The organism is Actinomadura violacea, from assembly GCF_017573465.1.
Lineage (GTDB): Bacteria > Actinomycetota > Actinomycetes > Streptosporangiales > Streptosporangiaceae > Spirillospora > Spirillospora violacea.
This window is the reverse complement of the sequence record NZ_JAGEPF010000009.1, coordinates 111456-167431: the sequence shown is the minus strand read 5'-3', so window position 1 is coordinate 167431 and position 55976 is coordinate 111456. Positions and strand designations below refer to the sequence as shown.

The 55976-nt window shown below is 73.2% G+C and carries 52 protein-coding genes (2 of these 52 cut by a window edge); 37 read left to right on the top strand and 15 right to left on the bottom strand.

Annotated elements, in window-relative coordinates; all coding sequences use genetic code 11:
- Positions 1-1261, bottom strand: partial view of an IS607 family element RNA-guided endonuclease TnpB gene (gene tnpB, locus J4709_RS15660; RefSeq protein WP_208241281.1) — the 5' portion only. Its footprint begins 65 nt before the window's first position; only the first 1261 of its 1326 coding nucleotides appear in the window; the start codon lies at positions 1259-1261; the stop codon falls past the left edge of the window.
- Positions 1262-1375: 114 nt separating this feature from the next.
- Between tnpB and J4709_RS15655 the strand changes: the two genes are divergently transcribed.
- The 9 genes from J4709_RS15655 to J4709_RS15615 all read left to right on the top strand — a co-directional run bounded on the left by J4709_RS15655 (position 1376) and on the right by J4709_RS15615 (position 12316).
- Positions 1376-2551, top strand: a complete 1176-nt coding sequence (locus J4709_RS15655) for a DUF5005 domain-containing protein (protein ID WP_208241280.1) — start codon at positions 1376-1378, stop codon at positions 2549-2551.
- Positions 2552-2555: 4 nt separating this feature from the next.
- Positions 2556-3524 (top strand): alpha/beta hydrolase, encoded by a 969-nt coding sequence (locus tag J4709_RS15650; protein ID WP_208241278.1) that lies wholly within the window; start codon positions 2556-2558, stop codon positions 3522-3524.
- Between the two features lie 37 nt (positions 3525-3561).
- The gene (locus J4709_RS15645; protein ID WP_208241277.1) at positions 3562-4254 is read left to right on the top strand and encodes a FadR/GntR family transcriptional regulator; all 693 of its coding nucleotides are present in this window, start codon (positions 3562-3564) and stop codon (positions 4252-4254) included.
- Positions 4255-4428: 174 nt separating this feature from the next.
- Entirely contained in the window at positions 4429-5706 is a 1278-nt protein-coding gene (locus J4709_RS15640) for an ABC transporter substrate-binding protein (protein WP_208241276.1), read from the top strand.
- 4 nt (positions 5707-5710) lie between these two features.
- On the top strand, positions 5711-6673 hold the full coding sequence (locus J4709_RS15635; protein ID WP_232383530.1) for a carbohydrate ABC transporter permease: 963 nt from the start codon (positions 5711-5713) through the stop codon (positions 6671-6673).
- Entirely contained in the window at positions 6673-7479 is an 807-nt protein-coding gene (locus tag J4709_RS15630) for a carbohydrate ABC transporter permease (protein WP_208241275.1), read from the top strand. Before J4709_RS15635 ends, J4709_RS15630 begins: the two co-directional genes overlap by 1 nt.
- A 33-nt stretch (positions 7480-7512) precedes the next feature.
- Positions 7513-10551: a glycoside hydrolase family 38 N-terminal domain-containing protein gene (locus J4709_RS15625; RefSeq protein WP_208241274.1), complete on the top strand. Its 3039-nt coding sequence runs from the start codon at positions 7513-7515 to the stop codon at positions 10549-10551.
- 2 nt (positions 10552-10553) lie between these two features.
- On the top strand, positions 10554-11789 hold the full coding sequence (locus tag J4709_RS15620; RefSeq protein ID WP_208241273.1) for an enolase C-terminal domain-like protein: 1236 nt from the start codon (positions 10554-10556) through the stop codon (positions 11787-11789).
- A 56-nt stretch (positions 11790-11845) separates the two neighbouring features.
- A complete protein-coding gene (locus J4709_RS15615) occupies positions 11846-12316 on the top strand; it encodes a GNAT family N-acetyltransferase (RefSeq protein WP_208241272.1) in 471 nt (156 codons plus the stop codon).
- 56 nt (positions 12317-12372) lie between these two features.
- Here the strand turns inward: J4709_RS15615 and sodN are convergent, their stop codons facing one another.
- Positions 12373-12801: a superoxide dismutase, Ni gene (sodN, locus tag J4709_RS15610; RefSeq protein WP_173099294.1), complete on the bottom strand. Its 429-nt coding sequence runs from the start codon at positions 12799-12801 to the stop codon at positions 12373-12375.
- Between the two features lie 185 nt (positions 12802-12986).
- Between sodN and sodX the strand changes: the two genes are divergently transcribed.
- Positions 12987-13400 (top strand): nickel-type superoxide dismutase maturation protease, encoded by a 414-nt coding sequence (gene sodX, locus J4709_RS15605; protein WP_232383529.1) that lies wholly within the window; start codon positions 12987-12989, stop codon positions 13398-13400.
- A gap of 60 nt (positions 13401-13460) precedes the next feature.
- Here sodX and J4709_RS15600 read toward each other — a convergent pair whose 3' ends face one another.
- Positions 13461-14651 (bottom strand): NAD(P)-dependent malic enzyme, encoded by a 1191-nt coding sequence (locus J4709_RS15600; protein WP_208241271.1) that lies wholly within the window; start codon positions 14649-14651, stop codon positions 13461-13463.
- Positions 14652-15009: 358 nt separating this feature from the next.
- Here J4709_RS15600 and J4709_RS15595 point away from each other — a divergent pair, with 358 nt between their 5' ends.
- The 7 genes from J4709_RS15595 to J4709_RS15565 all read left to right on the top strand — a co-directional run bounded on the left by J4709_RS15595 (position 15010) and on the right by J4709_RS15565 (position 20120).
- Positions 15010-15918: an ABC transporter substrate-binding protein gene (locus J4709_RS15595; protein WP_208241269.1), complete on the top strand. Its 909-nt coding sequence runs from the start codon at positions 15010-15012 to the stop codon at positions 15916-15918.
- 4 nt (positions 15919-15922) lie between these two features.
- Entirely contained in the window at positions 15923-16885 is a 963-nt protein-coding gene (locus tag J4709_RS15590; protein WP_208241268.1) for an amino acid ABC transporter permease, read from the top strand.
- Complete coding sequence (locus J4709_RS15585) at positions 16882-17682, top strand: amino acid ABC transporter ATP-binding protein (protein ID WP_307801268.1); 801 nt, start codon at positions 16882-16884, stop codon at positions 17680-17682. Before J4709_RS15590 ends, J4709_RS15585 begins: the two co-directional genes overlap by 4 nt.
- Positions 17683-17881: 199 nt before the next feature.
- Positions 17882-18469, top strand: a complete 588-nt coding sequence (locus J4709_RS15580; RefSeq protein WP_208241266.1) for a MauE/DoxX family redox-associated membrane protein — start codon at positions 17882-17884, stop codon at positions 18467-18469.
- Complete coding sequence (locus J4709_RS15575; protein ID WP_208241265.1) at positions 18466-19020, top strand: hypothetical protein; 555 nt, start codon at positions 18466-18468, stop codon at positions 19018-19020. The genes J4709_RS15580 and J4709_RS15575 overlap by 4 nt, the downstream gene beginning before the upstream one ends.
- Before the next feature lie 28 nt (positions 19021-19048).
- Complete coding sequence (locus tag J4709_RS15570) at positions 19049-19417, top strand: hypothetical protein (protein ID WP_208241259.1); 369 nt, start codon at positions 19049-19051, stop codon at positions 19415-19417.
- A 274-nt stretch (positions 19418-19691) separates the two neighbouring features.
- The gene (locus J4709_RS15565; RefSeq protein ID WP_208241257.1) at positions 19692-20120 is read left to right on the top strand and encodes a hypothetical protein; all 429 of its coding nucleotides are present in this window, start codon (positions 19692-19694) and stop codon (positions 20118-20120) included.
- 5 nt (positions 20121-20125) lie between these two features.
- Here J4709_RS15565 and J4709_RS15560 read toward each other — a convergent pair whose 3' ends face one another.
- Entirely contained in the window at positions 20126-20698 is a 573-nt protein-coding gene (locus J4709_RS15560; protein ID WP_208241255.1) for a hypothetical protein, read from the bottom strand.
- Positions 20699-20783: 85 nt separating this feature from the next.
- Between J4709_RS15560 and J4709_RS15555 the strand changes: the two genes are divergently transcribed.
- Positions 20784-21752: a zinc-binding dehydrogenase gene (locus tag J4709_RS15555; protein WP_208241254.1), complete on the top strand. Its 969-nt coding sequence runs from the start codon at positions 20784-20786 to the stop codon at positions 21750-21752.
- Between the two features lie 47 nt (positions 21753-21799).
- Here J4709_RS15555 and J4709_RS15550 read toward each other — a convergent pair whose 3' ends face one another.
- The 6 genes from J4709_RS15550 to J4709_RS15525 all read right to left on the bottom strand — a co-directional run bounded on the left by J4709_RS15550 (position 21800) and on the right by J4709_RS15525 (position 29387).
- A complete protein-coding gene (locus tag J4709_RS15550) occupies positions 21800-22534 on the bottom strand; it encodes a PadR family transcriptional regulator (protein ID WP_208241252.1) in 735 nt (244 codons plus the stop codon).
- 1 nt (position 22535) lies between these two features.
- Entirely contained in the window at positions 22536-23360 is an 825-nt protein-coding gene (locus J4709_RS15545) for a DUF4097 family beta strand repeat-containing protein (protein WP_208241250.1), read from the bottom strand.
- A gap of 102 nt (positions 23361-23462) precedes the next feature.
- Positions 23463-23642: a DUF6104 family protein gene (locus J4709_RS15540; protein ID WP_208241248.1), complete on the bottom strand. Its 180-nt coding sequence runs from the start codon at positions 23640-23642 to the stop codon at positions 23463-23465.
- Positions 23643-23738: 96 nt separating this feature from the next.
- Positions 23739-27455, bottom strand: coding sequence for a multifunctional oxoglutarate decarboxylase/oxoglutarate dehydrogenase thiamine pyrophosphate-binding subunit/dihydrolipoyllysine-residue succinyltransferase subunit (locus tag J4709_RS15535; RefSeq protein WP_208241246.1), 3717 nt, complete (start codon positions 27453-27455; stop codon positions 23739-23741).
- Between the two features lie 219 nt (positions 27456-27674).
- Complete coding sequence (locus J4709_RS15530; RefSeq protein ID WP_208241245.1) at positions 27675-28346, bottom strand: AIM24 family protein; 672 nt, start codon at positions 28344-28346, stop codon at positions 27675-27677.
- Between the two features lie 120 nt (positions 28347-28466).
- Positions 28467-29387 carry a glutathione S-transferase family protein gene (locus tag J4709_RS15525; protein ID WP_208241244.1) on the bottom strand — a complete coding sequence of 307 codons (921 nt, stop codon included), beginning with the start codon at positions 29385-29387 and terminating at the stop codon, positions 28467-28469.
- A gap of 254 nt (positions 29388-29641) precedes the next feature.
- Here J4709_RS15525 and J4709_RS15520 point away from each other — a divergent pair, with 254 nt between their 5' ends.
- Positions 29642-30319 carry a DedA family protein gene (locus J4709_RS15520; protein ID WP_208241243.1) on the top strand — a complete coding sequence of 226 codons (678 nt, stop codon included), beginning with the start codon at positions 29642-29644 and terminating at the stop codon, positions 30317-30319.
- A gap of 3 nt (positions 30320-30322) precedes the next feature.
- Here the strand turns inward: J4709_RS15520 and J4709_RS15515 are convergent, their stop codons facing one another.
- Positions 30323-31402, bottom strand: coding sequence for an NAD(P)H-dependent amine dehydrogenase family protein (locus J4709_RS15515; protein ID WP_208241242.1), 1080 nt, complete (start codon positions 31400-31402; stop codon positions 30323-30325).
- A gap of 250 nt (positions 31403-31652) precedes the next feature.
- On the opposite strand from J4709_RS15515, the gene J4709_RS15510 reads away from it, so the two are divergent.
- Together J4709_RS15510 and J4709_RS15505 are read left to right on the top strand one after the other, a co-directional pair.
- The gene (locus J4709_RS15510) at positions 31653-32555 is read left to right on the top strand and encodes an SDR family oxidoreductase (RefSeq protein WP_208241241.1); all 903 of its coding nucleotides are present in this window, start codon (positions 31653-31655) and stop codon (positions 32553-32555) included.
- 4 nt (positions 32556-32559) lie between these two features.
- A complete protein-coding gene (locus J4709_RS15505) occupies positions 32560-33357 on the top strand; it encodes an enoyl-CoA hydratase/isomerase family protein (RefSeq protein ID WP_208241240.1) in 798 nt (265 codons plus the stop codon).
- 291 nt (positions 33358-33648) lie between these two features.
- Here the strand turns inward: J4709_RS15505 and J4709_RS15500 are convergent, their stop codons facing one another.
- Positions 33649-34491 carry a sirohydrochlorin chelatase family protein gene (locus tag J4709_RS15500; protein WP_208241239.1) on the bottom strand — a complete coding sequence of 281 codons (843 nt, stop codon included), beginning with the start codon at positions 34489-34491 and terminating at the stop codon, positions 33649-33651.
- 321 nt (positions 34492-34812) lie between these two features.
- Between J4709_RS15500 and J4709_RS15495 the strand changes: the two genes are divergently transcribed.
- From J4709_RS15495 to J4709_RS15430, 14 genes are all read left to right on the top strand, one after another.
- Complete coding sequence (locus tag J4709_RS15495; protein WP_208241237.1) at positions 34813-37602, top strand: sensor histidine kinase; 2790 nt, start codon at positions 34813-34815, stop codon at positions 37600-37602.
- Positions 37599-38057 carry a roadblock/LC7 domain-containing protein gene (locus J4709_RS15490; protein ID WP_372442085.1) on the top strand — a complete coding sequence of 153 codons (459 nt, stop codon included), beginning with the start codon at positions 37599-37601 and terminating at the stop codon, positions 38055-38057. The genes J4709_RS15495 and J4709_RS15490 overlap by 4 nt, the downstream gene beginning before the upstream one ends.
- Before the next feature lie 44 nt (positions 38058-38101).
- Positions 38102-38479, top strand: a complete 378-nt coding sequence (locus J4709_RS15485; protein ID WP_173099311.1) for a DUF742 domain-containing protein — start codon at positions 38102-38104, stop codon at positions 38477-38479.
- Entirely contained in the window at positions 38460-39131 is a 672-nt protein-coding gene (locus J4709_RS15480) for a GTP-binding protein (protein WP_208241235.1), read from the top strand. The genes J4709_RS15485 and J4709_RS15480 overlap by 20 nt, the downstream gene beginning before the upstream one ends.
- A 105-nt stretch (positions 39132-39236) precedes the next feature.
- On the top strand, positions 39237-42098 hold the full coding sequence (locus J4709_RS15475; protein WP_208241233.1) for a nitrate- and nitrite sensing domain-containing protein: 2862 nt from the start codon (positions 39237-39239) through the stop codon (positions 42096-42098).
- Positions 42095-42538 carry a roadblock/LC7 domain-containing protein gene (locus J4709_RS15470; RefSeq protein WP_173099313.1) on the top strand — a complete coding sequence of 148 codons (444 nt, stop codon included), beginning with the start codon at positions 42095-42097 and terminating at the stop codon, positions 42536-42538. The genes J4709_RS15475 and J4709_RS15470 overlap by 4 nt, the downstream gene beginning before the upstream one ends.
- Before the next feature lies 1 nt (position 42539).
- A complete protein-coding gene (locus tag J4709_RS15465) occupies positions 42540-43049 on the top strand; it encodes a DUF742 domain-containing protein (protein ID WP_208241231.1) in 510 nt (169 codons plus the stop codon).
- A complete protein-coding gene (locus J4709_RS15460) occupies positions 43030-43638 on the top strand; it encodes a GTP-binding protein (RefSeq protein ID WP_208241229.1) in 609 nt (202 codons plus the stop codon). The genes J4709_RS15465 and J4709_RS15460 overlap by 20 nt, the downstream gene beginning before the upstream one ends.
- 199 nt (positions 43639-43837) lie before the next feature.
- Positions 43838-45043, top strand: a complete 1206-nt coding sequence (locus J4709_RS15455) for an ROK family transcriptional regulator (RefSeq protein WP_208241228.1) — start codon at positions 43838-43840, stop codon at positions 45041-45043.
- 60 nt (positions 45044-45103) lie between these two features.
- Entirely contained in the window at positions 45104-46627 is a 1524-nt protein-coding gene (locus tag J4709_RS15450; RefSeq protein ID WP_208241227.1) for a sugar ABC transporter ATP-binding protein, read from the top strand.
- The gene (locus tag J4709_RS15445; protein WP_208241226.1) at positions 46624-47652 is read left to right on the top strand and encodes an ABC transporter permease; all 1029 of its coding nucleotides are present in this window, start codon (positions 46624-46626) and stop codon (positions 47650-47652) included. The genes J4709_RS15450 and J4709_RS15445 overlap by 4 nt, the downstream gene beginning before the upstream one ends.
- A gap of 101 nt (positions 47653-47753) precedes the next feature.
- Complete coding sequence (locus tag J4709_RS15440) at positions 47754-48818, top strand: ABC transporter substrate-binding protein (RefSeq protein ID WP_208241225.1); 1065 nt, start codon at positions 47754-47756, stop codon at positions 48816-48818.
- Between the two features lie 46 nt (positions 48819-48864).
- Positions 48865-50010, top strand: coding sequence for a Gfo/Idh/MocA family protein (locus J4709_RS15435; RefSeq protein WP_307801266.1), 1146 nt, complete (start codon positions 48865-48867; stop codon positions 50008-50010).
- A 1-nt stretch (position 50011) separates the two neighbouring features.
- Complete coding sequence (locus J4709_RS15430; protein ID WP_208241224.1) at positions 50012-51016, top strand: sugar phosphate isomerase/epimerase family protein; 1005 nt, start codon at positions 50012-50014, stop codon at positions 51014-51016.
- A gap of 61 nt (positions 51017-51077) precedes the next feature.
- Here the strand turns inward: J4709_RS15430 and J4709_RS15425 are convergent, their stop codons facing one another.
- Positions 51078-51932 carry a TIGR03619 family F420-dependent LLM class oxidoreductase gene (locus J4709_RS15425; protein ID WP_208241223.1) on the bottom strand — a complete coding sequence of 285 codons (855 nt, stop codon included), beginning with the start codon at positions 51930-51932 and terminating at the stop codon, positions 51078-51080.
- An 81-nt stretch (positions 51933-52013) separates the two neighbouring features.
- Here J4709_RS15425 and J4709_RS15420 point away from each other — a divergent pair, with 81 nt between their 5' ends.
- A complete protein-coding gene (locus J4709_RS15420) occupies positions 52014-52508 on the top strand; it encodes a MarR family winged helix-turn-helix transcriptional regulator (protein ID WP_208241222.1) in 495 nt (164 codons plus the stop codon).
- A gap of 7 nt (positions 52509-52515) precedes the next feature.
- On the opposite strand, the gene J4709_RS15415 is transcribed toward J4709_RS15420, so the two are convergent.
- Positions 52516-53223, bottom strand: coding sequence for a cupin domain-containing protein (locus J4709_RS15415; RefSeq protein ID WP_307801265.1), 708 nt, complete (start codon positions 53221-53223; stop codon positions 52516-52518).
- Positions 53224-53375: 152 nt separating this feature from the next.
- On the opposite strand from J4709_RS15415, the gene J4709_RS15410 reads away from it, so the two are divergent.
- Complete coding sequence (locus J4709_RS15410) at positions 53376-55259, top strand: elongation factor G (protein ID WP_208241221.1); 1884 nt, start codon at positions 53376-53378, stop codon at positions 55257-55259.
- 10 nt (positions 55260-55269) lie between these two features.
- Here the strand turns inward: J4709_RS15410 and J4709_RS15405 are convergent, their stop codons facing one another.
- Positions 55270-55976 carry the 3' portion of an NADP-dependent oxidoreductase gene (locus tag J4709_RS15405; RefSeq protein WP_232383527.1) on the bottom strand. Its footprint extends 238 nt past the window's final position, so the window shows 707 of its 945 coding nt (coding positions 239-945); its start codon lies beyond the right edge, outside the window; the stop codon is at positions 55270-55272.

The following is a 55976-nucleotide window of genomic DNA, read 5'->3' as shown; positions in this document are numbered from 1 at the left end:
TCCCGGTCTTGCCCACTCGTGCGGTGCCGGGTTCCTGCTTCGTGGGCGGTCGCCCGGCGGGGCCGGGTCTTACATCGCCTCCACAGGCGTTTCGTCTCTCCGCCCCACTGGCGGCGAGGTCACGCAGGTTGATCGCGGCGTTGACGTCCCGGCTCAGCGTCAGGCCGCACGCGCCGCACCGGAAGGTCCGCTCGGACAGGGACAGGCTTGGCTTTCGCCCACCGCACCCCGAGCAAGTCTTGGACGAGGGGAACCAGCGGTCGGCCACAACCATGCGGCCGCCGTTCCACCCCGCCTTGTACTCCAGCATCCGCCGCGCCGTCGCGAAGCCCTGGTCGGAGACAGCGCGGGCCAGCCGCCGGTTGGCCAGCATGCCGGTGACGTTGAGGTCCTCCACGACAACGGTTTCGTAGCGGGCGGCCAGGCCGCTGGTGGCCTTGTGCAGCGCGTCGGCGCGGACGGCGGCGACGCGCGCATGACATTGGGCGAGCCGTCCGGCGGCCTTGGCGCGGTTGGCCGAGCCGGGCCGTGTACGGGGGTGGGCCTTGCCGAGCTGCTGCAGTCTCCGCAGCGCGGCCCGCAACGCCTTCTGCCCGCCGACCTCGATCACAGTGCCGAGGCCGTCGACGCCGGTGAGCAGTGTCTTGACGCCAAGGTCGACACCCACGACGCTGCCTGGCCGGGCATGCCGTGCGGGAACGTCGCGGTCGACGTGAACAGTGAACGAGACGAACCAGCGGTGCGCGGTCCGCGTCACGGTCGCCGACAGGATCCGCGCCGTCCCGTTCTCCAAACGGCGGGCGAGCTTGCGGGTGGACTCGTGAGTGGCGATCGTCCCCAGACGGGGCAGCGTCACGGTCAGGCCGCTGCAGCGCATCACCCCCGACCCGAACCGGAAAGAGTCACGGCACCGGCCCCGCTTCTTGAACCGGGGAAACCCCAGACGGCGGCCTTTCCGGAGACCCTTGCGAGCCCGGACGAACTCACGCAGTGCCCGGTCCAGGTCACGGAAGGCCTCCTGGTAGACGCACTTGGAGTTCTCAGCCCACCAGCCCAGGGCCGGGTCAGTCTTCTTCACCCGGTTCCACAGCCGGTGCAACTCCATACCCGTCCACCACTTGCCCTCGGCGTCGTGGCGGTCCAGGCAGGCGGCCAAGCCCCAGTTCCACGCGAACCGCGCCGCACCCGCATGCGAATGCAACTCCCGCTCCTGCCGAGGGGTCGGGTCCAGCGCGAACCGGTACGCCTGCGTCACCTGCATGACACGAACCGTAGCCGGGACCCCTGACAAAGCGAGTAGCGCGAGGCTCGGACGCAACAGCACACATAGACATGCACCTCCCACCCAACAGTCCCGAACCCCAGGAAGGTCCGCATGCGTCTTCTCATTCGTGCGGCCGCGGCTTCGACGCTGGCCGCGACCGCACTGCTCGCACCCTCGGCCGCCGCGCACGCCGCCGCTGTGACCTGCGGCGGGAGCGCCGCGCCGGCGTTCGGCACGGCGACGCCCGACACCTCGCTGAACACGCGGTTCACCTCGTACGGCAACGGCAACGCGCTGCTGGACGACTGGACCGGCGCCGACAGCACCTACTCGGTGAAGCTGCCCGACGGCCGGACGGTGTTCGGCTTCTCCGACACCTTCCTCGGCAAGGTCAACGCGGACGGGTCCCGGCCGATGGCCGTCGCCGACGGCGGCACGACCCCGTTCGTCAACAACACCTTCGTCGTGCGGTCGGCGGCCGGCGCGCTGACCGGGACCGCGCACGGCGGCACCGCCGCGAACCCGACGGCCCTGCTGCCGCCGCGCGACGCCTCGCACGTCTACTGGGCGGGCGACATGACGATGAACGGCTCGGAGATCCAGCAGCCGTACCGCGAGTACAAGGTCGGGTCCGGCGACCTGAACGTCACCTGGGACGCCAACGTGCTCGCGCGGTTCTCGACGAGCGACCTCACCCGGCCGGTGTCGGTGACCTCGCTGCCGTCCGGCAGCGGCGTCATGTGGGGGTCGGCGCTGCTGCGGGACGGCGGCTACACCTACGTCTATGGCACCGAGGACCTCGGGACCGGCGGCAAGCACATGTACGTCGCTCGGGTGGCGGGCACCGACCTGCGCGGGACGTGGAGCTACCTGGCGGCGGGCGGCGCCTGGTCGACGTCGGAGTCGGCGGCGGTGGAGGTGCTCGGCGGCGTGTCCAACGAGTTCAGCGTGAGCAAGCGCGGGAACTTCTACATCCTGCTCACGCAGGACACCAAGGACGCGTTCAGCGCGCAGGTCGACACCTACCTGTCCTGCTCGCCTGCCGGGCCGTTCACCGACGAGAAGACCGTCTACAACACGCCCGAGGGCGGGGCGTTCGGCTCGTACGGCGACCCGGACGTCTACACCTACAACGCGCACGCGCATGCCTCGCTCACGACGGCGAACAGGCTCGTGGTGTCCTACAACGTCAACAGCCTCGACACGACCACGGGGCCGACGCGGGACGTGTACCGCGACGTGAGCATCTACCGCCCGCGCTTCATCGACGTCCCCGTGACGGGCTGACCCGATGGATCGCGAACTGTCCGAGGCGCTCGCCGGGATGCCATACGTGAGCCTGGCCGACCCGGTCAAGGCGCGGGCGGCGATGCGGGACCTGTCGGCCGCGCTGTCGGGGGAGCCGGAGGCCGACCCGCGCGTGGACGTCGCCGACCGGACGATCCCCGGCGGCGTCCCGGTGCGCGTCTACCGGCCGGAGCGGCCCGCCGGCCCCGCGCTGGTGTACTTCCACGGCGGCGGCTTCGTCACCGGCGACCTGGGCAACGAGCACCACCGCTGCCTGGACTTCGCGGCCGGGCTCGGCATCGTCGTGGTGTCGGTGGACTACCGGCTCGCGCCCGAGCATCCGTTCCCCGCGCCGTTCGAGGACGCCTGGGCGGCGACCGCCTGGACGCACGCGCACGCGGCCGCGCTCGGCGCCGACCCGGGCCGGGTCGCGGTGGGCGGCGGCAGCGCGGGCGGCGGGCTGGCGGCGGCGGTGGCGCTGCGGGCGCGCGACGAGGGCGGCCCGCCGCTGGCGTTCCAGCTCCTGCTCTACCCGGTGCTCGACGACCGCATGGACACCCCGTCGATGCGGGCCTACACCGAGCCGCCGCTGTTCAACCGGGGGGAGGTGGAGCAGATGTGGCGCCACTACCTCGGCCCGGACCGGGGGACGCCGGGCTGGGAGACGCCCGTGTACGCCGCTCCGGCCCGCGCCAGGGACCTGTCCGGGCTACCGCCCGCGTACGTGCTGGCGGCCGAGGCGGACCCGCTGCGCGACGAGGACCTCGCGTACGCGCGGCGGATGATCGAGGCGGGCGTGCCGGTCGAGCTGCGGCACGTTCCCGGCGCCTACCACGGCTTCGACGGCGTCCTGTCGGCGGCGGTGGCGCGGCGGGCGCTCGCCGACCAGCACGAGGCGCTGCGTGGAGCGTTCCGCCTCGGCCCCGGCCGGCCCGGTCCCGACCCTGGACAGCCCGGCACATCAAGTGATTAGATGACTTGACTTCTTCCAGGAGTGAACGAGGTAACGAATGTCCAAGGATGTCGCCAGGCCCAGCCTTTCCGACGCGCTGACCGAGCGCGTGCTGGAGCTGATCCGCTCCGGCGGGCTGCGTCCCGGCGACCGGCTGCCCTCGGCGCGGGAGCTGTCCGAGCGCTTCGCGGTCACCACCCCCACGCTCCGCGAGGCGCTCCGCCGGCTCGAGGCCACCGGCGCCGTCCAGATGCGGCACGGATCCGGCATCTACGTCGGCGCCGACCTGGAACGGGTCGTCATCCCCAACCCCAACGTCCGGCCGCTGCAGGGCGACCTGCTCCTCCAGCTGCTGGACGCCCGGCTGCTCATCGAACCCCCGCTGGCCGCGATGGCCGCCCGCCGCGCCGAACCCGGCGACCTGGAGCGGCTGCGCGCCGTCCTGGACCAGGCGGGCCGGCACCTGGAGGGCGAGGACCTAGAGTTGGACGCGGCGAACAGGTCCTTCCACCGCGCCACCGCCCAGGCGTCCGGCAACGCAGTGCTCGGCGAGGTCATCGACTCGCTGCTGTCGGTGCACGGCGCCGAGCAGCGGGAGATACTGCGGATCTTCGACGACCGGCGCCGCGACCACGACGACCACCGGGCCATCCTCGGCGCCATCGAGGCCGGCGACGCCGGCCGCGCCGAGGAGCTGATGCGGCTGCATCTGCGCGACGTCACGAAGGTCATCGCGTCCCGGCTCGACTGACCGCCCCGGCCGGCCCTCGCCGGCCCCCGACCCACCGCCCGTCACCGGCCGCCCGCCCGCGCAGGGCCCGCGGCCCCCTCCCGCACACCCTCAGCGCCACTCCCGGAACACCGCACACCCGGAACACCGTCAGCACGACCTCCAACCCCACCCCCATGAACCAAGGAGGCCCCCATGCCGTCGATGCGCACGCGCACCACCGCCGCCCTCGCGGCGGCCGCGGCACTGGTCGCGGTCGCGGGCTGCGCCTCGGGCAACGACTCGGGAGGGTCGAAGTCCGGGCTCAGGCTCTACAACGACAAGGGCGCGTGGAAGCCCTTCTTCGAGCAGATGAGCGCGCTGGGCAAGCAGCAGACCGGGCTGGACATGAAGCCCGTCGGCTACACCGACGAGCCCACCTACACCGCGTTCATCAAGTCCTCGTTCCGCACCAAGGTCAAGCCGGACCTGTTCACCTGGCAGACCGGCGGACGCCTGGAGGAGATCGTCCAGCAGAACCAGGTCGCCGACACGACGTCGATCTGGCAGGACGCCATCAAGAGCGGCGACCTCACGCAGGACCTCGCCAAGTACTACACGGTCGGCGGCAAGCAGTACTGCGTGCCGCTCAACACCGGGTACTGGGGCATGTTCTACAGCAAGAAGATCTTCGCGAAGTACGGCCTGACGCCGCCCAGCACCTGGGCGGACCTGATGAAGATCGCGCAGACGCTGAAGAGCAAGGGCCAGGTCCCCTTCAACCAGACCACGCCCACCTCGCTGTTCTCCTTCGCCTGGTTCGAGCAGCTGCTCGCCGGCACCGACCCCGACCTCTACGAGCGGCTGTCCACCGGGCAGGCGTCCTACACCGACCCCGGCGTGGTCAAGGTGATGGAGCAGTGGAAGTCGATGATCGACTCCGGCTACTTCTCCAACCCCGGCGACAAGGCCGACCCCGCCGACCACTTCAAGTCCGGCGACGCCGCCATGGTCATCAACGGCACCTGGTTCAACACCAGCATGACCCAGCGCGGCCTCAAGCTCGGCACCGACTACGGGTTCTTCCTCATCCCGAACGTCACGCCGTCGCTGCCGAAGCGGTCGCTGGTCTTCGAGAGCGGGCCGCTGTGCTCGCTGCGCAAGGCGCCCGACCCCGCCGCCAGCACCAAGTACCTGAAGTGGTGGGTCACGCCCGGCGCCCAGGAGAAGTGGGCGAACGCGCGCGGCGACGTGTCCGGCAACCCGAAGGTCAAGATCGCCGACCCCGAGCTGGACAAGATCACCAAGGAGGCGGCGAACGGCCGGAACCGGCTGGTGCTCCGCTACTTCGAGGCCGCGCCCGCGCCCGTCCTGACCGCCGCCCTCAGCGGGTTCGACGGCTTCCTCAGCAAGCCCGGCTCGTACATGGACGTGCTCAAGGACATCCAGAAGGCCAACGAGGACTACTGGAAGAACCACAAGGCCGGAAGCTGAACCGATGACCGACCAGACGACCGCCGTGCGCGCGAGGACCCCGCACCGCCGCGCGCGCGGCGGGCCCCACCGCCGCTCGGGAGGCGGGCGCCTCCCGAGCGGGTTCGCGATGCACGGCCGGTTCCGGCACGCCTACCTCACCCCGGCCGTCCTCTTCGTCGCGGTGCTGATCTACCTGCCGTTCCTGTGGACCGCGTACCTGAGCCTCACCAGCTACGACGGCCTCGGGTCGCCGAAGTTCACCGGGCTCGACAACTACCGGCGGCTGTTCCAGGACGAGGCGCTGCTCACCTCCGTCCGCAACACGCTGCTGTGGGTCGCCGGCACGACGATCCTGCCGGTCGGGCTCGGCCTGCTGGTCGCGGTGCTGTCGTACAACATCAAGGGCGGCGCGTGGTACCGGCTGCCGTTCCTGATCCCGTACGCGATGTCGGGCGCCGGCCTCGGCCTCATCTGGGGCTTCATCCTGCAGCCCGACGGCATGGCCAACCAGGTGCTGACGTTCCTGGGCATGCCCGGCGGCCACACCGAGTTCCTCCAGGACGGCCCGCGCAACACCCTCGCGATGATCGTGGTGTGGGCGTGGCAGCAGCTCGGCGTCAACATGCTCCTGTTCGTCGTCGGACTCCAGTCGATCCCGCGCGCGCCGATCGAGGCCGCCCGCATCGACGGCGCGTCCGGCTGGCAGCTGTTCCGGCACGTCATCTGGCCGCTGATGCGGCCGCTCACCACCGTCGTGTTCGGGCTGGCGCTGGTCGCGAGCCTGAAGACGTTCGACATCGTCTGGGTGATGACGCAGGGCGGCCCCGGCCGGACCTCCGAGACCCTCGCGGTGACCATGTACCGGCAGGTCTTCGTCGCCGACGAGTACGGCTACGGGTCGGCGATCGCGGTGGCGCTCACCACCGTCACCGGCCTCGCCTCCTACGTCTACCTGCGCCACCAGCTCGCCAGGGAGGGCTCCTGATGCGCCGCGCCGTGCTGATCGTCCTCGGCCTGGTGTGGCTGTTCCCGACGTACCTGATCGTCGCGAACGCCGTCCGCCCCGCCGGCGACTACGACCCCTCCGACGCGGTGAAGCCGCCCGGGTCGATGGGCCTGTTCGACAACGTCTCCGAGGCGTGGAGCCGCACCGACGTCGGCGCCACCCTCGGCAGCACCGCGATCTACAGCCTGGTCGCGCCGGCGCTCGCCGTGCTGTTCGGCGCGCTCGCCGGATACGCGATCGTCGTGCTGCGCGTCCGGTTCGGGTTCCTCTGGTTCATCGTGATCTTCGCGGGCACCGTCGTGCCGTTCCAGATGCTGCTCGTGCCGCTGTTCGTCGGCTACAGCAAGGTGTCGCTGTACGACAACCAGATGGGCCTCGTGCTGGTCCACACGGCGATCAGCGTGCCGCTCGCCGCGCTGGTGATGCGCAACTTCTTCGGCTCGGTGGCCGTCTCGATCTTCGAGGCGGCGCGGCTGGACGGCGCGTCCACCTTCCGCATCTTCTGGCGCATCTACCTGCCGCTGTCGTCGGCCGCGCTCGCCGCCGTGTTCATCCTCGAGTTCACCTACGTCTGGAACGACCTGCTGTTCGGGCTGACGCTGGCGCAGTCCGACAACGTCCGGCCGGTCTGGGCGGAGCTGTCGGCGCTCACCACCGACGTGTACGCCGGGACGCCCGTCCCGGTCGCGCTGGCCGCCGGGCTCGTGGTCTCGCTCCCCACGGTCGTGCTGTTCCTGGCGACCCAGCGGCTGTTCACCCGCGGGCTGACGCTCGCCCAGTTCTGACCCCTCGGTCACAGTCATTCTGAGAGGACACGGATGACCAGTCGGCTCCTGACGGAGAGCCTCGGTTCCCCGGACTACGACGGAATCCGCGCCGCCCTCCGCCACGACACCTCCGCCGAGGTGCTCGCGGTCCGCGGGCTGTCGGTGCGGGCGGCGGTGGTCCCGCTGTTCAGGCGGGACGAGGCCGGCGCGCTCCGGCAGGCCGTCCGGATCGAGGCGGGCCCCGGGCTGACGCTGCGGCTCGGCGACGCCGAGGAGAGCACCGACGACGCGGGCCGGGCGACCCTGCTCGTCCCCGCCGTCGACGCCCCGCGCCGCCTCACCCTGGAGGTACGGGACGGCGCGGGCCTCGTCGGTGCCGCGCCCCTCGACGTCACCCCGCAGCGCAAGTGGAGCGTCTTCGTCGTCCACCACTCGCACCTGGACATCGGCTACACCGACACCCAGGGCACCGTGCTGCGCCACCACCTCGACTACCTCGACGCGGCGCTCCGGCTGTCCCGGGAGACCGACGGGCGGCCCGACGACGCCCGGTTCCGCTGGTCGGTGGAGTCGTCGCTGCCCGCGCTGCGCTGGCTCGCCACCCGCCCGGCCGACCAGGTCGCCGAGTTCGTCGACCGGACCCGCGGCGGGAACATCGAGGTCACCGCGTTCCCCATGCAGCTGCACACCGAGGCGTGCTCGATCGACGAGCTGTACCGGCAGCTGCGGTTCGTCGCGGACCTGCGCGACCGGCACGGCATCGGCGTCCGCTCGGCGATGCACACCGACATCCCGGGCGCGGTCGTCGGCGTCGTCGACGCGCTGAACGCCGCGGGCGTCCGGTATCTGGCGGCGGCGCACAACTGGGCGGGACGGTCCGTCCCGTACATCACCGGCGGCGACAAGCTCGGCCGCCCGTTCCGGTGGCGGGCGCCGAGCGGACGCGAGCTGATCGTCTGGTTCACCGACACCCCGCACGGCATGGCGTACATGGAGGGCAACACCGTCGGGCTCGTCGACGGCTACGACCTCGCCGAGGACCTGCTGCCGCGCTACCTGTCCTCCCTCGCCGACCGGCCCTACCCGTACGGGCCCGGCACCTTCGGCTGGTACGCGGCGCCCGGCCAGGTCGGCGCCGACAAGGCCCCCGACGTCCTCGACGCCGTGCACCTGCGCGTGCAGGGCGCGCACGCCGACAACGCCGGCCCGTCGATCATGCCCGCCGACATCGCGCTGCGTTGGAACGCGACATGGGAGTACCCGCGGCTGCGGACGGCGACCAACGCCGACTTCTTCGAGCACGTCGAGGAGCACCACTACGACCGGCTCCAGGTCCACGAGGGCGACTGGACCGACTGGTGGGCCGACGGCCTCGGCTCCGGCGCCCGCCCCCTCGGGCACGTCCGGCGCGCCCAGAACGTCCTGCGCACCGCCGAGACGCTGCACTCCCTCGCCGGCGCCGAGGCCGAGGGCCTCGACGACGCCTACGACAAGGCTGCGCTGTTCGACGAGCACACCTGGGGCGCGGCCAACCCGTGGGAGGACGCCGAGGAGGGCGGCGACTCCGGCGGCCTGCAGTGGACCCGCAAGTCCGCGGTCGGCTACCAGTCCTACGACGACGCCCTCGACCTGCTGCAGGCCGGGGCGCGGCGGTTCGGCGCCACGCTCGGGCCCGCCCCGGACGCGCTCGCCTCGTTCGCCGTCCTGAACCCCGGCGGCGCCGCCCGCACCGACGCCGTCCGCGCGTTCCTGCCGCGGGACGTGGTGCCCGTCGACGTCCCCGTGACGCTGCTCGACGCCCGCACCGGCGAACCGCTGCCGCACCACGAGGAGGAGGTCGACCCCGACGAGTGGCCGACCCGCCCCATCGGCCGCCACCTCGAAGTCGTCGTCCCGGACGTCCCCGGCATGGGACGCGTGCGCCTCGACGTCGTCCGCGGCGAGAACCCGGCCCCCGAACCCGTCGACCTCGGCCGCGACGGCGTGATCGAGAACGAGTACTACCGCGTCACCTACGACCTCGCCGAAGGCCACCTCGCCTCCGTCTTCGACAAGGCCGCCGGACGCGAACTCGTCAACGCCGACGCCGCCGCCGGGTTCGGCCAGTACGTCTACGACCGGTACGCGACCGCGCCGCACTTCAACCACATGTCCGGGCACATGCTCGTGCACGACAAGACGCTCCTCGGCGACCGCGCCCTCGGCCGGCACGCCGCCGTCGTCAGGTGCGAACGCACCGCCGTCGGAGAACGCCTCATCGTGGAGCTCACCGGCAAGGGCGTGGACTGGATCCGCACCACCCTCGACCTGCACGCGGGCGTGCCGCGCCTCGACCTGCGCTTCCAGCTCGGCAAGCAGCCCACCGCGACCAAGGAGGCGGTGTTCTTCGCCTTCCCCTTCGCGGCCGGCGGGCCGCCCGCCGCCTGGGAGTTGACCGGCGGCGTCGGCGGCACCGGCGTGCCGAGCGTCCCCGGATCGGCCGAGCACATGCGCCCGATCCGGCACTGGGTCGCGTTCGAGGACCCCGACCTCACCGTGGCGTGGGCGACGCTTGAGGCGCCCCTCGTCCAGTTCGGCTCCATCCACATGCCGTACGCGCCGTTCCCGCCCACCACCGACGACGAGCCCGCCACCGTCTACTCCTGGGCGCTGAACAACATCTGGGACACCAACTTCCCGTCCCAGCAGCAGGGCGAGACCACCTTCCGGTACGCCGTCGCGTCCGCCGCGGGCGGGCTCCCGGGCCGCCGCCTCGGCGCCCTCGCCGCCGCCGGGCTCACCGACCCGTTCGTCGCGACGCTGACGACCGGGACCGAGCCGGCGCCGCCGGCCGCGGCGTTCGCGTCCGTCGACGACCCCGACGTGCACGTCACCTCGATCGGGCGGGACGGCGCCGACCTCGTCGTCCGGCTCCGCTCGCTGTCCGCCGCGCCCGTCGAGACGACGCTGACCGTCCCCGGGATGCGCGGCGCGACCGTCGACTCCGGCCTCGGCCGCGACGCCGCGCAGGCGCCCGTCCGGGACGGCGCCGCGACCGTCCGCCTGCCCGCCTGCGGGATCGTCGCCGTCACGGTGAAGGGGAACCTCTGACCATGAAGATCACCGACATCCGGGCCACCACCGTCGCGGTCCCGCTGGAGGCGCCGCTGCTGCACAGCAACGGCGCGCACTGGGGCCGCTTCGTCCGCACGATCGTCGAGGTCGAGGCGGACAACGGCCTGGTCGGGCTGGGCGAGATGGGCGGCGGCGGGCAGAGCGCCGAGGACGCCTTCCGCGCGCTCGCGCCCTACCTGGAGGGGCACGACCCGTTCGAGCTGGAGGCCCTCCGCTTCAAGATCGCCAACCCGACGGCGAGCCTGTACAACAACCGCACCCAGATGCTCGCCGCCATCGAGTTCGCCTGCCTCGACCTCGTCGGCAAGCACCTCGGCGTGCCCGTCCACGACCTGCTCGGCGGCCGGGTCCGCGACAGCGTCCCGTTCGCGTCCTACCTCTTCTACCGCTACCCGGGCGCGGACGGCCGGACGCCGGAGGTCCGCACCCCCGGGCAGCTCGTCGCGCACGCCCGCGACCTCAAGGAACGGCACGGCTTTACCGTCCACAAGCTGAAGGGCGGCGTCTTCCCGCCCGCCTACGAGCTGGAGTGCTACCGGGCGCTGGCCGAGGCGTTCCCGGACGACCGGCTCCGCTACGACCCCAACGCGGTGCTGAGCCTCGACGAAGGGCTGCGGTTCGCCAAGGCCATCGAGCACCTGAACAACGACTACCTCGAAGACCCCGTCTGGGGCCTGGAAGGGCTGCGCCTCGTCCGCGAGAGGACGTCCACGCCCCTGGCCACCAACACCGTCGTCGTCAACTTCGAGCAGCTCGCCACCAACGTGCTGCACCGCAGCGCGGACGTGATCCTGCTCGACACCACGTTCTGGGGCGGCATCCGCGCGTGTGTGAAGGCGGCCGGTATCTGCGACACCTTCCAGCTCGGGGTGTCGGTGCACTCGTCGGGCGAACTCGGCGTCCAGCTCGCCACCATGCTGCACCTCGGCGCCGTCCTGCCGAACCTCACCTACGCCGCCGACGCGCACTACCACCACCTCGCCGGCGACGTCATCGAAGGCGGCCCGTTCCAGTACGCGGACGGGCGGATCGCGGTGCCGTCCGGGCCCGGCCTCGGCGTCACGCTGGACCGCGACAAGGTCGCCGAGTACGCCGAGCTCTACCGCGAGCTCGGCGGCTACCCCTACGACCGCGACCCGGGCCGTCCCGGCTGGTACCCGCTCGTCCCCAACGAGCGCTGGGCCGACCCGGAGGCGCCGCTGGCCGCGCTCTAGGCGGGCGTCCCGCAGGCCCGGACGGCGCACGCGGCGGCCTGGCATAGCCTTTCCGCATGATCCGCCCTGCCGCCCCCGACGACGTCCCCGACATCCTCCGGCTCATCCGCGAGCTGGCGGAGTACGAGCGCGCCCTGCACGAGGTGAAGGCCACCGAGGAGCAGCTGCACGCCCGGCTCTTCGGCGACGACCCGCGCGTCCACGCGCTCATCGCCGAGCACGAGGGCCGCGTCGCCGGGTTCGCCGTGTGGTTCCTCACGTTCTCCACGTGGAACGGCACGCACGGCATCCACCTGGAGGACCTGTTCGTCGACCCGGCCGTCCGCGGCCACGGCTACGGCAAGGCCCTGCTCACCGAGCTCGCCCGCATCGCCGACGCCCGCGGCTACGGACGCGTCGAGTGGGCCGTCCTCGACTGGAACGAGCCCGCGATCGGCTTCTACAAGTCGCTCGGAGCCGTCCCGCAGGACGAGTGGACGACCTACCGCCTCACCGGCGAGGCCCTCACCAACACCGCCCGCTCCTGACCGAACGACCGAGGCCCGGCCCCGAGAGGGCCGGGCCTCGATTGTCAGGGCGCCGGTCAGCCCTGCTTGGTCTCCCAGAAGATCTTGTCGATCTCGCTGATCTTGCCCAGCAGGTCGTCGGCGACCTTCGGGTCCATGCTGCCCTTGGTGCCGGAGGCGCCGGCGAGCTTGGTCGCCTCGTTGAACAGCTGGTGCAGCTGGGGGTACTTCTCGAAGTGCGGCGGCTTGAAGTAGTCGGTCCACAGCACCCACAGGTGGTGCTTGACCAGCTCGGAGCGCTGCTCCTTGATCAGAATCGCGCGGGCGCGGAACTCCGGGTCCTCGTTGGCCGCGTACTTCTCGCAGATCGCCTTGACCGACTCGGCCTCGATCCGGGCCTGCGCCGGGTCGTAGACGCCACACGGCAGGTCGCAGTGCGCGGAGACCGTGGTCTTCGGGCGCAGAAGCTTGAACACCTGCGATTCCCTTCCCTCGTTGCGGATCATGCTCAGGTCACCGACATTACCCTTGTGCCCCGGGGCGCGTCCGGCCAGGGCGCTCGGTAATTCGGCCTAGGACCCGGCCCGCGGCGCGGTCCGGAACCCCTTCCAGCAGTGTTTGTGACCCGAGGGCGCGCGAGTATGCGGCCCGGCGCGCGAAAGCGCGGTCCACGGAGAAGGCGAGGAGAGCGATGCGGATGCGCCACCCGGTGGCCTGGACGCTCGGCGGCGCGCTGCTGGCGGCGCTGGCCGGGGCGCGCGGGCGGCTGCGGGCGGTCGCGGTCGAGGGCGACTCGATGCTGCCCGCGCTGGCGCCGGGGGACTGGCTGGTGGTGCTGGCGGGCGCCCGGCCCCGCCCCGGGGACGTGGTCGTGGCGCGGCACCCGGAGCGGGCGGACCTGCTGATCGTCAAGCGGGTGGCGCACCGGTCGGGGACGGGCTGGTGGCTGGAGAGCGACAACCAGCGCGCCCGCGGCCGCCGCGACAGCTGGGACTTCGGTGCCGTCCCGGACGGCCACGTCGTCGGCCGCGTCGTGGCGCGGTACCGGCCGTGGCGGCGCGCGTCCGTCCGTCCGGGGGCCGGTCGGGCCGCGGGCGGACGGTAGGAGGCGGCGCGGCCCGCGCTCTGGGGTGGCGAGCGCGGGCCGGGCGGGCGGCGCGCCGGGTCAGATGCGGTTGACGCCCTCGGCGCGGGCCTGCGCGGCGACCGCGGCGGTGACGGCGGGCGCGACCCGGTCGTCGAACGGGTTCGGGATGACGTAGTCGGCGGTGAGGTCGTCGCCGACGATGCCGGCCAGCGCGTTCGCGGCGGCCAGCTTCATGCCCTCGGTGATGGTGTGCGCGCGGACGTCCAGCGCGCCCCGGAAGATGCCGGGGAAGGCGAGCACGTTGTTGATCTGGTTGGGGAAGTCGCTGCGGCCGGTCGCGACGACCTTGGCGTGCCGGCGGGCGACCTCGGGGTGCACCTCGGGGGTGGGGTTGGACAGCGCGAACACGATCGCGCTGTCGGACATGGTGGCGACGCACGACTCGTGGACGGTGCTGCCGGACAGGCCGATGAACACGTCGGCGCCGCGCAGCGCCTCCTCGGTGGAGCCCTTGAGGTGCGACCGGTTGGTGATCGCGGCGATCCGCTGCTTGACGGGGTTGAGCCCGTCGCGGCCCTCGTGGATGAGGCCCTTGCTGTCGGACAGCGCGATGTCGCCGATGCCGGCCTCGATGAGGATCTGCGAGACGGCGATGCCGGACGCGCCCGCGCCGGCCACGACGGCGCGCAGCTCCGACAGCGGCTTGCCGACGAACCGGGCGGCGTTCTTCAGCGCGGCGAGCGCGACGATCGCGGTGCCGTGCTGGTCGTCGTGGAAGACGGGGATGTCGAGGGCCTCGCGGAGCCGGTCCTCGATCTCGAAGCAGCGGGGGGCGCTGATGTCCTCGAGGTTGATGCCGCCGAAGCTCGGCGCCAGCCGGATCACGGTGTCGACGATCTCGTCGACGCCGGTGCAGTTCAGCGCGATCGGCACGGAGTCGACGTCGGCGAACTCCTTGAACAGCAGCGACTTGCCCTCCATGACGGGCATGGAGGCGGCCGGGCCGATGTCGCCGAGGCCGAGCACGGCGGTGCCGTCGGTGACGACGGCGACGACCTTGGACGTCCAGGTGTAGTCGTAGGCGAGCTCGGGGTTGTCGGCGATGGCCGTGCAGACCCGGGCGACGCCGGGCGTGTAGGCCAGGGACAGATCGTCCTTGTTGCGGACGGGGATGGTCGACCGCATCTCGAGCTTGCCGCCGCGGTGCAGCGGGAAGGCCGGATCGTCGTCCAGTGAGTGCGGTTCGGTGGGAATGGGCTCGGCGGCCACAGCGACCCCTGTCAGTGAAAGTTGGCTTTCGGGCGATGCCGCCGCGGTGGTGCGGTCTGGATGGCCGGTCACCTGGTGGACATCTCGCGACGTACGGGGGTCACCCGTTGTCCGATTGTGCCACACGGGGCCCCGCCGGTCCGGGGCGCGGGGCGGTGGCGGCCGTCACTGATCGCGACGGACGGTGCGCCGATCATCGCGTAGAGTGCTGGGGCCCTGGGCGGCGGCGGGGTGCGCCGGGCCGCCTCGTTGTCCGATTGTGTCGCACCCTTTATCCGCATAGGGCCAGGTGTGCGCCAAAATGTGCACTTGACCTCAGGATCCGTCCGGATCCGATGCGACCTCTGGAGGGGGACCTGTGATCACTGGTTCTCTGCGCCGCAACGCCCTCGCGGCCGGCGCGCTCGTGCTGACAGGCGCCCTCGCCCTGTCGGCCTGCGGTGAGAAGAAGGACTCCACGGAGCCCTCGGCGACCATCACGCCGAAGAGCGGCCCCGACCAGAAGCTGGCGGCGATGGTGCCGGCCGACATCAAGGCCGACGGCGTCATCAAGATCGGCTCCGACACCACCTACGCCCCGGCCGAGTTCCTCGACAACAACAAGGCCGTCGGCTTCGACGTGGACCTGTTCGACGCGGCCGCCGCCAAGCTCGGCCTCAAGACCCAGTGGATCACCACGCCGTTCACCGGCGTGATCACCGGGGTGAAGTCGGGCAAGTACGAGGCCGGCGTGTCCTCGCTCACGATCAACCCCGACCGGCTCAAGGACACCGAGATGGTGAGCTACTTCAACTCCCCGATCCAGTGGGTGGTGAAGAAGGGCAACCCGCAGGGCGTCCAGGCCGACAGCGCCTGCGGCAAGAAGGTCGCCGTGCAGACCGGCACCATCGAGGTCGACGACCTGAACGCCAAGAACGCGGCGTGCAAGAAGGCCGGCAAGCCCGCCATCAAGATCGACCAGTTCCAGGACCAGAGCACCGCCACCGCCGCGGTCGTGTCCGGCAAGGACGACGCGGGCACCGCCGACTACCCGGTCTTCGTCGACGCGGTCGACAAGGCCCACGGCCAGCTGGAGATGCTCGGCGAGCCCTACGGGCAGGCCCCGTACGGCGTCGCGCTGAAAAAGGGCCAGACGCAGTTCGCCGAGGCCCTCGCCGGCGCCTACAAGGCGATCATCACCGACGGCACCTACGGGCAGATCCTGGCCAAGTGGAAGGTCTCCAAGGGCGCCATCACGGACCCGGCCGTGAACCCGAAGGCCTCCTGACCGCATGCCCGGTTCAGTTGACACGGTGAAGCCGGACGCGGCGCCGCCCGAGGCGATCAAGGCCGTGCCCGTCCGGCATCCGGGCCGCTGGGTGGCGGTGGCCGTACTGGCCGTGCTGGCCGCCATGTTCGTGCACATGCTGGTCACGAACAAGGCGTTCCAGTGGTCGTTCATCATCGACAACGCCTTCCGGCCGAACATCGTCGAGGGCGTGCGCACCACGGTGCTGCTCACGGTGCTGTCGATGGTGATCGGCGTCGTGATCGGCGTGGTCCTCGCCATCATGCGGCTGTCGGGCAACCCGATCCTCAGCGGCGTCGCCTGGCTCTACACCTGGTTCTTCCGGGCGGTGCCCCGCCTGGTGCTGGCGATCCTGTTCGGCAACATGGGGATCCTGTACACCAAGTACCACGTCGGCGGCGTGCCGTTCTCCGAGCAGGTCGGCGACCTGCTCGGCGTCGACATGAGCGGCACGCTGTTCTCGATCAACGCCAACACGTTCCTGACCGGCTTCATGGCGGGCCTGCTCGCCCTGGCGCTGTCCGAGGGCGCGTACATGGCGGAGATCGTCCGGGCGGGCATGCTCTCGGTCGACCCGGGCCAGAACGAGGCCGCCGGCGCGCTCGGCATGTCCCGCATGCAGACCCTGCGGCGGATCGTGCTGCCGCAGGCGATGCGGGTGATCGTGCCGCCGACCGGCAACGAGACGATCGCGATGCTCAAGGACACCTCGCTGGTCGCCTTCGTCCCGGTGACCAACGAGCTGTTCTTCCAGCTCAAGTCGGTCGGGGACAAGTCGTTCAACGTGTTCCCGATGCTGGTCGCCTCCTGCATGTGGTACCTGGTCCTGACCAGCGTCCTGCTGGTCGCGCAGCACTACATCGAGCGGTACTTCGCCCGCGGCACCGCCCTTGCGGGCGAGCGGCGCGCCGGGTTCCGGGCGCTCGGCTTCGGAGGCGGGAAATGAGCGAGCCGGACGGCGCGGCGAAGGCGGCCGGGACCGCGGGGCCGATGGTCAAGGCCGAGGCGGTGCACAAGCACTTCGGCCGGGTGGAGGTCCTCAAGGGCATCGACCTGGAGGTCGCGTCCGGCGAGGTCATGTGCGTGATCGGCCCGTCGGGCTCCGGGAAGTCGACGTTCCTGCGCTGCATCAACCACCTGGAGAAGATCGACGCGGGCCGGCTCTGGGTCAACGGGCACTTGATGGGGTACCGGCAGAAGGGCGACAAGCTCTACGAGCTGCGCGACAAGGAGGTGTCGGCGCAGCGCCGCGAGATCGGCATGGTGTTCCAGCGCTTCAACCTCTTCCCGCACATGACGGCGATGGAGAACGTGTACGAGGCGCCGATCCGCGTCCGCCGCGAGGGCCGCGGCAAGGCCCGCGAGCGCGCCGCCGCGCTGCTGGAGCGGGTCGGGCTCGGCGACCGCAAGGACAGCTACCCGTCCCAGCTGTCCGGCGGACAGCAGCAGCGCGTCGCGATCGCGCGGGCGCTGGCGATGGAACCGAAGCTGATGCTCTTCGACGAGCCGACCTCGGCGCTGGACCCCGAGCTCGTCGGCGAGGTCCTCGAGGTGATGAAGCAGCTCGCCCGCGACGGCATGACGATGGTCGTCGTCACCCACGAGATGGGCTTCGCGCGCGAGGTCGGGGACTCGCTGGTCTTCATGGACGACGGCGTCGTGGTCGAGGAGGGCACGCCCCGCGACGTCCTCGCCGACCCCCGGCACCAGCGCACCCGGGACTTCCTGTCCAAGGTCCTGTGACCCGGGTCCGCTGAGCCGGACCGGAGGCGGGCTGGACGCCGCGCGCGGCATATACCCCATGCGGCGTCCAGCCCGCGGTCCTGGCCGGTTGCGGCCGGGGTGACGATCTTCACAGTCGCCGATCCGCAGGTGATCATCTGCAGGAGGCCACTCCGCGCCGGACGGCCGCGGCGGGGTCCTGTCGGATGCGAGGTGCGGCATGGCGGGTACCGGCCTTATCGGCGCCGCGGCGCAGATCTGCCTCGCCGCCGTCCTCGCCTACTCCTCGCTCTCCAAGGTGCCGTCCTTCGGCGCCTTCGGCGACGTCCTGCGCCGGCTCGGCGCGGGCGGTACCGCCGCCCCGGCCGCGGCGCTGGTCGTCACCGGCGAGCTGGTGGCCGCGGTGGCGCTGCTCGCGGCCCCCGCGTCGGCCTGGCCCCGGCTGCTGGTGGCGGTGCTCGCCGCCGGCTTCGCCGCCGCCGGCCTGCGCGCCCTCCTGCTGCGCGAGCGCGTGCACTGCAACTGCTTCGGCGCCGGAGGCGGCGGCGCGGCGCTCGGGACCCGGCAGCTCGTCCTGCTGCCCGGCTGGCTCGCGGCCGCGGCCGCCGCCCAGGCATGGGCGCCGCACTGGAGCGCCGAAGAGGGGCTCGCGGGGCTCGCCGCCCTGCTGGTCGCGTTCTCCGCCCGGCACATCCCGCAGGGCGCGCGCGCCTGGCGGGGGCTGAAGGGCGACCGCGCCGCGTTCGCCGAATCCACCGGCATCGGCGCCGAAGACCCGGTCCGTGCTAAGGAGTTGACGCTCGGATGACGCTGGCCCTGCTCATCATCGTGTGCCTGCTGGCCGCCCTGCTGTTCGTGGCGTTCTGCGCGCTCGTGGAGATGTTCCACCAGCTCAAGCAGATGCGCGAGTACCTGGAGATCGAGGACAGCCCGGTCCTGATGGACCTCGGCCCCGTCCAGGGGGAGGCGCCGAGCGCGGTGGGGCTGCCGGCCGAGCTGGACGAGGCGCGCGACGCGCTCGTGCTGCTGCTGTCCAACAAGTGCCGGACATGCTTCACGCTGGCCGCCGCGCTCCAGGGCCGGGTGCGGCCGCGGAAGCTGTGGGTCGTCGTCGTCCCCGTCCTGGGCGACGCCGCCGAGTTCATCGACATGTTCGACCTGCGGGGCGAGCGGGTGGTGGTCGACGTGGGGGAGCGGATCTCCGGCGCCCTCGGCATCGACGCCACCCCCGCCGCCGTGCTCGTGCGGGACGGGCGGCTGACGAAGGCGCACAGCGTCCCCTCGTCCCGCCAGATGTACGCGGCGCTGCCGGTGGAAGACGGCAGCGATCGTCCGGTGACCGGGGCGGCTCGCGGATGACCGCCCGATCCGAGGAGAGGTGAACGGCATGCGCAAGCGGCAACTGGTCCAGGCGGCCCACGGGGACGCGGCCACGCTCGATTCCGGCCGGAGGGGGTTCCTCGGCTGGATGGGCAAGATCGGCGTCGGCGCCGTCGGCGTCGCCGCCGGGATCGGGGCGCTGCAGAAGCCCGCCGCCGCGGCGACGTGGCGGTGCTGCAACCTGGCGTTCGGGCAGCCGAACTGCCCCATCAACTCCTCCGGCTCCGCGTACTGCAGGAAGGGGAGCATGAAGGTCTGGTACTGCTGCACCGGGTCCCGCAAGTACGCGTGCGGGGAGTGCACCGGCGGCTCCAGCTGCGGCAGCGGGCCGTTCTACTGCTCGGCGGGCTGGACCGTCCGCGCGAACTCCTGCTGACCCCGGGGCCCCGGTGCAGCACTCCGTGCTCCTGTCGGTGCTGATGCTGCTCATCGCCGCCGCCGGCTTCGCGCAGCTGTTCAGCCTTTGAGGCGTCTCCTTCATCGGGTACCTCCGGCCCCTGGTCCAGGGGAGAGCCTCTGACGAGCCCGCCCGGCGCCGCGCGTTCGCCGCGCTCGCCCTCGGGTTCACCACGGCGGCGACCGCCTTCTACGGGGCGGTCCATGTGGTGGGCGCGGCGCTGGGATCGCGACCGGGTACGGTCGCGCAGCTCGTGGCGGTCGGCGTCCTCGCCGCCTGCCTGATCGTCGACACCGGGCTGTTCGGCCTGCGCACCCCCATGCTGCGCAGGCAGACCCCGCAGGCGTACTTCTACCGCCTCGGTCCGGCGCGCGGGGCCTTCCTGTGGGGCCTCGACACCGGGCTCGTGGTGACCACCTTCCGCGTCACGTCGCTGACGTGGGGCGCGCTGGCGGTCACGGTGCTCGGCCTGGTGCCGTGGTGGGCGGGGGTCGCCTACGCGGCCGGGTTCCTGGTGCCGAGCGCGGTGCTGATCCTGCTGGTACCGCCCCGGACGGGCGGCGACGGCCCGCCCGAACCGGTGTGGCTCCTCGACCGGCTCGGGGACTGGGAGCCGCGGGTGCGGCGGGCGGCGCCGGGCGTCCTCGCGGTCGCCGCGGGCGTCCTCGCGCTGGCCGGCTGACCGGGTCAGCGGCGGTCCGCGAAGAACGAGACCACTTCGCGGACCGCCGCCCCGGAGGCCGGACGGAGCGGACGGACCAGGAGGGGCACCTCCGTGCGCCGCGGCACGAACATCAGCCCCGGGAAGATCGTGTCGTGCCCCGCGCAGGCGGTGAACGTGATCGCGTGGTCGGCCTGCAGGGGCGTCCGCGCGTCCCGCGCGGCCGCGGCGTAGAGCAGGCCCGCGTCCCGGTGGTGCTCGGCGGGGATCGACAGCGTGGCCGACGTTCCGGCGCGCATCACGACGGCCACCTTGTACCGGCCGTCCCGGCCGTAGGCGGCGGGGTCGGCGTCCGCCCACGCGCGCAGCCCCGGAATGATCAGCGGTCCGGCGACGAGGTCGTCGGGACCGGTGCGGTAGGGGCCGTCGTCCTCCTCGGGGAAGGAGACGCCGCGGTTCTCGCAGTCGAGGACCCGCGGGTTCGCGGGTCCGCCGGTCGCTGCCGCGTCCATCGGGCGCTCCGTTCCGCCGGCGTTGCCGTCCGCGCAGGCGGCGGGCAGAAGGATCAGCCCGGCGAGGCACAGCGCTCGCATCCGCACGTGACCATGCTCGCCGAGGACGGTGACCCTGTAAAGGCACGGGGCGGGCCGTCCGGTGCGGGGGTCCGGCGGTTAGTGTGCGTTCATGTTCGCTGTCACGGCCACACAGATCGACGCAGACCATCCGCTGAACGGGCTGACGCTGGGGGAGCGGCCCGATCCCGAGGTGCCGGACGGCTGGACGACCGTCACGGTGAAGGCGGCCGCGCTCAACCACCACGACCTGTGGTCGCTGCGCGGCGTCGGGCTCCCCGCCGACCGGCTCCCGATGATCCTCGGCTGCGACGCCGCGGGCGTCGACGAGGACGGCAACGAGGTCATCGTGCACGCGGTGATCGGCGACCCGGACCGGGGCGGCGGCGACGAGACCCTGGACCCGAAGCGGTCGCTGCTGTCGGAGCACCACCAGGGGACGCTCGCCGAGAAGGTCGCGGTGCCGCGCCGCAACCTCGTCCGCAAGCCGGCGGAGCTGTCGTTCGAGGAGGCCGCGTGCCTGCCGACGGCGTGGCTGACCGCCTACCGGATGCTGTTCGACAAGGCGGGCCTGCAGCCGGGCTCGACGGTGCTGGTGCAGGGCGCGGGCGGCGGCGTCGCGACCGCGGCGATCGCGCTGGCGTCCGCCGCGGGGTTCCGGGTGTTCGCGACGAGCCGCAGCGAGGCCAAGCGCAAGCGGGCCCTGGAGCTCGGCGCGGACGTCGCGGTCGAGTCCGGTGCGCGGCTGCCCGAGCGGGTCGACGCGGTCATCGAGACGGTCGGCGAGGCGACCTGGTCGCACTCGCTGAAGTCGCTGCGGCCCGGCGGCCGGATCGTGGTGTCCGGCGCGACCAGCGGGCAGGTGCCGCCCGCGGAGCTGAACCGGGTGTTCTTCCTGCAGCTCCAGGTCGTCGGCTCCACGATGGGGACCCGCGAGCAGCTGGAGCGGCTCGCGCGGTTCCTGGTGAAGACCGGCGCCCGGCCGCTGATCGACCGGACGCTGCCGCTCGCGGAGGCCAAGGACGGCTTCGCCGCGATGGCGGACGGCGACCTCTTCGGCAAGATCGTCTTCAACCCGTAGCCGCCGGCCCGCGGTGCGCCGGCCTCATGGGGGCGGCCCACCGCGGGTCAGTCGCGGGCGTCGATGTCCTTGTCGAGGATCTCGGTGCGCAGCCGGTCGCGGGTCTCGTCCAGCAGCGACTGGACGGCGGCCAGGTCGTCCTCGCCGAGCCGGGCGTGCTTGGCGGACTTGCGGACGTCCTCGACGAAGCGGCGCAGCAGGCGCTCCAGCTTCAGCCGGGCGATGTCCTCGCGGCTGCCGGTCGCCGTCTTCCAGGCGTCCTCCCAGTTCTGCCGCCACTCCTCCTTCCACGCCTGCTTCTGCTCGCGCCAGAGGTCCTTCTGCCGCTTCCACTCGTCCTTCTGCCGGCCGGTGGACTCCTTCCACGCCTCCTTGGACGCGGCCTTGCCCTGGTCGCGCATCGTCCGCGCGGCCTCGGTCAGCTCCTCGCGCAGCGACCGGACCGTCTGCCGGACGTCCTGCTGCACGCCGCGCGCGAACTCCTGCGCGGAGGCGGTGATCTCCTCCTCCAGCTCGGCCAGCTCGTCCATCCGGCGCTCCAGCTCCTCGCGGCCCTTGTCGGTCAGCGAGTACACCTTCTTGCCCTTGACGACCTCGTGGGTGACCAGGCCCTCGGACTCCAGCCGGGCCAGCCGCGGATAGATCGTCCCGGGGGAGGGCGAGTACACCCCGAGGAACCTGTCCTGCAGGATCCGGATCACCTCGTAGCCGTGCCGCGGGCTCTCCTCCAGCAGCTTCAGCAGGTACAGGCGGAGCCGGCCGTGGCCGAAAACGGGGCTCAACTCACTTCTCCATTCGCGGGGTGCTGATCTCCGGGGCCTCGTCGTCGCGGCCGAGGAGGGTGATCGAGCCGGACACCGTGTTGACCGACAGCCGGCCCGACCCGTCGCCGACCTTGCCGGAGACGGTGGTGGCGACGGCCCTGTCGGTCCGGGCGAGCTCGGGGAAGGACGTCTCGATCCGGCCGGCCGCCGCGTTCAGCGTCACCCGCGCCCCGATCGACTCCGGGACGCGCAGCGCGACCTCGCCGGAGACCGTGTTGACCTCGACCCGGCCGTCGCCGACCAGGTCGAGGTCGGCGGCGATGCGGCCGCTGACGCTGCGGGCGGTGAGCCGCTCGACCGCGCCGCCGGCCAGCGCGAGGTCGCCGGAGACGGAGGTGAACGACACCGTCCCGTCCAGGCCCTGCGCCTCGATGTCGCCGGACACCGTGTTGGCGTCGACGGTGCCGGTCACCCCGTCGAGCGTGATGCCGCCGGACGCGCACTTGATGGAGGTGCGGGCGGTCAGCCCGGTGATCACCGCGTCGGCGGACACCAGGTTGACGGTGACGGGGCAGTCGTGCGGGACGGTCACCGTGATCGCGGCGCGGGCGTTGCGGGTGCGCAGCCAGCTCAGCACGCCCTCCAGCAGCCGCTCATGGGTGATCGTCAGCATGCCGGCCTCGTGCGCGATCACCAGCGGCGGGCCCTCGACCTCGCCGACCATCACGGACGGCCGCTCGTCGGAGGCGAGCACGCTGATGCTTCCGGCGATCAGCGTCGTGCGCAGCGTGACCACGCCGTCGAAGTCGAGGGTGGCCGGTTCGTCGATGGTCCAGCGCGACATCGCCTCTTGCCCTTCGTCCGAGGGTTCCTTCGGATAACACGATATGTCGCGTTCCCGAAAAGTCAAGATGTATCGCGTCACGGAACCGACGTCAGCCGGCGGTCAGTCGTCGTCCTCGTCGTCGAGGCGGGCCAGCCAGGTCGCCAGCCGGTCCACCGGCGTCTCGAACTCGGGGTTCAGGTCGACGAACTCGCGGAGCCGCTCCGCCAGCCACGTCAGGCTGACCTCCTCCGCGCCGCGGCGCTCGGTGAGCTCCTCGATACCCCGATCGGTGAAGTACATACGGATTCATCCCTCTAACGCAGTCGCTCCGCGTCCCGCCGCCACGGCGGCGGGACGCGGAGCGACACGGCCTGCCCGTTCAGCTCGCGAACAGGGTCAGAACAGCCTGGACAGCAGCGCTTCCTGCTCGGCCTGGTGCAGCTTCGCCGACCCCACCGCGGGCGACGACGACGCCGGGCGCGACACCCGCGACATCTTCAGCCCCTCGATGTGGTGCGGCAGCTTCAGCGCCATGAACGGCCACGCGCCCATGTTCGCCGGCTCGTCCTGCACGAAGACCACCTCGGCGCCGGCCGGGTACTTGGCCAGCTCCGCCTTGATCTCGTCGACCGGCGGCGGGTACAGCCGCTCGACCCGCACGACCGCGGTGTCGTTGGCGCCCGCCGCGTCGCGCGCCTTCGCCACGTCGTAGTAGATCTTGCCGGTGGTGAGCAGCACCCGCTTCACGCCCGCCGGGTCGACCGCCGGGTTCACCTCCGGGATGACCGGCTGGAACGCGCCCGCCGTGATCTGCTCGACCGGCGACGTCGCCGCCTTCAGCCGCAGCAGCGACTTCGGCGTGAACACCACCAGCGGCTTGCCGCGGCCCGACAGCACCTGCCAGCGCAGCAGGTGGAAGTAGTTCGCCGGGGTCGTCGGGTAGACCACCGTCATGTTGTCCTGCGCGCACAGCTGCAGGTACCGCTCGATCCGCGCGGACGAGTGGTCGGGCCCCTGGCCCTCGTAGCCGTGCGGCAGCAGCAGCACCAGGCTGGAGCGCTGGCCCCACTTCTGCTCGCCGGACGAGATGTACTCGTCCACCACCGACTGGGCGCCGTTGGCGAAGTCGCCGAACTGCGCCTCCCACGCGACCAGCGCGTCCGGGCGGGTCATCGAGTAGCCGTACTCGAAGCCCATCGCCGCGTACTCGCTCAGCAGCGAGTCGTGCGCGTAGAACTTCGACACGCCCTGCCCGAACTGCTTGAGCGGCGTGTACTCCTCGCCGCTCTTGCGGTCGACCAGCACCGCGTGCCGCTGCCCGAACGTGCCGCGCCGGGTGTCCTGCCCGACGAGCCGCACCGGGTGGCCGTCCATCAGCAGCGAGCCCATCGCCAGCAGCTCGCCGGTCGCCCAGTCGATCGCGTCGTCCTCGATCATCTGCGCGCGGCGCTGCAGGATCGGCTGCAGCCGCGGGTGCGGCGTGAAGCCCTCCGGCAGGCTGACCTGCGTCTCGATGATCCGCTTGACGGTCTCCTGCGGGATCGCCGTGCCGGCGCCGCCGTGGTCGATCGGGATGCGCTCCTCGACGTCCGGCTTCACCACCGAACCCGGCTCCAGGGGCTTCTTCACGGCCTCGCGGGTCTCGGTGAAGGCCCGCTCCAGCTGCTCCTGGTAGTCGCGCAGCGCCTGCTCGGCCTCCTCGACCGTGATGTCGCCGCGGCCGATCAGCGCCTCGGTGTACAGCTTGCGGACCGAGCGCTTGGCGTCGATCAGGTCGTACATCAGCGGCTGGGTGAACGAGGGGTTCTCGCCCTCGTTGTGGCCCCGGCGCCGGTAGCAGACCATGTCGATGACGACGTCCTTCTTGAACGTCTGCCGGTACTCGAACGCCAGCCGCGCCACCCGCGCGCACGCCTCCGGGTCGTCCCCGTTGACGTGGAAGATCGGCGCCTGGATCATCCGGGCCACGTCGGTCGCGTACACGCTGGAGCGCGAGTACTCCGGCGCGGTGGTGAACCCGACCTGGTTGTTGATGATCACGTGCACGGTGCCGCCGGTGCGGTAGCCGCGCAGCTGCGACAGGTTCAGCGTCTCGGCGACCACGCCCTGCCCGGCGAACGCGGCGTCGCCGTGGATCAGGATCGGCAGCACCGTGAACCCGGCCTCGCCGACGTCCAGCAGGTCCTGCTTGGCGCGGACGACGCCCTCCAGCACCGGGTCGACCGTCTCCAGGTGGGACGGGTTCGCGACCAGCTCGGTGTGGATCTTCGAGCCGTCGTCGGCGACGAAGTCGCCGGACGCGCCCAGGTGGTACTTCACGTCGCCGGAGCCCTGCGCGCTGCGCGGGTCGAGGTTGCCCTCGAACTCGCCGAAGATCTGCCCGTAGGACTTGCCGATGATGTTGGCCAGGACGTTCAGCCGGCCGCGGTGCGCCATCCCGACGACGACCTCGTCCAGGCTCTCCTTCGCCGCCGCGGAGATCACCGAGTCCAGCAGCGGGATGACGGACTCGCCGCCCTCCAGCGAGAACCGCTTCTGCCCGACGAACTTGGTCTGCAGGAACGTCTCGAACGCCTCGGCGCTGTTCAGCCGGCGCAGGACGTGCAGCTGCTCCTCGCGGGACGGCTTGTCGTGCGGGACCTCGACGCGCTCCTGGATCCAGGCGCGCTCCTCCGGGTCCTGGATGTGCATGTACTCGATGCCGACCGTCCGGCAGTACGCCATCCGCAGCACGCCGAGGATGTCGCGCAGCTTCATGGTCGGCTTGCCGCCGAACCCGCCGGTCGCGAACTCGCGCTCCAGGTCCCACAGGGTGAGGCCGTGCTTGAGGATGTCGAGGTCGGGGTGGCGGCGCTGCTTGTACTCCAGCGGGTCGGTGTCGGCCATCAGGTGGCCGCGGACCCGGTAGGCGTGGATCAGCTCGTGCACCCGGGCGATCTTGGCGACGTCGTCCTCGTGGCCCGCCGAGATGTCCTTGACCCAGCGCACCGGCTCGTACGGGATGCGCAGCGCCTCGAAGATCTCGTCGTAGAAGCCGTCCTCGCCGAGCAGCAGCTCGTTGATCCGGCGCAGGAAGTCGCCGGACTGGGCGCCCTGGATGATCCGGTGGTCGTAGGTGGAGGTCAGCGTCATGACCTTGCTGATCCCCATCCGGGCCAGCGTGTCGCTGGACGCCCCGGCGAACTCGGCCGGGTACTCCATCGCGCCGACGCCGATGATCGTGCCCTGCCCGGGCATCAGCCGCGGCACCGAATGCACCGTTCCGATCGTGCCCGGGTTCGTCAGGCTGATCGTGGTGCCCTGGTAGTCCTCGATGGTCAGCTTGTTGCCGCGCGCCTTGCGGACGATCTCCTCGTAGGCGGCCCAGAACTGGCGGAAGTCCAGCGTCTCGGCGGCCTTGATGCTCGGCACGACCAGCTGCCGGGAGCCGTCCGGCTTCTGCAGGTCGATCGCCAGCCCGAAGTTGACGTGCTCGGGCCGGACCAGCACCGGCTTGCCGTCCACCTCGGTGAACGCGGCGTTCATCTCCGGCATCGCCGCGAGCGCCTTGACGATCGCGTAGCCGATCAGGTGCGTGAAGGAGACCTTCCCGCCCCGGCCGCGCTTGAGGTGGTTGTTGATGACGATGCGGTTGTCGATCAGCAGCTTCGCCGCGACGGCGCGCACGCTGGTCGCGGTCGGCACCGCGAGGCTGGCCTCCATGTTGGCGGCCGTCCGCGCGGCGACGCCGCGCAGCCGGACCTCCTCGGCGCCGGCCGGGACCGGCGGCGGCGCCGGCTTGTCGTCCGCGGGCGCCGGGGCCTTGCCCGCCGGCTTGGCGGGGGCCTTCGGCGGCGACACCGGCGGCTGCGGTGTCGGCGGAGCGGCCGCGGTGCCGTTGGCGGCCGCCCGGGCCGCGGTTCCGGTGCTGGTCTGGGGTGCGCCGGGGGACGCGGGGGTCACGGACGCCGGCCGGGTGTCCGGCTGGTAGTCCGCGAAGAAGTTCCACCAGGCTTCGTCAACCGAGTTGGGGTCTTCGAGGTACTTCTGGTACAGCTCGTCGACCAGCCACTCGTTGGCACCGAAATCTGTGATCTTTGGGTCGGCACTAGTTTGCGACGACTCTGTCGACACGGCGGAGATCGCCCTCTTCCGCAGCTCGCAGGTGAGATAAGAGACCTATCAAGGCTACTCGCACTTGACCTCTTCCCATGCCAGCGCGTTCCGATTACGTCCCATTCCCCGCCCGCCACACCGATCTGCCCGGGGGGACGCCCCCCGGGTGGACGGCGGCTGAGCTTCAACCCGGGCCGGGGTTGAGGCTCGATCCCGCCGGGGCCCGAGGGCCCGTGATCAGTGGGTGTGCGGCGGGACGGTGGGGCCCTCGCTGGCCTGGATGAGGACGAAGCCCTGGCCCTGGTAGGCGAGCTGCATGGCCTCGCCGCTGCCGCGGCCGATCAGCGCGCCGGCCTTGAAGGTGCGGTTGACGCCGACCTGCAGGCTGGTGCTCCACGCCACCGCGGACTGGCCGTCGGCGAACGTCGGGGCGCGGCCGCAGTCCAGCATGACGGGGGTGCCGTGCGTGGTGAGCGCCACGAAACCGGTGCCGGTGAGGGTGGTGTTGAACAGGCCGCCCGCGGCGATGCCGGCGCCCTGGACGCGCTGGATGTCGGACTGCAGGTGCGAGTCGTAGGCGAGGATGTTCGCGCCGTTGACGGTCAGGCCCTCGTTCTCGAGGTAGAACAGGTGGATGTCGGCGGCGTCGTGCGCCGCGAACAGCAGGCCCTGCCCGCGGACGCGCATCAGCGGCACGCCCTCGCCGGTCACGGCCTTCTTGATGAACTTCCCGATGCCTCCGGCGCCCTCGTAGTCGAACTCCATCTGGCCCTGGAAGGCGACCATGGAGCCCTGCCGGGCCAGGACGTCCCCGTTGAGGTGGACGCGGAGCATCTTGGAGTTCTGGAGGGCGAAGTGGCCGGGGAGCTGCTGCCCCTGGTCCATGTTTCCGAAGAACTGGCTGCGCATTGTCGGAGGTACTGCCTCTCACGTCGAGATCGTTCCGGAGGACCGCCAGCATAACGACGGTATGTGACCGGTACGACGTGAACTGAGCGGCGTTCGGTTCCGGCGCGTCCGGGAGGCCGGTCAGCCTTCGGTGAGCGTTTCGCGTCCGTGCGGGGCCGTCCAGTCGATCAGCGGGCCTTTCGGGACGACGCCGGACGGGTTGATATTGCGCTGCGTGACGTAGTAGTGCCGCTTGATGTGGTCGAAGTCCGTCGTCCCGCCGAACGCGGGGAGGGAATAGAGGTCGCGGGCGTAGGCCCAGAGGTTGGGAAGGTCGGCGAGGCGGCGCTGGTTGCACTTGAAGTGCGAGTAGTAGACCGCGTCGAACCGGGCGAGCGTCGGGTAGAGGCGGACGTCGGCCTCGGTGAGCCGGTCGCCGAACAGGTACCGGCGGTCGGCGAGCCGTTCCTCGAGCCGGTCGAAGGTGGCGAAGAGGGCGTCGAACGCCTCGTCGTAGGGCTCCTGCTCGGTGGCGAAGCCGGCCTTGTAGACGCCGTTGTTGACCGTGTTGTAGACGAGGTCGTTCAGCTCGTCGATCTCCGGGCGCAGCGCCTCCGGGTACAGGTCGGGGGCGCCGGGGCCGTGGAGCGCGGTGAACTCCGTCTCCAGCATCGTGGTGATGTTCGGAAAGTCGTTGGTGACCAGGCGTTCCGTGACGGTGTCCCAGATGCACGGCACGGTGTAGCGGCCCTCGAAGGACGGGTCGCTCGCCAGGTACAGCTCGGACAGGAACGCGGCGCCGGTGACCGGGTCGGGGTCGGGGAACCGCCAGCCGCGCTCGTCGCGGATCGGGTCGACGACGGCGACGGGCAGGACGTCCTCCAGGCCGAGCAGGCTCCGGACGATCAGCGAGCGGTGCGCCCACGGGCAGGCGTAGGAGACGAAGAGCCGGTACCGGCCCGCCTCGGCGGGGTACCCGCCCGCGCCGTCGGCGGTGATCCGCGCGGTGAACCGGTTCGGCTGCCGGACGAACCGGCCCCGCTCGACTTCCTGTGCCGTCATGTCCGGTTCCTTCCGAAAGTCAGCGATGCGGTGCGACGTTCCGGGGAGGCGGCCGAGACCCCGGGAGGAGGCGGACCGCCGGTAGGGGGACCCCGACGGCCACCGGCAAGTCGTCCTTCCGGGGGATCCTGGGTCACCGGCCCCGCGCATACGATAACCGTCGGTGGCCCGCGCCAAACGGGCCCGGACGATCGCATGGCACGCAGCGGGGCCGGCACGTGGCGGCCCCGGACCGGACGAGATGGCGGGGGACCATGCTCGAGACCTTCAACACCCTGGTGGACGGCCTGCCGCCCGGCCTGATCTACGGCCTGATCGCCGCGCTGGTGTTCGCGGAGGCGGCGCTGTTCGTCGGGTTCGTGTTCCCGGGCGAGACGGCGGTGGTCGTCGGCGGCGTGCTCGCCAGCCAGGGCACGCTGTCGCTGCCGCTGCTGCTGGTCATCGGGGTCGTCGCGGCGGTCGCGGGCGACTCGGTCGGCTACGAGATCGGCAAGAAGTACGGGCCGAGGCTGCTGGACCTGCGCGCGGTGTCCAAGCACCGGTCGAAGGTCGAGGGCGCCCAGGACCTGATCCGGCGGCGCGGCGCGGTCGCGGTGTTCATCGGCCGGTTCACCGCGCTGCTGCGGGCGCTGATGCCGGCGCTGGCGGGCAGCTCCCGGCTGCCGTATCCGAAGTTCCTGCTGTTCAACTTCCTCGGCGGCCTCGCCTGGGTCGTCACGTTCACGCTCGGCGGGTACTTCGCCGGCGAGGCGTTCGACCGGGCCGCGCAGTGGGCCGGGCGCGGCCTCGCGATCGGGATCGCGGTGATCGCGGTCGCCGCGATCGTGGTGTGGAGCGTCCGCAAGCACCGCCGCGAGGCCGGCGAAGAGGCCGAGGCGGACTCCGACTCCGACGGCGAGGCCGGATCCCGCGTGGAGCAGACCCTCCCGTAGCCGCTACAGGGCGCCCGGAGGGGCCGCCTCCATCCGCCCGATGACCGGCGGGAGGTCCAGGTAGGTGCGGATGCCGGGCTCGGCGGCGCACACGACGGGGACCGAGTTCAGCGCGTGCGCCGCGGCGGCGGACACCTCGTCCGACACCCACTCGTCGTCGGTGGTGAGCGTGATCGACGGGCGGCCGTGCACCCGCACCGAGTGGCCCGGGTCGCCCCAGTCGCGGATCCGCGCGGCGTCCGCCTTGTGGATCACCTCGACGCTGATCACCGGCCGTCCGCCGGTCAGCCCGCTGAACGTCCAGCGGGCCGCGGCGACGGTGCCGCGCGGGATCCGGCCGGCGGTGATCTCCAGGTCGGTGCCGGCGAGCCGGTAGTCCATGTCGACGTCGATCTCGTCGAGGTCCACGCCGAGCCCGGCGGCGACCAGGTGCAGACTCTCGGTGTACAGCGTGCGCATCGCGGTGCGGGCGGGCCGCAGCGAGCGCAGGAACGCCTCCTCGTCCCGGCCGAACCCGACCATGTGGTGCACCATCCGCCAGGACGGGTGCCGGGCGAAGTCGGAGCACTCGCGGGAGTAGACGTGGGTGATCCGGCGCGACAGCCGCGACAGCGCCAGCGGCATCACGTCCGCCATGAACCCGGTGTTGAAGCCGGTCCCGTGCACCGAGGAGCCGCCGCGCTTGCACGCCTGCTCCAGCTCGTTCACCAGGGACGGGCCGTGCGCCTGCGGGTAGACCAGCCCGTTCATCGAGATGACGTTCTTGCCGGAGGCGAGCAGCGCGCAGACCGTGTCGAGGTCGGCGAGCGGGTCGCCGACGCGTCCGGGGGCGTAGACGACGCAGTCGGCGTCGAGGTCGAGGATGGCGGCGGGGTCGCGGGTGGCGGCGACGCCGGTGGGGCCGCGGCCGGCCAGCAGGCCCGCGTCGGCGCCGTCCTTGGCGGGGGTGTGCACCCAGACGCCGGCGAGTTCGAGGCCGGGGCGGTCCAGCACGCCGCGGATCACGGCGCGGCCGAGCGTGCCGGTGGCCCACTGCACGACGCGGTACGGGCGGGGGGCGCTGGACGCGTCGGCAGGGCTCATCGAGACGGGACCTCCGAAGTCGAGGCGGCACCTGTGGGGTGGGTGTGGACACTACGCCGTGCGTCCCTGGAATTGCGTCATTTGCCGCAAGTTTCGCTGAAGTCCCACCCGTCCCGGTGCTTGCCTCCGCCGCGGGCCGGGGAGGCAACGGAGGGGGCCGCGGCCGAGCGGGATTCGGTTTAGTGGTACCACTGGGTAACCCCCGGATGATTACCTGGGGGCGTAGTCGGTGCGATGTGAGGAGACAGAGATGTCGGAACTGCGCTACGACGGCCGTGTCGCGGTCGTGACCGGGGCGGGCCACGGCCTCGGCCGCCAGCACGCGCTGGAGCTCGCCGCGCGCGGTGCGAAGGTCGTCGTCAACGACCTCGGCGGCGACCGCTCCGGTGTCGGCGCCTCCGCCGGCCCCGCCCAGGAGGTCGTGGACGAGATCAAGAAGAACGGCGGCGAGGCCGTCGCCAACCCCGACAACGTGGCGACCCCGGAGGGCGCCCAGGCGATCGTGCAGACCGCGCTGGACGAGTTCGGCAAGCTCGACATCGTCGTCAACAACGCGGGCATCCTGCGCGACAAGTCGTTCAAGAACATGAGCGTCGAGGAGTTCGACTCGGTCATCGCCGTGCACCTGCGCGGCTCGTTCCTGGTCTCCAGCGCCGCGTGGCCGCACCTGCGCGAGAACGCCTACGGCCGCATCGTCAACACCTCGTCGCCCGCCGGCCTGTTCGGCAACTTCGGCCAGGCCAACTACGCCACCGCGAAGATGGGCCTCGTCGGGTTCACCAAGACCCTCGCGCACGAGGGCGCCAAGTACAACATCAAGGCCAACGCCATCGCGCCGGTCGCGTGGACCCGGATGACCGAGGACCTGCTGCCCGCCGACTTCGCCGACAAGCTCGGCGTCGACCAGGTCACCCCGCTCGTCGCGTTCCTCGTGCACGAGTCCAACGAGGACTCCGGCGAGGTCTACACCGTCGGCGGCGGCCGCATCGCGAAGATCTTCGTCGCGGAGGGCCCCGGCTACGGGCAGAAGGAGACCCTCTCCGTCGAGGCCGTCCGGGACAACTGGGCCGCGATCAACGCCGCCGAGCCGCTCGCGGTGTTCAAGAACCCGATGGAGCAGATGGGCCCGCTGATCCAGCAGCTGACCTCCTGAGCCGTTGGACGGGATCAGGCTCGACCGGCGGGACGGGGTGCTCACCATCGCCCTGTCCCGCCCGGAGCGGCTGAACGCCGTCGACGGCGCGCTGACCGAGCGGATGCTGGACGTCCTCAACGAGCTGCCGCGCGACCCGGACACCCGGGTCGTCGTGCTCACCGGCGACGGCCGCGGCTTCTGCTCGGGCATGGACATCCAGGGCGGCGACCCGGGCCGGGAGACCAAGGAGGGCCGCGCGCAGCGGCTCTACCGCGGCATCGCCCGCGGCGGCGAGGTCACCGCGCGGCTGCGGGAGATCCCGCAGCCGGTGATCGCGGCGCTGCACGGCCCGGTCGCGGGCATGGGCGTCTCCTGGGCGCTGGCCTGCGACCTGCGGGTCGCCGACCCGACGACCCGGTTCGTCGTCCCGTTCGTGAACCTCGGCCTGTCGGCCGGGGACTGCGGGCTGTCCTGGCTGCTGCCGCGCCTCGTCGGCCCGGCGAAGGCCGCGGAGATCGCCTACCGGGCGCAGCGCCTCGACGCGGCCCGCGCCGAGTCCCTCGGCCTCGTCACCGAGGTCTGCGCGGAGGGCGCCGACCTGGCCGCCGCGCAGGCCCTCGCCGACGAGCTGCTGGCCAAGTCCCCGTACGGCCTGAGCCGCACGAAGGAGCTGCTCAACATGTCGCTGGACGTCCCCGGCCTGCGCCAGCAGATCGCCGCGGAGACCGGCGTCCAGGCCCTCGCCTTCTTCACCGAGGACCTCGCGGAAGGCATGACCGCGACCATGCAGAAACGCCCCCCAGATTTCAAAAACCGCTAGCTGTGTTTTCCCAGGGGGGCGACCCCCTGGAACCCCCGTTGCGACGGGCGAGGCGTTTCCCGCTCCGCTGGAGCTCCGCGTGAAACGCCTCGTCCGTCGTCGGGCAGGCCCGCTCCGCTCGCAGGGCTCGCTCCGCGTGCCTGCCCGTGGCCGGTGGCCGGGCTTCAAGCCGTTGGGGCTGGGGGCGGCGTGCCTGCCGGTGCCGGTGGCTGGGGTTCGAGCCGTCGGGCTGGTGCTCAGACGCCTGTGGCCGGGGTCCTGGGTGGGGCCCCGGCCACGGCCATGCCTGGACTAATCAGCGAGTGCTAGCGAGAGCGCTTCGACGTAGCGGAGGGCGGCGAGGCGGGCGAGGGCCGGGTGGGCGCCGAGGGGGGCGGCGTGGGCGGCGCCGACGGCGGCGGCCGCGGCGGGGACCAGGCGGGCCTCCGCTTCGGAGCCGATGACGTGCGGCGCGACCGCGACGGACGCGGCGCCGGCGGCGCGCAGCTGCTCCCCGGCGGCCCGCATGCCGGCCTCGTCGGCGAGCGAGGCGGTGAAGACGGGCGCGGCGAGCCGGGAGGCCAGCAGCACGCTGGTGACCTCGGCCTGCCGGACGGCGGTCGCGTCGCCGGGGGTGGCGACGATGACGCCGGTCGCGGCGGTCACCATCGTCATCATCCGGATGCGGTCGGCGCGGGCGAGGCCGGCGTCGGCGAGCCGGTCGTGCAGCGCCTCGGCGATGAGCGGGTGCGGGCCGAGCGGCTCGGCGGCGACGGCGTGCACCGGGGCGGCCGCGACGGCGGCGCGGACGGCGGCGTCGAGCGCGGGGTCGGGGCCGGTGGACATCGGCACGACCACGGCGGCGAGCTCGTCCTGCGGGCGGTGCAGCCCGGCGAGGAGGGCGCCGAGGTTGCCCTCGTCGCCGTCGAGGTGCCCGACGTGCGCGGGCTGGCCGGTGTGCTCGATCTCCACGAGCCTGGCGAGCTCGACGGCGATGTCGGTGCCGCCCTGCCGGGCGGGGCCGGGAACGGCCAGGATGAGCGCGGGGGATCCGGGGGGCAGCAGGAAGGACTCGTCGCCGCGATGTCGGCCGCCGCGGGGAGCGCGGCGGCGTCGCGACGGAAGTGCCTCGGATGCCTGGCTTTCGGGACTCACGGCGGGAATGGTAACGCTCCCGGGCGGGGAGGGCGGGCTCCCGCTCCGGCCGGACGGGCCGGCCGCGCCGTGGCTGGCGGTACTGATCGTCGGTCTCCCTCCCGTGCCGGGCCGCGATCGGCGGGCGAAACAGCAGAGTATGGCCCATCGCCGCCCGGCAACAGGGGGAAATGAAGCAAATGTCCCGAATGTCGTTAACCGATTCCGGTTCCGAATACGGACGAAAGGTGGTGAAGGGGTTGCGGAGGCGTCGCAGGCCGCCTCTATGATCGGGCCACCCGCGCGCACACTCCGACTACGTGCCGGAACGTCCGAGGTCCCATGAGAACCGCACGCACGCGCCCGATCCGGTCCAAGGTCGCCGCGCTCCTGCTCGTTCCGCTCGTCTCGCTGGTCGCGATCTGGGGCTACGCCGCCGACATCACCGGCCGGGCCGCCCTCGCCCAGCGCAAGTACCACACGCTCAACGACCAGTTCGCCGCGTCCGGTCAGGGGCTGCTGGTCGAGCTGGGCAAGGAGCGGCAGGCGTCGGTGGTCTACCTCAGCGGCCCGCGCACCGCCGCGGCCACCCCCGCGGCGCTCACCGCGCAGCGCGCGCACCTGGACAAGGCCGTGGCCACCTTCCGCCGCACCTCGACGTCCGGCGCCGCCCGCGGCGCCACCACGGCGGAGATGCGCTCGCGGGTCGCGGACGTGCTGAAGGCGCTCGGCGGCCTCGGCGAGCTGCGCGCGGCCGTCGACGCCCGCCGGATCGACCGGCTGGCCGCGATCAACGACTACAGCAGCATGGTCGACGTGATGCACCGGCTGTACGACAGCCTGATCGTCATCAACGACGCGTCCCTTTACAACTGGACCCTGTCCGACCGCGCCGCCGGGCGCGCGATGGAGCTGCTGCAGCGGGAGAACGCGCTGGTCGCCGGCGCGCTCGTCACCCGCGGCCGGATGAGCGCCGCCGAGCACCGGACGTTCCTGGAGATGCTCGGCGAGCAGCGCTGGCAGTGGCAGCGGCAGCGCTCGCTGGCCGACCCGAAGGTCTACGCCCGGCTGACCGCGCCGGTGTTCGCCTCCACCCAGTACCACGCGTACAAGGGCCTTGAGGACCAGATCGCCGCGCGCGACCGCGGCCCGCTGCCGATCAGCGAGTGGCAGTGGCAGGAGACCGCGCAGCCGCTCGTCCTGTCGGTCAACCAGATGATCATGGCGAACACCAACGGGGCCGCCGCGCGCGCCGACCGGCTCGGCCGCGACGCCTACGTCCGGCTCGGCGTCGTCGGCGGCGCCGGCCTGCTGGTGATCGCCCTGTCGGTGCTGCTCGCGCTGCGGTTCGGCCGCGGCGTCGTCCGCGAGCTGGTCGGGCTGCGCGGCTCCGCCGAGGAGCTGGCCGACGAGCGGCTGCCGCGGCTGGTCGACCGGCTGCGCCGCAACGAGGCCGTCGACGTCGAGGCGGAGTCGCCCCCGCTGCCGCGCGGCCGCACCAGCGAGGTCAACCGGCTCGCCGAGTCGTTCGCCAAGGTGCAGCGCACCGCGGTGGACGCCGCCGTCGGCCAGGCCGAGCTGCGCGCCGGCGTCGGCCGCATCTTCCTCAACATCGCCCGCCGCAACCAGTCGCTGCTGCACCGCCAGCTGACGATGCTGGACGGGCTGGAGAGCCGCGCCGAGGCCGACGACCTGGAGGCGCTGTTCCGCATCGACCACCTCACCACCCGCATGCGGCGGCACGCCGAGAGCCTCATCATCCTGTCCGGCGCCACCCCGGGCCGCGGCTGGCGGCGCCCGGTGCACATCACCGACGTGCTGCGCGCCGCGGTCGCCGAGATCGAGGACTACACCCGCGCGGTCGTGCTGACCGAGTCCGAGGACGGCCTGGTCGGCGCCGCCGTCACCGACGTGGTGCACCTGCTGGCCGAGCTGCTGGAGAACGCCGCGACGTTCTCCCCGCCCAACACCGAGGTGCGGGTGATGGCCGAGCGGGTCGGCAACGGCTTCGTCGTGGAGATCGAGGACCGCGGGCTCGGCGTCAAGCCGGAGACGCTCGCGGAGATCAACCGGCGGCTCGCCGAGCCGCCGGAGTTCGACCTGGCCGACACCGACCGGCTCGGGCTGTTCGTCGTCGCCCGGCTCGCCGCCCGGCACGGCATCGACGTGTCGCTGCACCGCTCCCCGTACGGGGGCGTGACGGCGATCGTGCTGATGCCGCACGACCTCGTGGTGCCCGCCGACCGGATGGACGAGGAGATCGTCCCGCTGGAGGCCGACGCGGCGGACGCGCCCGCCGTCGAGGCGCCGGCGGGCGGGGCCGCGCCGTCCGGCGCCTGGGGCGCCCCGCCCTCGGACGCCCCCGGCGGGGAGCCCGCCGCAGCGGTGCCCGCCGACACCGGGCCGACGTTCATGGGCACGCCCTACGCCGACGTCCCGTTCGGTGCGACGCAGCGCCCGGAGGTGGTCACGCGCGCCGAGGTCGTCCCGGACATCGGGGTGTTCGCCCGCCGCGAGCCCGAGCCGCCCGAGCCTCCCGAGACGCTGCGCGAGGCGCCGCCCTTCCTGCCGCAGCTCGCCGGACCGGCGGCGCCGTGGGGCGGCCCCGAAGACCCGCCGCCCGCAGTGCCGCCCACCGTGCCGCCGAACGTGCCGGCCGGCGGCCTGCGCGGCGGCTCGGCGAACCCGTGGTCCGACGACGTCGAGCCCGTGCCGGCCTACGCGTCCGACGACCCGTCCGACGCCGACGGCTGGATGCCCGCGCCCGTCTACGACCGCGACGACCCGCGGCGGCACCGCCCGGGGCCGCCCGAGCCGGAGCGCGGTGCGCATCCGGCCGGTGACGCGGAGTGGGACGCCGCGGCCGGGACCGGTACCGTCGTTCCCGGCGAGCGCCCTCCGGGCGCGGAGGGCGGCGGTCCCGCCGGCACCCACGCGGGGCTGCCCCGCAGGGTCCGGCAGGAGAACCTCGCGCCGCAGCTGCGCAAGGAGCCGCCGCCGCAGCCGCCCCCGGTGGGCGGCGGCGACGGGGTCGCGAGGTCCCCGGAGGAGGCGCGCTCGCTGATGGCCTCGGTACAGCAGGGATGGCGGCGCGGCCGCGCGTCCGATGGGGAGGATGAGGGGACCCGATGATGCACAACACGGCCTCCGGCGAGCTCAACTGGCTGCTCAACGACTTCGCCGGGCGCGTCGCGAGCGTCCGGCAGGCGGTGATCCTGTCCCGCGACGGGCTCGCGGTCGCCGCGTCCAGCGAGCTCGGCCGCGAGGACGCCGAGCACCTGTCCGCGCTGGCGTCCGGCGTGCAGAGCCTCGCCCGCGGCGCCGGCCGGCACTTCGCGGGCGGCAACGTCCGGCAGACGATCATCGAGATGGACGCGCTGCTGCTGTTCGTCACCGCCGCCGGCGACGGCACCTGCCTGGCGGTGATCGCCGAGGCGGAGGCCGACGCGGGCCTGGTCGCCTACGAGATGGCGGTGCTGGTCAAGCGGGTCGGGCAGCACCTGCAGGCGGCGCCGCGGTACGAGGCGGCGGGCGGCGGCTTCGGCGGCGGCTTCGGCGCCGGGGGAGCGGCCCCGCAGGGCCGCTGATCCGGACGGGTCCCCGACCCGGGGAGATGTGGGGGTACTGACCGATGAACCCGTCGGCGGAGCGGTGGCTGGACCGGGAGGCCGGCCCGCTCGTCCGCCCCTACGCCCGGACCCGGGGCCGCACCCGTCCCGCGGGGGAGGGCTTCGACCTGATCGCGGTCGTCGCGGCGACCGGCGCGCGGCCGGGCGACCGGCTGCGCTACAGCCCCGACCACGTGCGGCTGCTGCGCGGCTGCGCCCGCCCGGTCGCGGTGGCCGACCTCGCCGCGGAGTTCGGGCTGCCGCTCGGCGTCGTCCGGGTGCTGCTCGGCGACCTGCGCGACGAGGGGCTGATCGCGGTGGTGGACACCGCCGCGCCCGCGCAGGGGCGGCCCGGACGGGGCGTCCTGAGGGAGGTCCTCAATGGTCTACGCGCCCTCTGATCCCGCCGCCGGCCCGGGCCCCGCCGCGGGGGCCGGTCCCGGCGGGACCGCCCGCCCGCTGGTCACCACCAAGATCCTCATCGCGGGCGGGTTCGGCGCGGGCAAGACGACGCTGGTCGGCTCGATCAGCGAGATCCGGCCGCTGCACACCGAGGAGCCGCTCACCGACCGCGGCGTCGGCGTCGACGACGTCACCGGCGTCCAGGGCAAGACGACCACGACCGTCGCGATGGACTTCGGCCGCCTCACGCTGTCGGACCAGCTGCTGCTCTACCTGTTCGGCACGCCCGGCCAGGACCGCTTCTGGTTCATGTGGGACGAGCTCGCCGCCGGCGCGATCGGCGCGGTCGTGCTCGCCGACACCCGCCGGCTGACCGGCTGCTTCCCCGCCATCGACTACTTCGAGCGGCGCGGCCTGCCGTTCGTCGTGGCCGTCAACTGCTTCGACGGCGCTGCGCGGCACGACCCGCGCGACGTCGCGATCGCCCTCGACCTGGACCCGGGCGTTCCGGTGCTGCTGTGCGACGCGCGCCGCCGCGAGTCGTCCAAGCAGGTCCTCATCGCGCTGATGGAGCACGTGCTGAGCTGGCCGGACGCGGGCGCCCCCGGGCATGACGCTCGGTCACCTGATCGTCGCGGACCCGCGACGTAGTAGAGTCCCGCAGACCCCCGTACACCACGCATCGGGAGGTTTCCCCCGCATGTCGCATCCCCCCTCGCCGAAAGCCGCCGATGTGAGCATGGTCCAGCTGCCGTGATGGCCAACCGCTTCTCCTCCATCCGGGCGAGGATCACGCTGCTGGTCCTCGTGCCGCTGCTCGCGCTGGCCGCGCTGTGGATGTTCCTCACCGGGATCACCTACGGGGACGCCCACCAGCTGCTGCAGAGCCGCAAGTTCCAGCAGGAGGCGGTGCTGCCCACGCAGCGGCTGATGAACGCGCTGCAGAAGGAGCGCCGGCTGTCGATGGCCGACGCGGGCTCCGGCCGCGCGGTGAACCCCGGCGGGCTGCGCGCGCAGCGGCAGGCGACCGACCGCGCCGTCCGGGAGGTGCGCAAGGGGTTCGGCGACGGGTCGCTGCGCGGCTCGATCCTGCCCGGCGTCGTCAAGCGGATGGACGACCTGCTCGCCCGGCTGGGCACGCTGGAGGCGACCCGGCGCGGCGTGGACGACCGCGCGTCCGGCCGCGCCGACGTGCTGGCCGACTACAGCGGCATCATCGACGCAGGCTTCGCCATCTACAGCGCGACGACCCCGTCGAACGGGACGATCACCGCCGACGCCCGCACGCTCACCTCCGTCGGCCGCGGCCGGGAGTTCCTGTCCCGCGAGGACGCGCTGCTGACCGGCGCGCTCGCCGCCGGGCACCTGAGCGCCGCCGAGCGCGGCGAGTTCGCGCAGCTCGTCGGCGCGCAGCGGATGACGTACGCGGACAACGTCCCGAACCTGCCGGCCGCCGACCGCGCCCGCTACGAGCGCCTGACGGCCAGCCCGCAGTTCGCGCAGCTGCGCAAGCTGGAGGACCAGGTCATCCGGGGCGCCGACCAGGTCCGGACCGTCGGGAAGGTGAAGAAGCCGACCCCGGGCCGGACGGGCACGGGCACCGACACCGGGAACGGGACGGGGGTCACGCAGGGCGCCGCGTCCGGCGCGGGCGCCAGGACCGGGACGGCCGGGCGGCCCGCCCGCACCACGCGCGCCCCCGTCGTCGACACGGCCCAGTGGCGGACGATCGCCGACGACGCCGACGGGCGCCTCTACGACTTCGAGAACCGCTCCCTCGACGACATCACCGGCCGGGCCCAGCACATCGCGGTCGGCGTGTTCGTCCGGCTCGGCATCGCGGGCGGCCTCGGCCTGGTCGCGGTGCTGCTGTCCACGCTGATCGCGGTCCGGGTGTCGCGCCGGCTGCTGCGCGAGTGCCGCACGCTCGCCGGCGCCGTCGTGGACTTCACCCGCAAGCGGCTCCCGCTGCTGGCCGAGCAGGTCCGCGCCGGGCGCCCCGCCGAGCCCGAGCCGGAGCCGGGCGTCGACTTCCGGATCCGGGAGATCCGGCAGATCGCCGACTCCTTCGACCGGGCCCGCGAGGCGGTGCTGGTGGCGGCGGCCGGCGAGGTCGCGGCGCGGCGCGGCATCAGCGAGGTGTTCGTCAACCTCGCCCGCCGCAACCAGGCGCTGCTGCACCGCCAGCTCAGCCTGCTCGACACCATGGAGCGCCGCACCGAGGACCCGTCGGAGCTGTCGGACCTGTTCCGCCTCGACCACCTCGCGACCCGCATGCGGCGGCACGCCGAGGGCCTGGTCATCCTCGCCGGCAAGACCGCCGGGCGCGGCTGGCGGCGGCCCGTCCCGCTGGTGGACGTGGTGCGCGGCGCGGTCGCCGAGGTCGAGGACTACCCGCGCGTGCGGGTGCAGCCGCTGCCGCGCATCGCGCTGCTCGGCTCCGCCGTCGCCGACGTCATCCACCTGCTCGCCGAGGTGGTGGAGAACGCCACCACGTTCTCGCCGCCGCAGTCGCCGGTGCGGGTCAGCGGGCACCCGGTCGCCAACGGCTTCGCGATCGAGGTGGAGGACCGCGGCCTCGGCATGACCGAGGAGGCGCTGCGCGCCGCGAACGCCCGGCTGGACGACCCGCCGGAGTTCGACCCGTCCGACAGCGCGCAGCTCGGCCTGTTCGTCGTCGCGCGGCTGGCCGAGCGGCACGAGATCAAGGTGACGCTGCGGCAGTCGCCGTACGGCGGCACGACCGCGATCGCACTGATCCCGGGCTCGCTCATCGTGGACACCGCGGAGCCGGAGCCGATCGCGCGCCGCAACACCGGCCCGATGCGGCTGCCCGCCGCGCCCGCGGCCGCGCTGTCGGCGCCCGCGCGTCCCGCCGTGGAGCAGGGCGGCGTCGTCCGGCTGGTCGCGGAGGCCGAGCCGGTGCGCGCCGACTCCCTCGGCGCCGAGCCCGCGCAGCCCGCACAGCCCGAAACCGAGCAGCCCGAGCCGGTGCGGCCCGAGCCGGTGCGGATGGAGTCCGGACGGCCCGAGCAGGCGCCCGGGCTGACGCCGCTGCCGGAGCGCAGGCGTTCGCGCCGCGCCGACGGGCCGCGCGCCGCGCAGGAGCCGGCGCCCGCGCCGGAGCCCCCGCCCGCGTCCGACGCGGAGCCCGCGCGGCCGCTGAAGGAGGGCGAGCTTCCGAAGCGCCGACGCCAGACGCATCTCGCGCCGCAGCTGAAGGAGCGTGTGGACGCGCACCTGGCGGCACGAGGCCAGGCGCCCCCATCCGCCGCGACCCCTTCCGAGCCGTCGGCGCCGGAGCCGGCGGCACCCGAGCCGTCGCTGCCGCTCGCGGCGCCCGGCCCCGCCGACGCGGAGCCGGCCGGCCCCGGGGACGCGGACGCGCCCGCCGGGCCGGGGGACGCCGCGCCCGGCGCCGGGACCGCTCCACCGGACGTTCCGGACCCGGCCCGCTCGCCCGAGACCATGCGGTCGATGATGTCGGCCATGCAGCAGGGCTGGCAGCGCGGCAGGCGGGACGCGGCCGAAGCCGAGGCGGAGGCCCCGCCGCGGCAGGCCCCGCCCGGCCGTGACGACCACCCCAACCGAGGTGACCAGGAGGACGACGCCCCATGACAGAAGCCCAGCACTCCGGCGCGGACGCCGCGGGCGGTGCCGGCGGCGAGCTGAACTGGCTGCTGGACAGCCTGGTCCAGCGCGTCGCCCAGGTGCAGAACGCGGTGGTCCTGTCGAGCGACGGCCTGCGCATGGCGGCCTCCCGCGGCCTCGGCCAGGAGGCCTCCGACCACCTCGCCGCGGTCGCCGCCAGCTTCCAGAGCCTGGCCCGCGGCGCGGGCGAGTCGTTCGGCGGCGGCCCGGTCCGGCAGACCATCGTGGAGATGGAGTCGGCGTTCCTGTTCGTGACCGCCGCCGGACGCGGCGCGTGCCTGGCGGTGCTCGCCGACGCCGACGCCGACCTCGGCATGATCGCCTACGAGATGGCGATGCTCGTCACCCGGGTCGGCCAGCACCTGTCGGCCAACCCGCGGACGGCCGCCGCCGAGGGCGGCGTGTGAGGTGGACGGCACCGAGGGTTCCGAGCCCGAGTGGCCGCACCGGCACCCGGCCGTCGGCGCGACGGGCGGCGGTACGGCGGGCGGCGGTACGGCGGGCGGCGGTACGGCGGGCGGGACGGGCGGCACGGCGTGGTTCGACGACGCCGCCGGGCCCGTCGTGCGCCCTTACGCGCTCACCGGCGGCCGCACCCACTACGAGGGCGTCGAGTTCGACCTCGTCGCGCTGATCGAGGCCCTCGACGCACCGGACGAGACCGCCGCATCTCCGGCGATTCCGGCGTCTCCGTGGTCGCCGGAGCCGGAACATGACATGATCCTGGAGCTTTGCCGCACCCCGTTGTCGGTTGTCGAGATAGCGTCGGATCTGGAACTTCCCCTCGGGGTCGTCCGCGTCCTGCTCGGCGACCTGCTCGACCGTTCGCTGATTCAGGTCCGGCGCCCCGCGCCGGTGGCGCAGTTCCCGAGCGAGCGCGTACTCAAGGAAGTGATCGATGGAATCCGTGCGCTCTGACGCGGCCGCCCAGGCGGGCGATTCCGCGCTGACCGTCAAGATCCTCGTGGCCGGCGGCTTCGGCGTCGGCAAGACCACCCTGGTGAGCGCGGTCAGCGAGATCCGACCGCTGCGCACCGAGGAGGCGCTGACCGAGAAGAGCATCGGCATCGATGACACCACGGCCGTCGCGTCCAAGACGACGACGACCGTGGCGATGGACTTCGGGCGGATCACGCTGCCGAACGGCCTGGTGCTGTTCGTGTTCGGCACCCCGGGCCAGGACCGGTTCTGGTTCATGTGGGACGAGCTGGCCAAGGGCGCGCTCGGCGCGGTGGTGCTGGTCGACACCCGGCGGCTGGCCGACTGCTTCGCGTCGGTGGACTACTTCGAGCGGCGCGGCGTGCCGTTCATCATCGGCGTCAACCGGTTCGACGGGGCCGGGCGGCACACCCACGACCAGGTGCGCGACGCGCTCGACCTGTCGCCGGAGATCCCGGTGATCGACTGCGACGTGCGCGACCGCGAGGACGCCAAGCGGGTGCTGATCACGCTCGTCGAGCACATCATGCGGACGATGAGCGGTTCCCGGCAGGCCGTCACGTACTGATCGAGCGGGAGAGCCCCGGACCCGGTCTCGTTCCGGTCCGGGGCTTTTTCGCGTCCGCGACTTTGTCCTGCGAGTGGAGAAAGTTCGAAAGAGTTAGGGGAAAGATCTTCTCAACGCGGCGAAAGCCGGTTACGGTCTCCGCATGAGACCGGGGCCACACCGCCCCCGGCCGCCGAACGGAACCCGAGAGGACGGCGTGATGCGCATGCCGGCTCGTCCGCAGAACGTGCATCAGGCACGCCTGCTGCGGCTGCTGCGCGACGAGGGCCCGCGCTCGCGCGCCGAGCTGGGCGACGTCGTCCGGCTCTCGCGCTCGAAGCTGGCCGTCGAGCTGGACCGGCTGGTCGAGCTCGGGCTGGTCGAGGGCGCCGGGCTCGCCGCGTCGCGCGGCGGGCGGCGGTCCGGGATCGTCCGGCTGTCGCCGAGCCTGCGGTTCGTCGCGTTCGACATCGGCGCGACCTCCGTCGACGTCGCGGTGACCGACGGGACGCTGGAGGTGCTCGGCCACGTCAGCGAGGCGTGCGACGTCCGGCAGGGCGCCACCGCGGTGCTCGACCGGGCACTGGACCTGCTCGGCAAGCTGCGCGACGAGGGCCTGATCACCCGGGTGCACGGCGCGGGCATCGGCGTCCCCGGCCCGGTGAGCTTCCGGGACGGGATGCCGGTCGTCCCGCCGATCATGCCGGGCTGGGACCGGTTCCCGGTGCGCGACGCGATCGGCGCCGAGCTGGGCTGCCCCGTCCTGGTGGACAACGACGTGAACCTGATGGCGCTCGGCGAGCTGCACGCCGGCCTCGCCCGCTCGGTGGACGACTTCCTGCTCGTGAAGATCGGCACCGGCATCGGCTGCGGCATCGTCGTGGACAGCGCGATCTACCGCGGCGTGTCCGGCAGCGCGGGCGACATCGGGCACATCCGGATCGACGACGACGGGCCCATGTGCGCGTGCGGCAACGCCGGCTGCCTGGAGGCCTACTTCGGCGGCGCGGCGCTCGCGCGGGACGCGGAGGCGGCGGCGCGCTCGGGGGAGTCGCCGCAGCTCGCCGCCCTGCTGGAGGCGCACGGGTCGCTGTCGGGCGAGCACGTCGCGCAGGCCGCGGCGGGCGGCGACCCGGCGTCGGTGCGGATCATCCGGGAGGGCGGCCGGCACGTCGGGCAGGTCCTCGCCGGGCTGGTCAGCTTCTTCAACCCGGGCCTGGTGATCATCGCCGGCGGCGTCGCCGGGCTCGGCCACACCCTGCTCGCCGAGATCCGCAGCGTCGTCTACCGCCGGTCGGCGCCGCTCGCGACCGGCAACCTGCCGATCGTGCTGTCCGAGCTGGCCGGCGCCGCCGGCGTGGTGGGCGGCGCCCGGCTGATCAGCGACCACGTCTTCTCGCCGCCGCCCGACCCGCGCCCCGCCTGACCCGCGCTCCACCCCCGTCCCCGCCCTACCCGCGTCCCTCCTGACCCCCGAGGAGGCCCGATGGGCCCGTCCGAACCCGAACCGCTGCTGCGCATGCGCGGCATCGTCAAGCAGTTCCCCGGCGTCCGCGCGCTGGACGGCGTCGACCTCGACGTCCGGGCCGGCGAGGTGCACTGCCTGCTCGGCCAGAACGGCGCCGGCAAGTCGACGCTGATCAAGGTGCTCGCCGGCGCGCACCAGCCGGACGAGGGCGAGATCGCCTTCGCCGGCCGGGCGGTGCGCCTCGCCGGGCCGACCGCCGCGATGCGGGCCGGCATCGCGACCATCTACCAGGAGCTCGACCTGGTGGACGGGCTGTCGGTCGCCGACAACGTCTTCCTCGGCCACGAGCGCGCGACGCTCGGGTTCACCCGGCGCGGCGACGCCGAGCGGGCCGCGCGGGAGCTGCTCGGCCGGCTCGGGCACGGCGAGATCCCGCCGCGCCGCGAGGCGGGCCGGCTGCCCGCGGCGGGCAAGCAGGTCGTCAGCATGGCCCGCGCGCTGTCGCACGACGCGCGGCTCATCGTGATGGACGAGCCGTCCGCCGCGCTCGCGCACGACGAGGTCGCGAACCTGTTCCGCATCATCCGGGAGCTGACCGCGTCCGGCGTCGCGGTCGTCTACATCTCGCACCGGCTGGAGGAGATCCGCGAGATCGGCGACCGGGTGACCGTGCTCAAGGACGGCCGGTCCGTCGCGAACGGGCTGCCCGCCAAGACCACGAAGACCGACCACATCGTGTCGCTGATGACCGGCCGCGACATCGAGTACGTCTTCCCCGACCGGCCCGCGCCGGACGGCGACCCGGCCGAGGTGCTGCGGGTCGAGGGGCTCGCGCTGCCCGGCGCGTTCGAGGACGTGTCGTTCTCCGTCCGCGGCGGCGAGATCGTCGGGCTGGCCGGGCTCGTCGGGTCGGGCCGCTCGGAGATCCTCGAGGCGGTCTACGGGGCGCGGCGCCCGGCGCGCGGGCGGGTGCTCGTGGACGGCCGGCCGGTGCGTCCGGGCGACACGGGCGCGGCGGTGCGGCGCGGGATGGGCATGGCGCCGGAGGAGCGCAAGAGCCAGGCGCTGCTGCTGAACGACTCCGTCGCCGGGAACGTGACGGTCGCGGGCCTGCGCCGGTACGCGCGGCTCGGCTGGCTGAACCGGCGCCGCGAGCTCGCGGACGTCCGCGAGCAGATCGAGGCGCTCGACATCCGGCCGCCCGATCCGCGCCGCCCGGTGGTGACGCTGTCGGGCGGCAACCAGCAGAAGGTCGTGCTGGCCCGCTGGCTGGCGGGCGCGCGGAACCTGCGGCTGCTGATCCTGGACGAGCCGACCCGCGGCGTGGACGTCGGCGCCCGCGCCGAGCTGTACGCGGTGATCCGCGGCCTGGCGGCGCGCGGGATCGGGGTGCTGCTGGTGTCCAGCGAGGTGCCCGAGGTGCTCGGCCTCGCCGACCGGGTGCTGGTCGTCCGCGAGGGCCGGGTGGTGCACAGCGGCGACGCCGCCGCCCTCGACGAGGCCGCCGTACTCAACATGATCATGGAAGGGAGCGCGCTGTGACCGAGACGGAGGCGGGGGTGCGGGGCGCCCCGGCGAAGCGGGACAGGAGACCGTTCCGGCCGTTCGCGCGGGACGGGGCGGGGCGCGGGGGCGGGGAGTTCCGGCATCTCGGGCTGGTCGCCGCGCTGGCGCTGCTGGCGGTGGTCGGCGTCGTCACCGAGCCGGACAACTTCCTGACCTCCGGCAACCTCGTCGGCATCCTGGCGCTGGCCGCCACCATCGGGGTGATCACCGTCGGCCAGACGTTCGTGATCATCGGCGGCGGGATCGACCTGTCGGTCGGGTCGGTGATGGCGCTGGCGTCGGTGTGGGCGACGACCGTCGCGACGCAGTCGTACGGCCCTGCGGTGATGGCGCTGTGCGCGGTCCTCGTCGGGACGGGCGCGGGCGTCGTCAGCGGCCTGCTGATCTCCTACGGCCGGATGGTCCCGTTCATCGCGACGCTGGCGATGCTGGTGTCGGCGCGGGGGCTGGCGCAGCGGATGTCGGACCGCAAGACGCAGCTGATCAGGCCGGAGAACGACGCGATCGAGTCGCTGTCCACCACGAAGGTGCTCGGGCTGCCCTTGGTCGTCTACATCTTCGCGGCCGTCGCCGTCGCCGGCTGGGTGCTGCTGAACCGCACCACGTTCGGCCGCCGCACGTTCGCGGTCGGCGGCAACCCTGAGGCGGCGCGGCTCGCCGGCATCGACGTCCGGCGGCACACCCTGCTGCTGTACGCGCTGTCGGGGTTCTGCTGCGGCGTCGCCGCGATCATCATCATGGCCCGCACCACCACCGGGTCCAGCACCCACGGCGACCTGTACGAGCTGGACGCGATCGCTGCCGTGATCATCGGCGGGACGCTGCTGACCGGCGGGCGCGGCACCGTCGCCGGGTCGATCCTCGGCGTGCTGGTGTTCACCGTCATCACGAACCTGTTCATCCTGAACGGCCTGCAGACCAGCGACCAGCTCATCGCCAAGGGCGTGATCATCGGGATCGCGGTGCTGCTGCAGCGCCGCGGCCTGCGCTCGCCCACCTGATCCCGACGGAGTCGGGCCGGGGGGTCGTCCCCCCTCGAGCCGATCGGCCCCGTCCCGCCGCGCGCCCCCCGCCCCCACCCCCGGAGATCCAGGAGCACGTCATGCGCGACCAGAGCACCCGCCCCACCCGCAGAGGCGTCCTGTTCGGCGGCGCCGCCGTCGCGGCCGGCGCCCTCGCGACCGCCTGCACCAGCAACAAGGAGAAGGACGACCCGGCCCCGGCCGCGCAGACCGGCGCGCTCGGCGGCGACAACGACAAGCCCGGCAAGCAGGTCACGATCGGGTTCTCCGCGCCCGCCGCCGACCACGGCTGGACGGCGGCGATCGCCAAGAACGCCGAGGCGCAGGCGAAGAAGTACAAGGACGTGACGTTCAAGCCCGTCCAGCCGACCAACGACATCAACCAGCAGATCTCCGCGGTCGAGTCGCTGATCTCGGAGAAGGTGAACGTGCTGGTGATGCTGCCGAACGACGGCGAGCAGCTGAACCAGGTCGCGCGCAAGGCGATGGACGCCGGCATCCCGGTGATCAACCTGGACCGGGTGTTCCCGGACAAGCTGTCGTACCGGACGTGGATCGGCGGCGACAACTACGGCATGGGCGTGTCCGCCGGCCACTACATCGGCAAGAAGCTGAAGGCGAAGGGCGTGTCGAACCCGGTGATCGTGGAGATCCAGGGGATCGCGACGCTGCCGCTGACGCAGGACCGCAGCAAGGGGTTCGCGGACGCGCTGAAGTCCTACGGGTACTCCGTCACCGCCAAGCAGGACGCGAAGTTCACCGTGGAGACCGGCAACCAGGTCGCCTCGAACCTGCTGCAGGCGCACAAGAAGATCGACGCGCTGTGGAACCACGACGACGACCAGGGCATCGGCGTGCTCGCCGCGATCAAGCAGTCCGGCCGCAAGGAGTTCTTCATGGTCGGCGGCGCCGGGTCGGCGAACGCGATGCGGGAGATCAAGTCGGGCGGCGGGGTGCTGGAGGCGACCGTCACCTACCCGCCGACGATGGCGGCGTCCGCGGTGCGGCTGGGCCGGTTGCTGGCGCAGGGCAAGGGCATGGCGGACCTGGTGGAGCTGGAGCCGCCGCAGTCGCTCACGCTGGCGTCCGAGACCGTCACCCGGGACAACGTGGACCGCTACCTGCCGCTCGGCTTCGAGTCCTGAGCCCGCGCGGCGCCGCGGCGCCGCCGGGCGACCGCACCACAGAGAGGTGAGCACATTGACCACCGTCGGAGTCGGGATGGTCGGGCACGCGTTCATGGGGCGCGCCCATTCCCAGGCATGGCGCACCGTGGGGCCGTTCTTCGGCCCGCCGCTGACCCCGGTGATGGCCGCTCTCGCCGGACGCGACGCCGGGCGCGCCGCCGCGGCCGCCGGCACGCTCGGGTGGGCGTCGTCGGAGGGCGACTGGAAGCAGCTGCTGCGCCGCGACGACGTGCAGATCGTGGACATCTGCACGCCGGGCGACGCGCACGCCGAGATCGCCGTCGCGGCGCTGGACGCCGGCAAGCACGTGCTGTGCGAGAAGCCGCTCGCGAACTCCTCCGCCGAGGCGGAGGCGATGGTGGCGGCGGCGGAGCGGGCGCGGGCGAACGGCGTCCGGTCGATGGTCGGGTTCAACTACCGGCGCGTCCCGGCGGTGACGCTGGCCCGCAAGCTCGTGGCGGACGGGCGCATCGGGACGGTCCGGCACGTCCGCGCGCAGTACCTGCAGGACTGGCTGACGGACCCGGAGGCGCCGTTCACCTGGCGGCTGGACCGCGACCGGGCCGGGTCGGGCGCGCTCGGCGACATCGGCGCGCACATCATCGACACCGCGCAGTTCATCACCGGGCACGCGCTCACCGGGGTGTCGGCGGTGCTGGACACCTTCGTCCGGGAGCGCCCGGTGCCGGGCGGCGGCACGGCGGCGGTCACGGTGGACGACGCGGCGCTGTTCGTCGGCCGCACGGACGGCGGCGCGCTCGCCTCGTTCGAGGCGACCCGGATGGCGACCGGGCGCAAGAACGCGCTGCGGATCGAGGTCAGCGGCTCGTCGGGCGCGCTGTCGTTCGACCTGGAGTCGATGAACGAGCTGTCGTTCTACGACGGGACCGAGGACCCGGAGACGGCGGGCTTCCGGCGGATCGTCGTCACCGAGCCCGTCCACACCTACGCCGGGCGGTGGTGGCCGCCCGGTCACATGCTCGGCTACGAGCACACCTTCACCCACCAGATGGCCGACTTCCTCACCGCGATCGCGGACGGCACCGACCCGAGCCCGTCGTTCGCCGACGGGCTGCGGGTGCAGCGGGTGCTGGACGCGGTCGCGGCGAGCGCCGCGTCCGGCGGCTGGGCCGACGTCGAGGGGAGCTGACATGGCGCGACCGATCACCCTGTTCACCGGCCAGTGGGCCGACCTGCCGTTCGAGGAGGTCTGCCGGCTGGCGTCCGGCTGGGGCTACGAGGGCCTGGAGATCGCCTGCTGGGGCGACCACTTCGAGGTCGACAAGGCCCTGGCCGACGACGGCTACGTCCCGCGCAAGCTGGAGACGCTCGCCAAGCACGACCTGAAGGTGTTCGCGATCTCCAACCACCTGGTCGGGCAGGCCGTCTGCGACATCCCGGACGAGCGCCACCAGGCGATCCTGCCGGAGCGGATCTGGGGCGACGGCGAGGCGGAGGGCGTCCGCCGCCGCGCCGCCGAGGAGATCAAGGACACCGCCCGCGCCGCCGCCCGCCTCGGCGTCGACACGGTCGTGGGGTTCACCGGGTCGTCGATCTGGCACACCGTCGCGATGTTCCCGCCCACCCCCGACGCGATGGTCGAGCGCGGCTACGCCGACTTCGCCGACCGCTGGAACCCGATCCTCGACGTGTTCGACGAGGCCGGCGTCCGGTTCGCGCACGAGGTCCACCCGAGCGAGATCGCCTACGACTACTGGACGACCGTCCGGACGCTGGAGGCGATCGGGCACCGGCCCGCGTTCGGGCTGAACTTCGACCCGTCGCACTTCGTCTGGCAGGAGCTCGACCCGGTCGGGTTCCTGTTCGACTTCCGCGACCGGATCTACCACGTCGACTGCAAGGACACCAAGGTCCGCACCGGCGACGGGCGGCGCGGCCGGCTCTCGTCGCACCTGCCGTGGGCGGACCTGCGGCGTGGCTGGGACTTCATCTCCACAGGCCGCGGCGACGTTCCCTGGGAGGACGTGTTCCGCGCCCTCAACGCGATCGGCTACGACGGCCCGGTCTCGATCGAGTGGGAGGACGCCGGCATGGACCGCCTCCAGGGCGCCCCCGAGGCGCTGGAGTTCGTCCGCGCGCTGAACGCGATGGAGCCGCCGTCCGCCGCGTTCGACGCCGCCTTCTCCTCGGACTGACCCCGGCTCGCGGCGCGCCGCCCCCTGAGGCCACGCAGGGGCGCGGCGCGCCGCGCTCTTTTCACCTGGCCGGTACGGCGCCGACCTCGGCGGGCGCGTGGGCCCGGACGAACCGTTCGAGGTCGTCGAGCGGGACGCCCATCGGCGGGACGACGATCAGCCGGTCGACGCCCGTCTCCGCGTAGTCCTGGACGGACGCGGCGTCCGGCGGGCGCGGCGGCGAGACCGACACATGCAGGGGCCGATCGCGGCCCGCCTCCCGCTCGGCCGCCCTCAGCCGCGCGATCGTCTCGGCGGCGGCGCGGCGGCCGAGCATCCAGCCGTACCACCCGTCGGCCTCTCGGGCGGCGCGGCGCAGCGCCGCCGGCCCGTGCCCGCCCACGACCACCGGCACGGGGCGCTGCACGGGGCGCGGGTGCGCGTCCACGCCGGTGAAGTCGGCGTGCCTGCCGTGGAAGGCGGGCGCGTCGTCGTACCAGAGCGACCGCATGGCGGCGAGGTGCTCGTCCGTGCGGCTTCCGCGCTCGCCGGGCGGGACGCCCAGGGCCCGCAGTTCGGGCTCCAGGTAGCCGGCCGCCAGGCCGAAGATCAGCCGCCCGCCGCTCAGTACGTCCACGCTCGCCAGCTGCTTGGCCAGGATCAGCGGGTTGCGCTGCGGCAGGACGATGACGCCCGTGCCGAGCGCGATCCGTTGCGTGGCCGCGGCGAGGTGGGCGAGGGAGACGACCGCGTCCAGGAAGGGCGCCCGCGGGTCGAGCGGCGAGGCGCCGGTGCGGGGGCTCGGCAGGACGACGTGGTCGCCGGCCCACAGCGAGTCGTAGCCGAGCTCCTCGGCCAGCGCGGCGATCCGGGAGGAGCCGCGCGGGTCGGCGCAGGCGTGCAGGTTGAGCCCGTAGAGCCCGAGAGTCAGTGCCATGGCTCAATAGTTGAACTTTTCGATTATCCAGTCAAGCGATGACCGATGAGCTGGATTCTCGAACTGATATAGCCTGGCGGGATGGCGGAGGACACGCCCATGCGCGGCGGGCTGCCGGCCGGGCTCGCGTCCGTGACCGGCTTCCAGCTGTCCAAGTGCGGCTGGTGGATGGAGCAGCGGCTGGAGGAGGCCCTCGAACCGCTCGGCGTCCGCGTCCGGCACTTCCTCGTGCTGGCGATGCTCAGCACGTCCGGCACCCTGTCGCAGCAGGAGATGGCCGGCCACCTGCTGCTCGACCCCACGCTGATGGTCGGTCTCGTCGACGACCTGGAGGAGCGGGGGCTCTGCGAGCGCACCCGCGACCCGAAGGACCGGCGCCGCCACTCCGTCCGCATCACCGACGCGGGGCGGGACGTGCACGCCCGCGCGCGTGCGCTGGCCGATGAGGTGGGCGCCGAGGTGTTCGGGCCGCTGACCCGGGACGAGCTGCGCACCGTCGCCGGCGCGATCGAGCGGGTGATGGAGCCGTTCTGGACCGAGCAGGCCGTCCGGCCGCGCCGCAGGACGGCCCGCTAGGGGCTCGTCAGGGGCGGGCGCGGAAGTCGGCGAAGTCGAAGCCGGGGGAGACGACGCAGCTGACCAGGACCTCCTCCGGCCCGGCGGGGCGCGCGGCCTGCCAGACGCCCGGCGGGACGACGGCCTGCGGCACCTCGCCGGCCTCCACATCGGCGCCGAGCGTGATCGTCTCGGGGGCGGGGCCGGGCTCGTCGCCGTCCCCGGCGAGGAGGAGGGACAGCGGCCCGCCGCGGTGCCACAGCCACATCTCGGCCGAGCGCACCGCGTGCCACATCGACTCCTCGCCGGGCGGCAGCAGGAAGTAGATGCCGGTGGCGGTCGCCCGCTCGCCCGGGTAGCCGTCCGGCGCGACCCGCACGTCCGACCGCCACGTCTCCCGGAACCAGCCGCCCTCGGGATGCGGGAGCAGGTCGAGCGCCGCGGCGGTGGCGGGACGGTCCAGCAGCGCGACGTGCCGCCCGTCCGGCCCGCGCCGCACGTACCGGACGTTCGCCGCGGCCGTCTTGTCGATCACCCCGCGCGGCGGCCTCAGCCCCGGCTCCGGGTCCAGCGCGACCGCGACGAGCTGGCCCGCGGCGCCGTCGCCGTAGACGTCGTCGGCGATGGCGAGCAGGTCGGGCTCGGAGTCGGGCGCCCACACGGCGCCCGCGTCGGACAGGACGAACCGGGGCCCGGGCTGGGCGCGCCAGCCGTCGAGCGTCGTCAGGAGCAGCACCCTCCCAGGCTAGGGAAAAACCGGTACGCGCGTCGGCGGGCGCGCTGGCAGGATGGCCGCGTCCCATCCCTGAGCGGCGGAGGCGAGATGCGCCAGGTCTTCGGAATCTCACAGCCCATTCCGGACGAGATCTCTCGAGGACCCCACCGCCCATGCCCACGCTCAACCTCGGCGTGCTCGCGCACGTCGACGCGGGAAAGACCAGCCTGACCGAGCGGCTGCTGTTCGACACCGGCGCGATCGCGCGGCTCGGCAGCGTCGACGCCGGCGACACCCAGACCGACCGCGGCGACCTGGAGCGCGGCCGCGGCATCACGATCCGGTCGGCCGTCGCGCCGTTCCGGATCGGCGCGCTGCGCGTCAACCTCATCGACACTCCCGGCCACGCCGACTTCGCCGCCGAGGTCGAGCGGGCCCTCGGCGTGCTCGACGGCGCCGTGCTGGTGCTGTCGGCCGTCGAAGGCGTGCAGGCGCGCACCCGCGTGCTGCTGCGGGCGCTGCACGCGCTGCGGCTGCCCGTGCTCGTCTTCGTCAACAAGATCGACCGCATGGGCGCCGACCCGGACGCGGTGCTCGCCGCGCTCGGCCGGCGGCCCGGTGTCCGGCCCGTCCCGCTGAACCGGGTGCGGGACGGGCGGGCCGTGCCGTGCGCGCCGTCCGCGGAGATCCTCGCGGACGGCGACGACGCGGTGCTCGCCGACTACCTGGACGGCCGCGCCACCCCGCCGGACGCGCTGCGGGCGTCGCTGCGCGCGCAGACCGCCGCGGGGACCGCCCAGCCGCTGTACTTCGGCTCGGCCGTGACCGGCGAGGGCGTCGCCGCCCTGCTCGACGGCATCGCGACGCTGCTGCCCCCGGCCGGCCCCGGTGACGGCGAGACGCGCGGCACCGTGTTCGCCGTGGAGCGCACCCCGTCCGGCGAACGCGTCGCCCACCTGCGGCTGTTCTCCGGCGAGGTGCGCGCCCGCCAGACCGTCGAGTTCACGGGCGGACGCGGCGGGCGGATCACCCGGCTGGACGTCGCCGGCGCCCCCGGCGGGCCCCTGACCGCCGGGAACATCGCCGCCGTCCGCGGACTCGTCGAGGTCCGCGTCGGCGACCGGATCGGGCCGCCCGTCCGGGACGTCCCGCCGTTCCCGCCGCCGTCCCTGGAGACGGTCGTGCGCGCGCGCCGCCCCGCCGACGCGGGACGGCTGCGCGCCGCGCTCCTCGACCTCGCCGGCGAGGACCCGCTGATCCGCGCGCGGCCCGCCCCGTCCGGCGCCACGTCGGTGCTGCTGTACGGGGAGGTGCAGAAGGAGGTCATCGCGGCGCGGCTGCTCGCCGAGGCCGGCGTCGAGGCGGTCTTCGAGGAGAGCCGCACCGTCTACGCCGAGCGCCCGGCCGGCACCGGCGAGGCCGTCGAGGAGATGGACTGGCGGCGCCGCGTCCCCGACTTCTGGGCGAGCGTCGGGCTGCGCGTCGAGCCCGCGCCGCACGGCGCGGGCAACGCGTTCCGCCGCGAGACCGAGCCGGGCGCGCTGCCGCACGCGTTCGACCGCGCGATCGAGGAGACCGTCCACCGCACCCTGGAGCAGGGCCTGCACGGCTGGCCGGTGACCGACTGCGCCGTGGTGCTGACCCGGTCCGGGTTCGGCGGGCCGGTCAGCACCGCCGCCGACTTCCGCGGCCTCACCCCGCTGATCCTCATGGCGGCCCTCGCGCGCGCGGGCACCCGCGTCTACGAGCCGTGCCACGCGTTCGAGGCGGAGGTGCCCGGTGACGCCCTCAGCCCCGTCCTCGCCTCGCTCGGCGCCCTCGGCGCCACGGCCGTCGAGCCCGCGCCGGGCCCCGGCGGCTGGACGGTCAAGGGGGAGATCCCGGCCGGGCGGGCGCGGGAGGCGGAGGCGGCGCTGCCCGCGCTCACCCGCGGCGAGGGCGCCTGGTGGTCCGAGCCGTCCGGCGAGCGCCTCGTCGCCGGTGCGCCGCCGGCGCGTCCCCGCACCGGCGACGACCCCCTCGACCGCGCCGCCTACCTGCGCGGCCTCGGCCGCTGACCGGCCCGCGTCACACCGTGAGGACGATCTTGCCGGAGACCCGCCCCGTCTCGCCCCGCTCGTGCGCCTTCGCGGCGTCCGCCAGCGGCAGCACCGTGTCGATCTCGGCGCGCAGCCGCCCGGACGCCGCCAGTTCCGCGATCCGCGACATGGCGTGGAAGTCGGGCTCGACGAGCAGCGTCTCGAAGCGGACGCCGTGCTCGGCGGCCTGCCGCGCGATGTCCTCCGGCTGCGCGCGGCCCGCGACGGTCACCAGCGTCCCGCCGCGCCGCATCGCGCGCAGCGAGCGCGGCCCGTAGTCGCCGCCGATCGTGTCCAGCACCACGTCCACGTCCCGGGCGGCCTCGGCGAAGTCGACGCTCCGGTAGTCGATCGGCTCGTCCACGCCGATCTCGCGCAGGAACCCCTGCTTCGGCCCGCTCGCCGTGCCGAGGACGTGCGCGCCCCGCGCCTTGGCGATCTGCACCGCCAGGTGCCCGACCCCGCCCGCCGCCGCGTGGACGAGCACTCGCTGCCCCTCCCGGAGGCCCGCCGTGTCGACCAGCGCCTGCCAGGCGGTCAGCGCGGCCAGCGGCAGCGCGCCCGCCTGCACGTGGTCGATGCCGGCCGGCTTGCGGACGAACGTCCGCGACGGCGCCACCACGTACTCGGCGTGCGAGCCCACGCCGTGCGGGTAGCGCAGCATGCCGAACACCTCGTCGCCCGGCTTGTGGATCG

What these genes read in the sequence shown, in the direction of transcription:
- J4709_RS15655 (WP_208241280.1), top strand. Translation starts at nt 1,376, where the DNA reads ATGCGTCTTCTCATTCGTGCGGCCGCGGCTTCGACGCTGGCCGCGACC.
- J4709_RS15650 (WP_208241278.1), top strand. Translation starts at nt 2,556, where the DNA reads ATGGATCGCGAACTGTCCGAGGCGCTCGCCGGGATGCCATACGTGAGC.
- J4709_RS15645 (WP_208241277.1), top strand. Translation starts at nt 3,562, where the DNA reads ATGTCCAAGGATGTCGCCAGGCCCAGCCTTTCCGACGCGCTGACCGAG.
- J4709_RS15640 (WP_208241276.1), top strand. Translation starts at nt 4,429, where the DNA reads ATGCCGTCGATGCGCACGCGCACCACCGCCGCCCTCGCGGCGGCCGCG.
- J4709_RS15635 (WP_232383530.1), top strand. Translation starts at nt 5,711, where the DNA reads ATGACCGACCAGACGACCGCCGTGCGCGCGAGGACCCCGCACCGCCGC.
- J4709_RS15630 (WP_208241275.1), top strand. Translation starts at nt 6,673, where the DNA reads ATGCGCCGCGCCGTGCTGATCGTCCTCGGCCTGGTGTGGCTGTTCCCG.
- J4709_RS15625 (WP_208241274.1), top strand. Translation starts at nt 7,513, where the DNA reads ATGACCAGTCGGCTCCTGACGGAGAGCCTCGGTTCCCCGGACTACGAC.
- J4709_RS15620 (WP_208241273.1), top strand. Translation starts at nt 10,554, where the DNA reads ATGAAGATCACCGACATCCGGGCCACCACCGTCGCGGTCCCGCTGGAG.
- J4709_RS15615 (WP_208241272.1), top strand. Translation starts at nt 11,846, where the DNA reads ATGATCCGCCCTGCCGCCCCCGACGACGTCCCCGACATCCTCCGGCTC.
- sodN (WP_173099294.1), bottom strand. Translation starts at nt 12,801, where the DNA reads ATGATCCGCAACGAGGGAAGGGAATCGCAGGTGTTCAAGCTTCTGCGC.
- sodX (WP_232383529.1), top strand. Translation starts at nt 12,987, where the DNA reads ATGCGGATGCGCCACCCGGTGGCCTGGACGCTCGGCGGCGCGCTGCTG.
- J4709_RS15590 (WP_208241268.1), top strand. Translation starts at nt 15,923, where the DNA reads ATGCCCGGTTCAGTTGACACGGTGAAGCCGGACGCGGCGCCGCCCGAG.
- J4709_RS15585 (WP_307801268.1), top strand. Translation starts at nt 16,882, where the DNA reads ATGAGCGAGCCGGACGGCGCGGCGAAGGCGGCCGGGACCGCGGGGCCG.
- J4709_RS15580 (WP_208241266.1), top strand. Translation starts at nt 17,882, where the DNA reads ATGGCGGGTACCGGCCTTATCGGCGCCGCGGCGCAGATCTGCCTCGCC.
- J4709_RS15575 (WP_208241265.1), top strand. Translation starts at nt 18,466, where the DNA reads ATGACGCTGGCCCTGCTCATCATCGTGTGCCTGCTGGCCGCCCTGCTG.
- J4709_RS15570 (WP_208241259.1), top strand. Translation starts at nt 19,049, where the DNA reads ATGCGCAAGCGGCAACTGGTCCAGGCGGCCCACGGGGACGCGGCCACG.
- J4709_RS15555 (WP_208241254.1), top strand. Translation starts at nt 20,784, where the DNA reads ATGTTCGCTGTCACGGCCACACAGATCGACGCAGACCATCCGCTGAAC.
- J4709_RS15545 (WP_208241250.1), bottom strand. Translation starts at nt 23,360, where the DNA reads ATGTCGCGCTGGACCATCGACGAACCGGCCACCCTCGACTTCGACGGC.
- J4709_RS15540 (WP_208241248.1), bottom strand. Translation starts at nt 23,642, where the DNA reads ATGTACTTCACCGATCGGGGTATCGAGGAGCTCACCGAGCGCCGCGGC.
- J4709_RS15530 (WP_208241245.1), bottom strand. Translation starts at nt 28,346, where the DNA reads ATGCGCAGCCAGTTCTTCGGAAACATGGACCAGGGGCAGCAGCTCCCC.
- J4709_RS15525 (WP_208241244.1), bottom strand. Translation starts at nt 29,387, where the DNA reads ATGACGGCACAGGAAGTCGAGCGGGGCCGGTTCGTCCGGCAGCCGAAC.
- J4709_RS15520 (WP_208241243.1), top strand. Translation starts at nt 29,642, where the DNA reads ATGCTCGAGACCTTCAACACCCTGGTGGACGGCCTGCCGCCCGGCCTG.
- J4709_RS15515 (WP_208241242.1), bottom strand. Translation starts at nt 31,402, where the DNA reads ATGAGCCCTGCCGACGCGTCCAGCGCCCCCCGCCCGTACCGCGTCGTG.
- J4709_RS15510 (WP_208241241.1), top strand. Translation starts at nt 31,653, where the DNA reads ATGTCGGAACTGCGCTACGACGGCCGTGTCGCGGTCGTGACCGGGGCG.
- J4709_RS15495 (WP_208241237.1), top strand. Translation starts at nt 34,813, where the DNA reads ATGAGAACCGCACGCACGCGCCCGATCCGGTCCAAGGTCGCCGCGCTC.
- J4709_RS15490 (WP_372442085.1), top strand. Translation starts at nt 37,599, where the DNA reads ATGATGCACAACACGGCCTCCGGCGAGCTCAACTGGCTGCTCAACGAC.
- J4709_RS15485 (WP_173099311.1), top strand. Translation starts at nt 38,102, where the DNA reads ATGAACCCGTCGGCGGAGCGGTGGCTGGACCGGGAGGCCGGCCCGCTC.
- J4709_RS15480 (WP_208241235.1), top strand. Translation starts at nt 38,460, where the DNA reads ATGGTCTACGCGCCCTCTGATCCCGCCGCCGGCCCGGGCCCCGCCGCG.
- J4709_RS15475 (WP_208241233.1), top strand. Translation starts at nt 39,237, where the DNA reads ATGGCCAACCGCTTCTCCTCCATCCGGGCGAGGATCACGCTGCTGGTC.
- J4709_RS15470 (WP_173099313.1), top strand. Translation starts at nt 42,095, where the DNA reads ATGACAGAAGCCCAGCACTCCGGCGCGGACGCCGCGGGCGGTGCCGGC.
- J4709_RS15460 (WP_208241229.1), top strand. Translation starts at nt 43,030, where the DNA reads ATGGAATCCGTGCGCTCTGACGCGGCCGCCCAGGCGGGCGATTCCGCG.
- J4709_RS15455 (WP_208241228.1), top strand. Translation starts at nt 43,838, where the DNA reads ATGCGCATGCCGGCTCGTCCGCAGAACGTGCATCAGGCACGCCTGCTG.
- J4709_RS15450 (WP_208241227.1), top strand. Translation starts at nt 45,104, where the DNA reads ATGGGCCCGTCCGAACCCGAACCGCTGCTGCGCATGCGCGGCATCGTC.
- J4709_RS15440 (WP_208241225.1), top strand. Translation starts at nt 47,754, where the DNA reads ATGCGCGACCAGAGCACCCGCCCCACCCGCAGAGGCGTCCTGTTCGGC.
- J4709_RS15430 (WP_208241224.1), top strand. Translation starts at nt 50,012, where the DNA reads ATGGCGCGACCGATCACCCTGTTCACCGGCCAGTGGGCCGACCTGCCG.
- J4709_RS15425 (WP_208241223.1), bottom strand. Translation starts at nt 51,932, where the DNA reads ATGGCACTGACTCTCGGGCTCTACGGGCTCAACCTGCACGCCTGCGCC.
- J4709_RS15420 (WP_208241222.1), top strand. Translation starts at nt 52,014, where the DNA reads ATGGCGGAGGACACGCCCATGCGCGGCGGGCTGCCGGCCGGGCTCGCG.
- J4709_RS15410 (WP_208241221.1), top strand. Translation starts at nt 53,376, where the DNA reads ATGCCCACGCTCAACCTCGGCGTGCTCGCGCACGTCGACGCGGGAAAG.